Raw genomic sequence first — 56,615 nt, forward strand, 5'->3', positions numbered from 1 at the left:
TGTGGCCGAACAGGCCCAGGCTGCGCATGCGCTCGACGATCGCCGGCGGGATCTCATCGGTCTGGTCGACCTGCGCTTCGAGCGGCATGCATTCGGTGCGCACGAACTGGCGGACCTCGGCGAGCAGCCTTGCGAAGCTTTCTGGATTGCGGATCATCGGGTTGTTTCTCCTTGGGTTCACCGCGGCGTACCGCAGGCGGTTTCAATCAGGCGCACGGCGTCGAGCAGGCGCGGTGCGACTTGCTTTTCGAGCGTGGGTTTGTCCAGGCGATAGCTGGCAAAGGTGCAATTGACCGCAACAATCTCTTCGCGCGCGCCCAGGCGAATGGGCACGCCCACCGCATGCACTTCCTTGCGCCAGTCACCGCGCGAATAGCAGTAGCCGCGTTGCATGAAAGCCTTCTGGTCGGCCTCCCACACCGGCTTGTCCCGTGCAAATTGCTCCGGGTCCTCGACCCTCAAGCGGTTCAGGATCGCCTTGCGCTCTTCAGGCGGGCTGGCGAGGATGAGCGCGCGTCCGATCGCTGTCGACAGCAGCGGCCGCGTGCTGCCGATGTCCGGCTGATAGACATTGCCGGCGTCGACCCGGCAGGTGTCGATATAGACCACGCTCGTGCGGTCACGCATCCCCAGGTTGACCGTGCAACCGGTCTCGCGCGCCACTTGCTCCATGAAAGGCCGCGCGATCTGGCGCACACGCGTGTTGGCCAGAAGCGGATAGCCGAGCGACAGCACTCCCGAGCCCAAGCGGTACTTCTGCAGGCCTTCGACGCGGCTCAAGTAACCGAGCAGCGTGAGCGTGTACGTCAGCCGCGAGACGGTGGGCTTGGGCAATCCCGTGCGGTCGGAAATCTCGCGGTTGCCCAGCATCGGCTCGGCCAGCGTGAACGCGCGCAGCACCTCCATGCCGCGCGCCAGGTTCATCGAGAACTGGCGATCGGCGCTGAGGTCGTGCGGGTTGACGAGACCAGGGAGCGGGGCGGTGAACATGGCGCGGGCAGTGGCGGGGCGTTGGTTGGAAGTCATGATGGACTCGAACGGAGTGGGCTGGTGAAGCTGTTTCGCTGTGCGAAACGACCGTTGTAGTGCAAAACGCGCTCTGGCAAAAACGGGGAAAGCCGGACTTCCTGATCTGCCGTCCCACTCATTCGAGGCCATCCATTGACTGCATCCAACCCCCACCCGGGCGCCTTGTCGGGCGTTCGCATCCTCGACATGGCCACCGTGCTTGCCGCTCCCTTCGGAGCGACGCTGTGCGCCGATCACGGCGCAACGGTGGTCAAGCTGGAATTGCCAGATGGCAGTGACCCCCTGCGTTCGCTGCAACCCGTGAAGGAAGGGGTGCCGCTGTGGTGGAAGGTCGCGAACCGCGGCAAGCGCGGCATCTCGCTCGACGTGCGCAAGCCGCGCGGGCGCGACCTGCTCTTGCAAATGCTTTCCGAGTTCGACGTGCTCGTGGAGAACTTCCGCACCGGCACGATGGACCGATGGGGCCTGGACGCCGAGACGCTGTGGGCGATCAATCCGCGGCTCGTCATCGTTCGCCTGACCGGCTTCGGGCAGACCGGTCCCTACCGCGCTCGGCCCGGCTTCGCACGCGTATTCGAAGCGATGAGCGGCTTCACCAATCTCACGGGTGAAGCGGGCGGTTCACCGCAGCACATGAATTTCCCGGTCGGTGATGCGGTTGCAGGGCTCTTTGCCGCGTTCTCCATTGCGTCCGAGATTGCACGCCTGCGAGGCGACCCGGACGCGAAGGGCGTAGAAGTGGATCTGTCAGCGACCGAGGCTCTGTTTCGTTTGCTCGATCCGCTCGCCGTCGAACACGAGCAACTGGGCCTCGTGCGTGCGCCCGCGGGCAACTGCGCGACCTATACCGCGCCCAGCAATATGTACGTGAGCGCGGATCGCTTCTTCTTCTCGCTGGTTGCATCGTCCGACGCGATCTTCGCGCGGCTCGCGGTGGCCGTCGACCGGCCCGAGTGGGCCAGCGACGAGCGCTTTGCCACCAATATCCGGCGCGTCGTGCATCTGCGCGAGCTCGACCGCATGCTGTCGGACTGGTTCGCGGTGCGTCCCTACGCGGTCATCGAAAGCACGCTCGAGGCCGCCGGCATTCCGTTCAGCAAGGTCTACTCGATCGAAGACATCGAGCGCGATCCGCAATTCATCGCGCGAAAGGCCATCGTGCGACTGGCTGATCCGCACTACGGAAGCGTTCCGGCGCCATGCATCGTGCCGCGAATCACGGGGCGGGAAATGCCGGTCCCGCGAACCGGGCCTGATGTCGGCGAGCACAACGCAGAGGTGTATTCGCAGTTCGGGCTGTCTGCGAGCGAGATCGACACCCTCAAGGCCGAGGGCGTGATTTGATGATCCGAGACGGGGAGCGGAGTCAGCGCGATCAGTAGTCCGTGAGCGGCCCATCGCGCAGGCACGGGTTGCGCTCGGACCGCCCCACGCGCCGCGCGATGTCGCGGCCGATCACGGTCTTGTGAACCTCGCTCGCACCTTCGCCGATCTGGTTGAGCTTGGCGTCGCGAAAGAAGCGCTCCAGCGGAAAGTCCTTCAGATAGCCGCGGCCGCCGGTCAGCTGGAGCGCGTCGGTGACCACTTTCATGCACAGGTCCGTCGCGTGCAGCTTGGCCATCGATGCGAAGGTCGCCGTATCGCTGTCGCCGCGGTCGTACTTCTGCGCTGCGATCCACACCAGCGCGCGAGAGGCTTCGATCTGCGTCGCCATGTCCGCGAGCATCCACTGCACGCCCTGATGCGCGTTCAGCGGCTTGTCGAAGGCGCTGCGATCCGCGGTGTAGGTCGCTGCAATCTCCACCGCACCGATCGCACGGCCCAGCGCCATCGACGCGTGGCCGATGCGCGCGCGCAGCAACGCGTCTTGCGCGAGCGAGAAGCCTTCGCCTTCTTCGCCGAGCCGATGCGTCGCGGGCACACGCACGTCGTTGAACTCCAGTGATGCGATGGGCACGCCGAACCAGCCGAGCTTGCCTGCATCGGCACTCACCGTCAGCCCCGCTGCGCCCTTGGGGACCAGCAGGCCGACGAACTTCCCGCCTGCAGGATCGGCGTCGTCGATCAGGCGCGCAATCACCATCAGCCAGTCCGCGGTGCCGGCGCGCGTGATGAACTTCTTCGTGCCGTTGAGCACGTAGGAGTCGCCGTCGCGCCGCGCCGTGCTCGCGAGGGCGCGGACGTCGGAGCCGGCAGAGGGCTCGGTCAGTGCGAACGCCGTCTGGATCTCGCCCCGGCAAAGGGCCGGAAGCAGCTCGCGCTTGATAGGCTCTGAAGCGCCCGCGACCACTGCCCGGGCGGAGAGGTCGGTGCCCGTGATCATCGACGCCGACGTGCTGCACACCCGGCCCAGCTCTTCGATGATGCACACACGTGCCACCTGACGCGCATCGCTGCCGCCGTATTCGCGCGGGAAAGCCGTTGCGATGATGCCTTCACGTGCGAGCGTGCGAAAGGTGTTCCAGGCAAAGACGTCCTCGCGCGCGACATCGGCGGCCTGGGGGCCCAGTTGCTCGCGGCACAGCACGCGCAGCCGCTCAATCAACGCGCGTTCATCGGCTTCGAGAGCCTCCAGTCGATGATCGGAAAAAAGTCGGGGGAGGGTTGTCACTGCTTGTCTCCGCAGATGGTGATGTAGTCACCCATCTTCGCGTGCGCGCGAGATGCCGTCGAGACAGCGTTTCGATACGCGAAACACCGCATTGGCAAACGCTGGTGCCGTGATTTGATGAGCGACATGAACGCACCCCCCAGCATCCCCACGCGGTTTCAATGCCTTCGCACGCATCAGGAGGGCGGCGGCACGCAAACGCGCCTTGAATCGATTGCCCTCGACGAGCTTTCAGCGGGCGAACTGGTCGTGCGAACGCGCTATGCGGGCATCAACTACAAGGATTCGCTGTCGCTGCTCGGCCGCGCAAAGATCGTCGAAAGCTATCCACGCGTCTGCGGCATCGAACTGGTGGGCGATGTCGTCTCGGTCGCCGCTGGTGCGAACTGTTCGTTAAAACCCGGGCAGACGGTGCTGGTGCATGGCTTTCGCACCGGCATAGCGTTCGACGGTGGGTACTCCGAATACGCGCGGGTGCCCGCGGCTCATGCGATGGCGCTGCCTGCGGGGTTGAGCCCATACGAATGCGCTGTGCTGGGGGTGCCGGGCTTCACGGTCGCGATGGCACTTGATGCGTTCGAGCGGCACGGCGTGCGCGCCCAGGGTTCAACAATTGCAGTGACCGGCGCCAGCGGAGCGGTCGGTACGCTCGCAATGGGAATCCTGTCGGCAGCTGGCTATCGCGTCGCCGCCGTGACGCGCAGGCCCGAGCAGTCCGAATCGCTCCTGAGGCTCGGTGCGAGCGAGATCGTCGACGCCGCCGAAGCCGCGGCATCCACCCGCGCGCTCGAGAAGCCAAGGTTCGCCGCCAGCATCGACAACGTGGGTGCAAGCGCATTGGCGTGGTTGCTTCGCAGCACTCTCGAGGGCGGATGCGTGGCTTCGGTGGGCAACGCGGGCGGCAACGCCTTCGAAGGAAGCGTGCTGCCCTTCATCATGCGCGGCATCAGTCTCTTCGGCGTGGTCGCAAACGCGAGTTGGGAAGTGCGAGAGCGGCTTTGGGAGCGCCTGGGCGCGACATGGAAGCCGAACTTCTCGGCCCTCGCGCCGCACGTGCGGGAGATCGGCCTCGAGCAGGTCGTCGAGAACGCGAGCCTGCAGCTTGACGGAAAGATTTCGGGCAGGACCCTGGTTTGCTTCGAAGCGCGGTAGCCTTGCTTAAGTAGCTATTGCTGAAAGAGTCGCCGCAACCGCAGCGTCGTATTGCCCATTGATGAGGATTCGAGCAGAAGACATCCGAGGACTGGCTTCGCGTGTATGACGTGAACGTGGTTGGCATCTTTCGCATGTGCCGCGCGGTCTCGCCTCACATGCGCGCCGCAGGTTCGGGACGGATCATCAATCTCAGTTCGGGCACTGCCTTCAAGGGCACGCCGGGGCTCATGCAGTACGTCGCCAGCAAAGGTGCCATCATCTCGATGACCCGTGCCCTCGCAAGCGAATTCGCGCGCGACAACATCCTGGTCAACGCGGTCGCGCCCGGCTTCACGCTTTCCGAGAACGCCGCGGCGCAACCTGAACTTCGTCCCTACTCGGAAGCGGCGATCGCGACCAGGCTGATCAAGCGTGACGCCTATCCCGCCGATCTTGCCAATGTCATCTTCTTCCTCGCGAGCCAGGATGCGAGTTTCATCACGGGACAGGTGGTCGCTGTCGACGGCGGGTCCGTATTTCATTGAAAAGGGTGCACGATCGGTCGAGCTTCGCATGCTGTACCGCAACACCGTCTCTTCGGCAAACGCGCGGTCTTGCTCCATTGAGGTGGCCGATGTCAGCCCAACGGCTGGACGTGATGGTGCAGCGGCGCAAGACGTAGGTTTTCGACTCGAGTCTTGCCGCCCGAAATGACCTTAAAGACCACAATCGGCCCATGAGCCGACGTCGGATCCGTCAGCAGGCAATGACCACTTCACGACAGCAATCGGTCATTGCTGATCGGATCCACTCGGTTCCAGCCTCCATCCTCATCGCCAAGCCGCAGCGGGGCTATCTCAATGCCTTCACCGTCGGCGGATTCCATTTGCCAGTCAGTGCGTCCCCCCTCGGCGAGTAGAGGCGCATCGTCAAATTGAACGTTCCCTTGGGCGCCGGCAGCCAATTCGCTTCAAGGTCTTTGCCAGGGCTCTCGTTCTGGAAGTAGAGGTCCAACGACCCGTCCGCGTTGCTTGTGAAAGGCATCCAACTGCTCAGAGCAAACCGATCCAGCCCGTTCGCCACCTGAAAGCCTTCGTCGTCGTAGAGTGTGATCGACCAGAAAGCATTCACCGGCGGTATCGCGCCCTTGTCGAAGTGGATGGTGTAGTTGTTCGCGCCGGAGAGCGGCTTGCCGGCATCGTCCATGATGTTCAGTGGATAGATCGCGTCCTCCGGCAGATTGGCGCCGAGGCCGACTTGGGCCACGATGGCTCGCTTCAGGTAGTAGGTGCCGTAGACGCCCATGGTGTCGGTGTTCATTGACCAGCCATTGGCGACACGGGCCAAGGTCGCGACCTTCCACGCCATCAACTCCTGGGCGGCGGCAGGCGCACCGGCGAGCGCCTTTTGCACCTCGGGAGCGAGCCGGTCGAAGTCGAAGGGCTTTCCTGGCTCGAGACCGATGTGTTTCATCCGGGCGACGATCGGCTGGTCGGTGAGGTGCGGCGGGTGCAGCTTCATTAGCTCCGCCGCGTAGGCGAAGTAGCTGGCGGCCGGCATGCTGTCGACCTGCGTCTTCGGCGGTGTCTTCATGTCAACGCTGGGGTCGATTTTCACGGGGGTGGCGGCATTCGGCTTTCCGCGGTTCGATAGCGGGCTGACGGTGTAGCCGGCCTGAATTTCGTGTACCGCGGCGTAGTCCGAGGGACCGTCGGTGCGGGTGCGACCGATGATCCAAACGTACGGAGTTGGCGCCGCGATCTGGGTGCATCCCTCGGGCACGCTGCCGCTCCAGCCGGGCGGCGTAACCAGAAAGCTGCTCGCCTGGGTGCCTGTGGTGCGCCACCCAGGCGAGGCGAAGACGTCTGACCACATATCAAGCATTGGCAGCAAATAGAAGCGCCCGGCGGTGTCCGGCGCAGTGACGATCAGGGCCTCCTTCGTCAGATCCAGCCAAGCAATGGAGTAGAGGGTGTCGAAGTTCGGCCGCACCACGGCCCTGAAATCTGCGGGCGGATAAGCCGGCACGTTGACGAAGGTGTTCGTCGGCCCCTTGCCGAACTGCTTGCCCGCTTCGATGTTGGTGCATTGCAGGCGGGTGAGGTCCATGGTCACCAGCGGATAGCAATAGACATAGGCATCGACTGCAATTTCTTGGGCGTCCTGCTCCGAAATAGACTTAGAAGTCATCGTGATCCTCTTCAAGAAGCTGCCCTGAGGGCCGCGGCGTTGGGCTTCCAAAAGTCTTGATCGCTTTTCGACCGTCGGCAGGCAGTCGGGCTGGTGCTGCCCGCGCAGTGTGCGTGCAATTTTCCATTTTGAATAGACGCTGATGGCGATGGCGCGCGACCTTCGCCTTCGCACACGAGCTGTGATGCCGTGCCGGGAGCGCGTGCGGAGGGGGCCAAAGAATAACCGGGCTGTCGACCCCAGTTCAGGGCTTGCGCTCCATAGAGCGAAGCCTATAGTGCTGCACCTTGGGCATGCCCTTGTCGGCGACCGCCGTAGTTTCGAGCATCAGCGGTGCCCAGGCTCGTCTTTCGCCGCGCACTCGAGTCTTCCGTACTGCGGCAGATCTTGGAGATCGAGCTATGGAAGACCTGGTTCCTTCGGCAGTGTCAGGCCAAAGTCGCAGGTTTGCGCATTGGGTGGCCGCCTGCGCAACAACTGCAATCGGATTGATGGTGACATCGATTCCCGCATCGGCTGATCAAAACGTAAACGAGAGTTCCGGCGGCGGCTCGCGCAAAGGCCCGCCAACATTGCTCGTGACGCCTCCGCTATTCCTCGAGCTACTGCAAGGATTCAGTTGCGTTGTCGCGAACATTGGCACCGTACCTCAGCAGGTCACCATGACCTTCCACACAGAACTAACCGTGGCTGAGCATCCAATTCCAGATCACGTTAGCACCTTCACCCTGCAGCCGGGCTCCGTTGTTGGCGACGGAATCACCCCCGGGCACCAGGTCTTACCGGTGGCGAACTACTGCAAGTTCGAATCGACGGACACCAGCATCCTCCGGGCGAGTGCGTCTATCAGTGACGGTGGTCACGTTCTCTATAGCATCGGTGGCCAGTGAACACTGTCTTGCGCAGCAGCCCGCCACAGAGCCAGGTCACAGGCAGAGCCAAGTCGGATGTTGCATCAATGCTGAATTGACGCATCCAGCATGTGCGACCGATGCGTATCTAAAGAATTTTTACCGCTATTGAGATGCGTCCCGACTCGACTTACGCCGCAGATTCGAGCCGATACCCAGCCGCGACGATTCAGATGGAGTGCGAATCATGGAAGACCTTTATTCTCCCGCAGCGCGACGCATAAGCCGCAGGTTCCCTAGGTGGGTAGCCGCCTGCGCCGCGGCTGCAATCGGACTGATGGTGACATCGATTTCCGCATCGGCCGACCAGAATGAACCCGAGAAAGGAAGAAACGGCAAACGGGCACCGACAGTTCTGGCGACGCAGCCATTCTTCCTCGCGATCAACGAAACTGCCTCGTGTGCGTACGTGAACGTGGGCACTGTGCCTTTGCAAGTGACCCTCACCTCTTACTTCGAGGGCACTGACCACGTTGGAACCTTCGTAGCCACTCCAGGGCCAAACGTTGGCAAACTTCCCTTAAACATCTCTCAGCCAGGGTTGGTCTACTTCAAGTTCGAATCGACAGACATCAGCATGCTGAAGGCCGATTGCTTTGTCGGGCGCAACGGCTACTTTGGAAGCATTCTTCAAGCCATACCAGCAGAGTAGCGCGGCCAGTGAGATCGGCGACGTCGCCGCATAGCAAGGTAGGGCGCCATCTTCGCTGCCCTTGGATTACTGGTCATCAATGGCATGGCAGCCATGAAGAAGGCCACCCACTGCCATCGCCCGCGTTCGGAACGCCAGTAACAGCTATGCAGATGGAGGCGGTCGCACCCTGCTGAAGATAGGTGCTCGGGACATTTGACAAAAAATTGAGGCGGTTCCACGTACGTGGCTGTGCGTGTGCATACGTATGGTGCGAGGCTTGGGGGAAGCCAAGAATGCTGCCAGCAAGTCCGCGCGCGGCGTTGCCGGCCGCAATGTTCAAGCGAACGCGCCGTCGACGCGGCGTCAGGAGCACCCATGTCCGACCATATAGATGGGCCACGATCCATTGGTGATCCCTCCATCGACATGACCGATCTGTTCGGCTTCAGGAGCCCGCAGAACCCGGAACGGACCGTCTTTGCCGCCGACGTGTTTCCCTCGGCGGGAAGCAGCGCGATGTTTAGCGATGCCGCCGATCATTCCATCGTCGCACGACGTGTGACAGTTGCCGGCCTCGGCGACGCCGCAAAGTTTCAGTCTGGCGACCGGGAATTCCGCTTCAGTTTCCGCTTCGGCCGCCTCGATATGCAGCCGGGCGGAAAGCCGATCCAACGGGGGACCTGCACCTTGCCGGATGGGCAAAAGTTGAGCTTCGTCGTCAACGACGAAAAAGGCGCGACGACACCTGACGGAACATTCCGCGTGTTCGCAGGGCTGCGCTCCGATCCGTTCCTTCTGGCTTGGCTGGTCGGCGAGGACGATCTGAAGCCATTCGTGAATATCCTCGAGCACGACAACGTGCTGAGCTTCCTGGTCGATTTCGACACACTTCGTGTGCTCGATCCAGCCCAGGGTTCCCTGTTCGGGGTCATCGCCGAAACGACACCGATCCCCCGGGCCCGCGGTGTCGTCGGCCATCCGCCGCCGCGCTTCGACTGGGTCGGCCGCACCGAGCAAACCAATGTCCGGCTCAACAACCCGGGGTTGAAGGATGTCGAAGATCTGCGCGACTTGTGGAACCAGCAGACGCCCTTCGCGATTTCGCCCCAGTTCGCGCCGGTCTTTCGCCAGCGCCTGTTCGACAGCCTCCAGCAATATGATCTGCGCGACGGCAAGGCCGACTGGTCGACGGCCCAGTTGAACGCAAGCGCGAATGTCTTTCTCGACGATTTCATGCTGATCGATGTGGCCAAGCCGACGACCGACACGAGTTTTCTGGAGATCGAGAAGAGCACGCTCAATGGCCGCCCGTACCAGACTGGCGGCGGCAGAACCATCAATGCGCACGACATTGACATTTTGCTGACCTGGATCGTGAATCGCGATCGTGAACCGTTGCACGGTGGCGCCACCCGCGCGACTCAATTGGGGCTCAATACCTTCCCCTATCTGGCGCCTCCGAATGCCGAACTGCAGACAGTGGCGGACTCGGTGGAACTCAATGCGTCGGCTGACAAGGTCTGGGCCCTGATCGGTCCGTTTGGCGCAGCCTGGCATCCGTTGATTGCCAACATCCGCTTGACCGGCTCCGGGGTCGGCCAACTGCGAACGGTGGAGACGATCGACGGCAAACGCATGGTGGAGCGACTCGACGCCATCGATGATTTCCGTCGCGAGTACCGATATTCGGGCATCAGCGGTGTGGAAGCCTCGAACTACACCGGCGTTCTGGATGTGACGCCCAAGGGCAGCGGCAGTTCGGTGAACTGGCGCGTGCAGTACCTTTCGGACGGTCAGCCAACCATCATCATCAAGACCATCGTCGCCACGTTGCAGAAGGTCGGGCTCGAGAGCCTGAAGAAGCGGTTCGCGTGACCAAGATGAATCCACAGACCGAATCCCGTGCGTCGTGGCACTCGGGCCCGACCTGATCAGCGCAATCAACTGAAATGCGCAAGCCACTCGCGCTCTCCCTGATGTGGTTCGGTTGCGCGGCCGGTGGTTGCGCCGTGGCACAGGAGTCTGTGTCGCAGCCGGCGACCAACGTGCGTTTCGATAGCTGGCTTTCGTATCAGCGCAACACTGACGACAGCGGGCAATGGCTGTACCAGCCCCGCTTCTATATTCCTTTCCAACTCTCCGGCGGCTGGACATTCACGCAGCGCATCGACCTGCCGTTGACCTACACGAACGCGGCGGGCACGGACAACTCTTCCGGCGGATGGAAGGCCGGAATCAACGACTGGTTTGTCGAAGAGATCTTTACCTCGCCCGATTTGGCCCCGAACCTGAAGGCGTGGGCGAGTGTGCGTCTCGTGTTCCCGACCGGTGGGGCCAGCCCGTTCGGCTCGCAGCAGTATCAATGGGCGCCGGCGGTGAGCGTGGTCTACGCGATGCCTGAGCACGGCATCACGATCAGCCCGGTGGCGCGCTACTTCATGAGCTATCACGCGACCTCCTCCAGCGCGGCACAGGTCAGAAGTCTGGATCTCTATCCGATCGTCACCTTTGCCCTGCCCAACAACTGGTCGCTGGTCACCTGGCCCGAGAACGGCATCAGCTACAACCAGGAGACGCGCAAGTGGTTGGTGCCCCTCGACCTTATGTTGCTCAAGCGGCTATCGAAGACGACCGAGTTCGGCTTCGGCGCTGCGTATGCGTTCACCAAGGACAACCCGCTGTACCGGTATGTCGTCTACGGTCGCCTGACCTTCTTTTTCTGATACGCCGAAACAATCCGATGAATCCATTGAAGGAGATCACCATGCGCGAAACAGTATCGAACACACGCTGGACGAGGACCGTGCTGGCTGCATTCATCGGTGGCTTGTGTGCCTCCGCTGCCTTGCTCGTCCCGCTTGCCACCGCGCAGACATCTCCAGATTCCGTCATCTATCTGAACCAAGCATGGTCGCAGGCTGATCGGGAAACCTACTACCAGATAGAGCAAGGCTCCCAGATCATCTCCTACGACATCTTTCTGGGCCTTGAGGTCGCAGGCAGCGAAGAGATGTTCCGCTCCGATGCCGTCAGTGAACGCTACGGCCTGATCGCACAGGCTCCGAACCCACGGACCAATCCGGATGCGTTACCGATCGGCTTGACCAAAACAGTCGTGACTCAAGGCCGCTGGAAGGGCGAGTCCATGGCCATCACCTGTGCCGCCTGCCACAACGCGCAGTTGAACTATCAGGGAAAGAAGATCCGTATCGATGGTGGCTTCAATCACACCTTCGATCCCATGTCATACGTTTTCGCCCTCGATGACGCGCTGCAAGCGACCTTGACTGATGCCTCCAAGTTCGACCGATTGGCCTCTCGCGCGAACGCCACGAGCCCCGACGCCAAGGCCGCATTGCGCAAGCGCCTTGAAACCGAAGCGGCGCAGGTTCATGCATACCGCACCACAACCATTGCAACACCGGTGGTTTGGGGGCCAGGGCGCATCGACGCATTCAATCTGATTACCACCCGACTGCTGGCGACGGAAACCGGCATTGCCGAGAACTGGTCTTCACCTATGGCGCCCGTCAAGCCTCCCTTTGTATGGAACGCTCCACAGGGCTCATGGACCCAATGGGCCGGAGTAGTGCAGGATCCTCTCGTGCGCAATCATGGCGAAACACTCGGCGTATTTTTGCCAATGGACCTCCGCTCAAAGACACCGCAAGAAGGGCTTTTCAGCTCGGGTGCCATGTTGCCCAATCTTCAGAAGATTGAGGATCTGCTGAGCCGGCTCGCTCCGCCCAAATGGCCCGAAAATGTTCTGGGCAAGCTCGACCAGCAGAAGGTACGTCAGGGCAAGGCGCTGTTTGCCAGCAACTGTGCGTCCTGCCACAACTCATATCCGTACACCTGGACCCCACCCAACAAGTACGGCAAGCGCTTCCTCGAAGTCGGTCTGGTGCCTCAGAAATACGTGGGCACCGATCCTGCCCAATTCGTCAGGACCCAGCCGTACGCGCTGACCGGGGAGTTCAGCGACTACCTGCCGCCTCCGTACAAAGGTCAAGCCATTGTCCCTACGCAAATTCTTAGGCTAGTACTCGTAGAGGGCACTCTGCGCCGGGCCATGGAGGCACTGAAACCTACTGACGCAGAAAAGCTCGTCATGAATGGCTATCGAGAGCTTCCGTCACCCCCAGCTCCGGTCGATTCTTACAAGGCAGCGCCGCGCGATGGTGTTTGGGCGACCGCGCCGTTCATGCACAACGGCTCAGTCCCGAGCCTGTACGAAATGTTGGTCCCGGCGAGCCAGCGCAGCAAGAAGTTCTACGTCGGGCGAGAGTTCGACCCAGTCAAGGTCGGGATCGATACGAGCGGCAATTCGGGAAGCTTCCTGTTCGATACATCCTTGAGCGGAAATTCAAATGCTGGGCATTCGTTCGAGAACGGCCCTCGGGGCAATGGCGTGATCGGTCCTTTGTTGACCGAGCAGCAGCGGTGGGCGTTGGTCGAATACCTGAAATCCATCCCCGACGAGGCCGGGCGCGTTACGCCTTTCGGCGGACCGCCGGACGCGCGAAGCGGGAATTCGCCTTGGAGCAAGGTCTCCGCTCATTGACTAACCACGCCGTGCCCGTGCCGAGCTCCCTGAARAAAGACCGCCCTGGACCGAGCCGCATCATTCAATGGTGCCTCGCAGCAGCAAGACATCCGACGGCGCCATGTCGCACATCTCATTGAGGAAGCGGCGCAACGGAAGATCGGGCACGTCCTCGAAGCTCAGCCGGATGAAGTACGAACTCACGGTCCATTCGGGCGTCGATAGTTCGCGAGTCCAGCGGTCGAGGTTCTGTTGTGTCTGCTGAAGCGTGGCGACGGCGTTCATCGTCTTCTCGAGACTTGGCTCTCGAGTGCTGTCTCCGACCCCGCCGGGCGAGTCGGCCGCCGCGTTGACCGAGATGATGGCGATCCTGGACAAACGAGAAGCGCCCTCCCGAACTCAGATCGGATCTGTTGATCAGGATCAGCGGTCCATCACGCTTGATCAGATCGCCGAAGGTCGCATCGCCGAAAAACGCCTGCTTGTAGTAGGTCACCGCCATCTCGGTGCGGCTGTCGCTGCTGAACCACCGGGCGGGATCTAACAGGCCGCGCAGCGGGGCGCCTTCGACGTCGCTGCGAAGAAATCGCTCTTCATAGTCGACGAAGATGCGATTGCCGTAGAGGCCGTAGCAAGGCGACGTGAAACTGCCTCCGGACACCGAACTAATGACGTCGATCGTATCGAGCAGGCTTTTGGACTGGCCATTCATCTTCACTTGGGTGTCGCGCAGTTCCTGAAGGACGCCATAGGACAGGGCTGCAGCGCGCGTGCCGTCACCCGAGAAAGCGACTGCGAGCATTAGCTCGTCGGAACGGCGGTTCGGATTCTTGACAAACTCACTCAATGCGTGAACAGGGCCATGGTGATCCGGAGTCACGGGCACGTTCTCAACCACCCCGTAAGTGGTACAGCCACCAACGGCCAGCGTCATACCCAGCAGCAGTGTTCTCAGGCGGACAAAGTCTGTCGCAGGAGCTTTCATGTCGCCGTTGACGAAGTTGAGATGACCTAAGCCAGCACGGCCGGCCCCAGTTCCGCATGTAGCCTCGCGACGGAGGGCTAAGTGTCGATGGAGAGCCTTGCGAGCTCGAAAAAAGTCATGCGATCTGCCAGCAGGTAGGCAAGCCTCCTTTTCAATTCGGAAAGCATGTTGGCAAATCCCGGCCGCCACCTATGTCCACATACCCTTGTTCGGCTCCAGAGTCGTATTCCACGTCGCTTACGACGGCAAGCCTTTGACCCGCCCCGCGTCCTCAAGGGGACTGCATAGTACCGATGGCCGCTTTGGCAAGTTGCAGGCGGCGCTCGAACTCTGCATTCACAAAGTTCACCAGAACGCCCAAATCGGCCGGAGTCGTGAATGAGTCATCGTGGCGAGCCGGCCGCGCGGCAGCGACGAGGCTGCGGATGCATGCAGCGGCACGATACGCCGTCCTCAATGCATCGATTTCCTCGACTGCTTGTGTCGAGACGGTGGCGGAACAGATTCGTGCACTGTCGCAAGGATGTTCCGCGACGGCGGGAACAATGGGGTGGCGCGCGAGCGCACAAGTAGGGTGAGCCATCGATGGCCTCCAAGAGCTTCGGTTTGCAAAAACCGCCGCACTCGAGACCAATCGAGGGCGGCGACTCGACGAGTTGGTCTACCGGGAAGCTCTTGCGAGAACCGGCCGGGCTTGCGCCCGCCCGCCGAGCCGCCAAAAAAATGGTGGCAAGAATGGCAAAGCCGCAAGTCCTGCGGTGACTGCGGCTTTCGTCGCAGAGCTTCAATGGGAGACCAATCCCGATCACATCTTTTTTTGAAGTGACGGCGCAGTATAGCCACGCGATGTGCCGCAGGAGTGATCAAGGCCCCGCGGTAGGCCGCGCACCGGCATCTCCAAGCCCACCCCCCAGCGCAACATACAACGACACCCCGTTCTGCAACGCCGTTGCGCGCAGTTGTATCAACTGCTGTTCCGCCGAAAACTGGTTGCGCTTCGCGTCCATCACTTCCAGGTAGATCGCGATTCCGTTCTGATACCGAAGCTCGGCAGTTTCGGCGAGCCGTCTTTGCGCCTGGACGTTGAGCTCCTGCGCGGCGATCTGCTCCTGGTAGCGCTTGCGCCCGACCAGCGCATCGGCAACTTCAGTGAACGCCGTCTGCACCGACCGCTGATAGCTTGCGACAAGCTCATCGCGCCGCGCCTGCGCCTGATCCAGTTGCGCGCGCCGTTGGCCGGCATCGAAGATCGGGAGCGTGACCAGCCCGCCAATCGACCAGACCTGATTGCCGCTGTGAACGAGATCACCCAATTCCGTCGAGGCGTAGCCAAAATTGCCCGTCAGCGCGATGCGCGGAAAAAAGGCAGCCCGTGCCGCACCGATGTCCGCATTGGCCGCACGCAACTGCTGCTCTGCCTGCAGGACATCGGGCCGGTTGACGAGCAGGGCGGAGGGCAGCCCCGCATCGAGTTCGCCGAACTGGCCCGGATCGGCGATGGCGCGGGTTTCAGGTAGCGTACCCGCGATGGGGCCGCCAACCAGGATCGAAAGCCGATTGCGCAACTGCTCGGTCGAACGATGCAGTTCGGCAAGCTGCGTTTGCGCCTGCCTGACCAGAATGGCCGCCTGGTCGTAGTCGACCGAAGACGTGACCCCGGCGTCCAGGCGCAACTTCGCGATCTCTAGTCCATACTGCCGCGTCGCCAGGGTTCGCTCCGCCAGTTCGATGCCTTCCTGGCCCGCACGCACGGCATAGTAGGTGGCCGCCACATTGCCGATCAATGAAAGGCGAAACGCGCGGTCGGCCTCCACAGTCGCCAGATAGCGCCTGCGCGCCGCTTCGCTGAGGTTGCTCACGCGGCCCCAGAAATCCAGCTCGAACGAAGTCAGCGCGGCCTGGACGCTGTACTGGTTGTAGGTGATGGACGTGTCAGTCACCGCCAGCGCGGGATCGAATGACGCAAGCGGGGCCTGGTTGCGCGAAGCGGCCCCGTTGACGTTCAACTGCGGGAGGCGCTGGGCGTCCTCGATCCTGTAGAGCGCACGCGCCTGCGCAACACGAGCGACCGACGCTGCAAGGTCCCGGTTGTTCGCAAGGGCCTGTGCGATGAGGTACTTCAGTTGCGGATCGCCGAAGAAGCTCTGCCAGGCGATCTGCGTTGCCAACTGCTTGCCATCGGCGCTGTCGTCCGATGCGAAACGATCGGCCACCGGCAGGTCGGGCTGCCGGTAGAGCGGCGCCTGGTTGCATGCGGCGAGCGACAGGCATGCGGCCACGACAAGGACGGGAAGAACGGGAAGGGCGGGACTACGCATCGTCGGCAGCGTCCTTGCGCAAGACTTTCAAGTCTTTCAGGTCTTTCAGGTCTTTCAGGTCTTCCTCTTCGCTGTAGCTCTTCTTCCTGCTGAGCCATTGGCGCGCCGCAGCGTAGAACAGCGGCGTGAAGAAGACACCGAAGATGGTCGCCGTCAACATGCTGCCCATGACGCCGGTGCCGACTGCCTGTCGGCTGGCGGCGCCCGCGCCGGTCGCGAGCACCAAGGGCAGCATCCCGAGCACGAAGGTCAGGCTCGTCATCAAGATCGGGCGCAGCCGCTGCTGCGCGCCGTTTTTCGCGGCAGTGATGGCGTCACGGCCTTCGCTCTCGTCCTTGATCGCGAACTCGATGATCAGGATGGCGTTCTTCGCGGCCAGGCCGATGATGGTGATGAGGCCGACATTGAAGTACACGTCCGCAGACATGCCGCGCGCCATGGTGAACAACACCGCACCGATCACGCCAAAAGGAATGATGAGCAGCACCGCCACCGGAATGGCCCAGCTCTCGTACAGCGCGGCAAGCAGCAGGAACACGATCACCAGCGAAAGGCCGAGCAGCAAGCCGATCTGGCCCGCGCCTTGTTTTTCCTCGAACGCGGTGCCGGTCCACTCGTAGGCCATGCTGCCGGTCAGCACCTGTCCGGCGATGCGTTCCATCTCCGCCAGCGCCGCGCCGCTCGATTGGCCCGGTGCGGCCTGGCCCGACAGCGTGGCGGATGGAAAGCCGTTGTACCGTTCGAGCTGTTGCGGCCCTGACAACCAGCGCACCCGCGTAAAAGCCGAGAAGGGAACCATGTCGCCCAGGTTGTTGCGCAGCCTGAGCGCGCCGACGTCCTCCGGCCGCATGCGCTGCGAAGCGTCGGCCTGCAGGAAAACGCGCAGCACGTTGCCTTCGTAGATGAAGTCGTTCGCGTAGCTGGAGCCGAAGGTCAGCGACAGCATCTGGTTGACCTGCGCAATCTGCAAGCCCAGGGCGCGCGCCTTGATGCGGTCGATCTCGACATAGAGTTGCGGCGCATCCGGCAGGCCATCGGGCCGCACGCCGGCAAGGATCGGACTGCGCGCAGCCTCGGCCATGATCTGCCGACTGGCCCGCTGCAAGGCTTCGCCGCCGACGCCGCTGCGATCGAGCACTTTCATGGTGAAGCCGGTGGCGTTGCCGAGCGACTGGATCGGCGGCGGGCTGAGCGCGAAGATCAGCGCCTGCGGAATGTGCGCGAAGGCCCCGTTGGCGCGCCGCACGAGAGCTTCGGCCGAATTCTCGGCGCCGGGTCGCTCCGACCATGGCTTGAGATCGACGAACGAAAGAGCCGCCGATTGGCCCTGTCCGAAGAAGCTGAATCCCGACACGGACGCGATGTTGCGCACCTGGGGTTGCTGCCACAGGAAGGCCTCGGCCTGGTCGACTGCCTGCTGCGTGCGCTCCATGGTCGAGCCGGGCGCACCGGTGTATGAAACGAAGATGTGGCCCTGGTCTTCGGTCGGCAAGAACCCGCCGGGCAGCCGCATGAAGAAATAGGCGGTGGCCACACAGGCCACGACAAACAAAAGCAGCCAGCGCACCGGCCGGCTCAGCATGGCGCCGACGCTGCGCGTGTACTTCGCGGTGGTCTTGTCCATGCCGCTGTTGAAGCGCGCGAACACCCAGTGCAAGGCGCGGGCGGCGGCATTTCGGGGGGCGGGTTTGCTGCCATCGCTCGCCGTGGCGTCGTTCTTGAGCATCGTCGCGCACAGTGCCGCGCCCAGCGTGAGCGCGAGCAGTGTCGACAGGAAGATCGACACCGTCAGCGTGACCGAGAACTGCCGGTAGATGCCGCCGGTCGACCCAGGGAAGAATGCCATCGGCACGAACACCGCCATCAGCACCAGCGTGCTCGCGATCACCGCGCCGGAAATCTGGCCAATGGCCTTGACAGTGGCTTGCCGCGGATTGAGGCCGTCTTCGCGCATGACCCGCTCGACGTTCTCGACGACCACAATTGCATCGTCGTTCAGGATGCCGATTGCAACGACCATCGCGAACAGCGACAGCAGGTTGATGGTGATGCCGAAGAGCAGGAGCCCGAGGCATGTGCCGACGAGCGCAATCGGCACGATCAGCGTCGGGATCAGCGTTGCGCGCCAGTTCTGCAGGAAGAGAAACACCACCACCGTGACCAGCAACAAGGCCTCGACCATGGTGCGCACAACGCCTTGCACGGACGTCGTGATAAATGGCGTTGTATCGAAGGGCACGATCCATTGCATGCCCGGCGGGAAGGTCCGTTGCAGTTCGGTCAACCGTGCGCGCACGGCGCTCGCCACGGCCAGCGCGTTCGCACCGCTTGCAAGCTGGATCGCCATGCCGGCGGACTGCTTGCCATTGACTGCGAAGCGAAAGCCGTAGCTGTCGTTGCCCAGCTCCACGCGTGCGACGTCTCCGAGTCGGACGGTCGACCCACCAGGGTTCGCGCGCACGATGATCTGCCGGAACTGCTCCGGCGTGGAGAAGCGGCCCTGCAGGACGATGCGGGCATTGAATTCGGCGGTGTCCGTGACGGGCTGATCGCCGAGCCCGCCGCCTGCGGTCTGGCTGTTCTGTTCCTGCACGGCCGTCAACACTTCGCTCGCCGCCAAGCCGAAGCCCGAGAGCTTGTCGCGGTCGAGCCAGATGCGCATCGCATAGGACGACCCGAAGAGCTGCACATCACCCACACCCGGAATGCGGCGCAGCTCGTTGACGATGTTGTTGGATGCAAAGTTGCCCATCTCCAGGGCGTTGGTCGCGGGGTCGGTCGACTGCAGCGCGACCAGCATCAGGAAGCCGGACGAAGACTTCGTGACCGTCACGCCCATCTGCCGGACTTCCATCGGCAGGCGCGGTTCGACCCGGCTCAAGCGGTCCTGCAACTGCGTGCGCGCGACGTCGAGGTCGGTTCCGGGCCTGAGCGTGACGGTGATCTGCGCGGTCCCGTTCGAGCGGCTGATGGCCGACATGTACAGGAAGTTCTCGATCCCGTTCATCTCGTTCTCGATGATCGAGGTGACGGTTCGGTCGAGCGTCTGCGCGTCGGCGCCGTTGAAGACGGCCGAGACATTGAGCGCTGGCGGCGCGACGTCCGGAAACTGCTCGACGGGAAGCAGCAAGATCGCAATGAAGCCGAAGAGAGCGGTGAACAGCGCAATCACCCAGGCAAACACCGGGCGATAGACGAAGAAGCGATTCATCGGACGGGGGCAGGGGCGGGCTGCGCGTTGACCCTTTGGCCGGGCTGGATCTTGTGCCAGCCGTCGACCACGACCTTTTCTCCCGCAGAGAGGCCGTCGCGAACGATCCAGCCGCCATCGATCTGCGGACCGAGCACCACGGGGCGCCGCACCACGGTGCCGTCTTCGGCGACGGTGGTGACGCTCGCGTTGGCGCCGTCGAGCTGGATGGCGCGCTCAGGCACAGTGAGACCCATCTTGCTCACGCCGGCTGCAATGCGTCCGCGCACGAACTGTCCGGGCAAAAGAACGCGCTTGGGATTGGGAAAGCGCGCGCGAATCGTCTGGCTGCCGGTGGAAGGGTCGACCGCCAGATCGGTGAAATCGAGGAAGCCGCGCTCTTCGTACTCACGGCCGTTGGAGAGGATCAGGCGCACCTCGATGTGCGACATGTCAGGGACCTTGATCAGCCCGGAGCGGATCTGCTGCTCGAAATCGAGGACCTCCGAATTGGATTGCGAGAAGGTGGCCGAGATCGGCGAGAGCTGGTTGATCTGCGTCATCAGCGTGGCTGCGCTGGCACTGACGAGTGCGCCCTCGGTGACAAGCGCGCGGCCGACGCGACCTGCGATGGGCGCGCGGACCGTGCTGCGATTGACCTTCAGTTGCGCGCGGGTGACTTCCGCGCTCGCATCGGAGACGTTCGCTTCGGCCTGGCGCAGCGTGGCCAAGGCGGCGTCGAACTCCTGCGCGCTCACGGCCTGGCGGCTCACCAGCGGCTCGAAGCGATTTACGATCGATGCGGCATTGACGCGAGAGGCCTCGGCCCGCTTCAATGCGGCCTGGGCTTGCTGCAGGAGTGCCCGGGTGTCGCGCGGGTCGATCTGGAACAGCGGCGCGCCGGCCTCGACATCCCTGCCTTCATCGAACAGCATGCGCTCGACGATGCCGTCGACCCGGGCGCGCACCTCGGCCGTGCGAACGGGCTCGATCCGCCCGGGCAGTTCGACGATGTTGGCCACCGGCGCGGCAGTCAAGGTGACGACCAGCACCGTCGGAAGCATCTGCGCGGGCGCGGGGGATTCCTGTCGATTGCCGCATCCGCCAATCGCAAGCACCAGCAGAAGAAAGCAGGAGGCTGTGGTCCGGTGCGTGCGGCTTCCCGGTGAGCTGTAAGGCAATTGAATCCTCTGAAACCTCAGGTCGACGGATCGTCGGCGCATCCTAGCCAACTTTCGCGTCCCGGTCTTGCGCATCGGCGCGACTGCGAACGGCTTGACAGGGACTGTGCACAGAGCCCTCCGCAGCGTACCTCCTTCGACCGCGTACGCCCTTCGAATTACCGCGCATGGCCGATAGGCAAGCAGCCGGCCCCCCACCACACTGCGCCTCACGTCGAACCCGGAGACGCAGGAGAAATGGCAATGATCCGAGCTTGCTGGCGCGCGGCAGCGTTGTGGCCCATGCTCGCTTGCGCTTTGCTGGCGGCTTGCTCCAAGGGACCGCAACCGGGCGAAGTCCTGGACGAGGCACGGCTCGCCGGCCGGGACGCGGCTTCGTTTCCCCAGGCGAGCGAGGACTACTTCCATGACATGGACGGCGGCATTTCGCTGACGCCGGAAGAGATCAAGGGCCGCAACATGTGGCTGGTCTGGAGCGGCGGAAACGACCGCTTCTGGAGCCAGATGACCGACTACACCTTCGGCGCGTTCGACCTGCTGAAGATCATCAGCTCGCATCCGAGCCAAGGCTATTCGCGCGCCAACCGGTGGAAGTACTTCGGGCTGGTGAACGAACCCTGCTTCGAGAACGCCGCCGGCCCCGACAAGGACCGGCGCGGACTGTGGCTCGATGTCCGCAGCAAGGGCTGCGCGCCCGATCCATTCGAGAACGAAAGCAAGTACCCGGGCGTGGCGGTGGGCTCGCGGGGCAAATCGCTCGGCGATGGCACGACGCAACCTGTCGGTTCCTACTACGGATGGGCGACGGGCATTGCGGGTCTGCGTCTTTTTCCCAATCCGGCGTTCGATGAGAAGGCGGCCAAGGAGTGGGATGCGGAGAAGTACTACACCGACCCGAACTACTACAACCGCAAGGACCTCGTGCGGCCGTACCGCGTCGGCATGTCGTGCGGCTTCTGCCATCTGGGGCCGAGCCCCGTCAAGCCGCCAGCGGACCCGAACAACCCCAAGTTCGAGAACCTGAGTTCATCGGTGGGCGCGCAGTACATGTGGGTGGACCGGCTCTTCATCCACAACTCGAACAAGCCGGAAGGGCGGACGAACTACATGTTCCAGCTGGCCCATACGTACCGGCCGGGCACCATGGACACATCGCTGGTGTCCACCGACAGCATCAACAATCCTCGCACCATGAATGCGGTGTATGAATTCATGCCGCGCATGGGACTCGCCAGCCGCCTCGGACAGGAAAAGCTCACCGGCGGCGAACTCAATAACAGGCAGTTCAACGATTTCGTGACTGAAGGGCCGTTGACGGACTTCTTCTCCAAGGCCAACGACAGCGTCCACACGCCGCGCGTTCTCAAGGACGGTGCCGATTCGGTGGGCCTTCTGGGTGCGCTCAATCGGGTGTACCTCAACATCGGCCTTTTCAGCGAGGAATGGCTGCTTCATTTCAATCCGGTCGCCGGCGGCAAGACCATCACGCCGATCAAGATCGCCTCCGCGCAGAAGAACTCGAGCTACTGGCAGGCGACGGAAGCGGGTACCTTCGACACCGCCTTGTTCTTCCTGAAGGCAGCGCGGCCCGATCACCTGAAGGACGCACCGGGCGGAGACAAGTACCTCACCGCCGACACCGCCACGGTGGACCGCGGCAAGATCGCCTTTGCCGACACCTGCGCGCGATGCCACTCCAGCAAGGGACCGCCGCCACCGGCATCGCTCGACCTGACGCCTGCGCGTTGCGCGGGGCCCGGCTATGTCGAATGCTTCAAGCGCTACTGGGGCTGGACACAGACGGACGACTACAAGGCGCAGATGCGAAAGATCGTCCAGACGCCGGACTTTCTCGATGGCAACTATCTCTCGTCCGACCAGCGCGTGCCCGTGACACTGCTGAGGACCAACGCCTGCAGCCCGCTCGCCACCAATGCGCTGCAGGGGAATATCTGGGACAACTTCTCGTCGCAGACCTACAAGAGCCTGCCGTCCGTGGGCACCATCACCGTGAGCGACCCTTTCACCGGCGAGCCCAGGCCCTATGTCATGCCCGCGGGCGGCCGCGGCTTCACACGCGTACCTTCGCTGATCAGTATCTGGTCGACCGCGCCTTTCCTGCTCAACAACACAGTGGGTGAAGCCGATGCGGAGAACAATCCATCGGTCGAGGTCCGCATGAAGGTCTTCGACCAATCGATCGAGCAGATGCTGTGGCCGGAGAAGCGCAAGGGCGATTCGGTGCTGGGCGCGAAGGTGCTGGGCACGATCGACCGCACGACCGAACGCAGCACGCTCACGATCCCGGCCGGCTTTGTGCCGGAGCCGCTGCAGCCCATGCAGGGATCGCTGCATCGCTGGCTACCGTGGCTCTTCAAGGAGGGGGGCGACATCGAGCTCGGCCCCATTCCACAGGGCGTGCCGGTGAACTTGCTTGCGAATATCAAGCTGCGCGCCGAGGCCGACACTGTTGGCGAGACTGCCGGACACGTGAAAGACGCGGGTGAGCTGCTCGTTGCCCTCAAGCAGACACTCGCGACGGCACCTGCGGGCGCCACCGACGAAGAGCTCCGCAAGCACTTCGCGGCCGTCAAGGAGCCGATGCTCGCGTTGAGCAAGTGCCCCGACTTCGTCGTCAACCGGGGGCACTATTTCGGCACGGCGCAGTTCAATCGCCAGGACGGCTTGAGCGCCGACGAAAAAGTTTTCGGCCATGAACCGGAACTGAGCGACGAAGACAAGCACGCGCTGATCTCGTTCCTGAAGACCTTCTGATCGCCGTCCGCCGATCGCGTCCATGCCCGGAGCCGAAACGAACGACTGGGACTATGTCATCGTCGGATCGGGTGCGGGTGGCGGCACGTTGGCGGCACGGCTTGCCGAAGCCGGCATGCGCGTCTTCGTGATCGAGGCCGGCGGTGATCCGCGCAGCGGCGATGAGCGCCTTCCGGATGACTACGATGTGCCGGGCTTTCATGCTTTCGCGTGCGAGAACGCAGCCATGAGCTGGAACTTTCATGTTCGGCACTACGCGGACGACATCCAGCAGGCCAAGGACTGGAAATATTCGCCGGGGCAGGGCGTTCTTTATCCGCGCGCGGCGGGCCTTGGCGGCTGCACGTCGCACAACGCGATGATCTTCATGCTGCCGCACGCTTCGGACTGGAACCACATCGCCAAGCTGACGGGCGACTTGTCCTGGCGAGCATCTTCGATGCGGCGGTATGCCTGGCGCGTCGAGGACTGCCGGCATCGCCCCGTCTGGCGTGCGTTGCGGCACCTGGGGCTCGATCCCACCGGGCACGGCTGGCAGGGGTGGCTCCGCACCGAGAAGGCCATTCCCATGACCGTGCTCGGCGATGACGGCCTTGTGCGCGTGTTGCGCGACACGGCGCACGCCTTCGCGAGCAGCCTGCCGAGCCCATTGCTGAGTACCCTCCGATGGGTTCGCGGCGGCCTGGGCGACCCCAACTCGCGGCGCCTGCGCGGCGGCAGCTTCGAAGGCATCTGCTACACCCCGCTCGCAACTTCCAACCATCGGCGCGTGGGCGTGCGGGAGCGGCTTCTCGGCGTGGCGCAAAGGCATCCCGACCGGCTGCACCTCGAACTCGGCGCGCTGGCGACACGAATCCTCTTTGATGCGGACGGCGGCGCTCGCGGCGTGGAATACCTGAAGGGCGATCGGCTGTATCGCGCGCATGCCAAGCCGAGCGAAGAAGCCGGCGAGCGGCGGGAGGTGATGGCGCGGCGCGAAGTGATCCTCTGCGGCGGCGCTTTCAACACGCCGCAACTGCTCATGCTGTCGGGCATTGGGCCGGCGTCGGAACTGACGGTGCATGGCATCGAGGTGCGCGTCGACCTGCCCGGCGTCGGGCGCAATCTGCAGGACCGGTACGAAGTCGCCATCACCCATCGCATGCGCGATCCCTGGGAAGTGCTGAAGGGCGCCCGCTTCGATCGGGACGACACCTTGTGGCGGCACTGGAACCAGGGCGACTCGGGCATGTACGCATCGAACGGCATCGCACTGGGGGTGGTTCAGCGGTCGAAGGGCGCAAAGGGCAGGGGGCATGAACCGGACCTCTTCTGCATGGCGTTGCTGGCGCGCTTCGAAGGCTATTTCAGCGGCTTCTCGAATTGGATTCGCGACAACCACGACTGTCTGACCTGGGCGGTGTTGAAGGCACATACGCGCAATCGCGCAGGCACCGTGCACCTTCGCTCGGCCGATGCGCGCGACACGCCTCTGGTTGACTTCCACTACTTCGACAAAAGCAGCGACGAAGCCGGCGAAGACCTGAAGGCCATGCTGGAGGCGATCCGCTTCGTGCGGCGCATGACGGAGCCATTGCTCAAGAGCGGATGGATCGCGGAAGAGATCGCGCCGGGGCCGGACGTGCAGAGCGACGAGGTGCTGTCCAACTACGTGCGCAATACCGCGTGGGGACACCACGCCTCCTGCTCATGCCCCATTGGCCCGGAAAGCGAAGGCGGTGTCGTGGACAGTGCCTTCGCAGTGCATGGCGTGAAGCGGCTGCGCGTTGTCGATGCGTCTGTGTTCCCACGCATACCGGGCTTCTTCGTCGTGGCCGCCGTCTACATGGTCGCCGAAAAGGCTGCGGACGCGCTGTTACATCAAGCAGCGCGCACACCCCTTTCGGCAAATTGACGACCCTGGACGATTGGCTGACACTTTCTGAACAGAGGGGCTTCCCCGGAGGAGAACGCGCATGGCTTATGACGCCCAGCAACTGCTCGATATGTCGCAGCAGCAACTCGACGATCTCTTTCGCGAGAGCCCGGCGGGCGACATTCCGACGGGCGAGGCGGAGGGCACAGCGATCATTGCCCCGGGTACCGACGTTTCGGAGCTGATCGCGAAGATCATCAACTTCTTCACCTGGCAGGGCAAAGTGTTCGACCCGGACAAGGGCGAACTGATCAACAAGGTCACGGCCTTCGGCCTGGAAGCCGTCGTCGCCAAGGTGTCAAAAGGCGACAGCTGGCTCGATGGCAAGGAGTGCATAGTCATCGATTACTCGCACACCTCACTGGTGGCGCACTGGATCCGCGACGAGATCAGGCTGATCTCACCGAACTTTTATCTCGGCAAGGTCTACTGGGACAAGAACAGGTTGTTCGACTTCTGTCTTCAGTTCTGATGCGGTGACTCCCCAATCGCACTTCATGGTGATCGCGCCGCTCGCGGCAGGTCGAGAGTCCGAGTTGAAGGCATTGCTGGAGAGCATGAACGCGTTGCCCGGCATGGCGGACCCTGCGAACACCCTGGTGCCATTCGGCGGCTTCGAGCGCTTGCACTTCGCGCGATTTGCGCTGCTCGACAACACGACGATGGCGGACCTCGAAGTCTTCGGGCTTGAGCGGCCGGGCGTGCCGAACTACCTGGTCTTCCTTGGCGAATGCGATGGCCCTGCGCAAGCGCAACTCGCCGAATTCGCTGTCATCGCGGGCGACGGGTTGCGCCGCATCTTCGCCCACTGTGCAGATTTCGATCCCGGCCGAGATCTCTTGACATGGCTCTTGGCACACGATGTGCCCGTGGCCGCAAGCTATGTGAACCGCATCGGCCGCACCGTGCAGCAGATTCATCAGAACAGCGCATTGCAACGCGCGTTGTCCGCGCAGGTGCCGCGCGACGGCACTGCCCAAACCGATCCGCAAGGCACGCGACGGGCATTGCTGGCCTATGTGCAAGAGGAACAACTGGAGGGCCGCATTCTGCTGAACTCCGCCGAGCGAACGCCATTCGACTGGCAACTTCGCAACTGCATCCACGCCATCGGCATCCCGTTGGTCGGGCTCATTCTGCTGCCGCTGGTGCTCGTGCTGTCGCCCTTTGTGATCGTGATGCTGCGCCGCGCAGAGAAGGCTGATCCCGAGTTCTGCCCGCGCCCTGACAGGGCAGCCGTGCTTGAAATGCAGGCGCTCGAAGACCATGACCTCACCAACAGCTTCACGGCCCTCGGGCCGGTCAAGCCCGGATGGTTCCGGCGCTGGCTGACGCAACTCGTGCTGCTGTTGATCAACTACGCCTGCCGGCACATCTTCGGGCGAGGCCATCTGGCACGCGTGCAAACGATCCATTTCGCGCGCTGGGTGTTCATCGACGACAAGCGGCGCGTGCTGTTCGCGAGCAACTACGACGGCAGCCACGAGAGCTACATGGACGACTTCATCAACAAGGCGGCATGGGGACTCAACCTGATCTTCAGCAACGGATTCGGCTGGCCGCGCACCGACTGGCTGGTGATGGGCGGCGCGCGGCACGAACTTCGCTTCAAGTACTACCAGCGCCGGCACCAGTTGCCGACACAGGTCTGGTACAAGGCCTACCCCGGGCTCACTCTCACTGATCTCGACCGCAACCAGCGCATTCGCGACGGCTTCGAAATGACGACCATGAGCGACGCGCAAGCGCTCGCATGGCTGAGGCTTCTATGACGGCGCGCCCTGCAAGATCGGTCGACTACGGCGATGTCCAGGGCCTTGTGCGGTTTGGCTATGGACGCCTCACGCAGGCGTGTTTTCTGCTGCTGCGCGTGACGAACGCCGAGGCCGCGCGCGCATGGCTGGCCGCCGCGCCCGTCACCAGTGCGACGCGACGCGATTCGCCGCCGGAGACGGCGCTGCAGATCGCATTCACCAGTGCCGGCTTGCGTGCACTCGGTGTGGGCGAAGACATCATCGAAGGCTTCTCGTCCGAGTTCATCGTCGGCATGAGCAGCGACTCCAGTCGCGCGCGCCGCCTCGGCGATGTCGGTGCGAATGATCCGGCGCACTGGCATTGGGGCGGCACCGACGACACGATGCCGCATGTGATGGTGATGCTCTACGCATTGCCTGGCGGGCTGATCGACTGGGGCGGCATCGCCATGGCTGGCGCGGAGGAAGGCTTCGAGCAGTTGGCCATCCTCGACACCTCCGACATGGACGGCGTCGAGCCCTTCGGATTTGTCGACGGTATCTCGGAACCCACGGTCGATTGGCAACGCGAGCGTGCGCCACGCGACCACGAGCGCCAGGACTACACCAATCTCTCGTGCCTCGGCGAATACCTGCTCGGCTATCCAAATGAGTACGGGAGCTTCACCGATCGGCCTTTGCTCGACGCACAGCGCGACCCCGACGCGGTGCTCGCGCGCGCCGAAGACGATCCGGACAAGGCGGACCTCGGCCTCAACGGCAGCTACCTGGTGCTTCGCCAACTGGAGCAAGACGTCGGCGGCTTCTGGCGTTTCATCGACCGCGAAGCGCAAGGCGATCCTGTAGCGCGCAAGCAGTTGGCCGAAGCGATGGTGGGACGAACGATGGAAGGCGAGCCGCTGATGGGCCGCCCCGATGAAGCCATCGACGGCGAGAGCGATCCTCTCAATACCTTCACCTACCGCGATGACATCAGGGGCGTGCGCTGTCCGGTCGGTGCGCACATCCGGCGCAGCAATCCCCGCAACGCCGATCTTCCGCCGGGAGAGCCGGGATTCATTTCGTGGGCGGTGCGCACGCTCGGCTTCGATGCCGACGCGCTTGCCAACGACCTCGTGTCGTCGACGCGTTTTCATCGGCTGCTGCGCCGCGGCCGCGAGTACGGCCCTGGCATGACGCTGGACGATGCCCTCGCGGGCCGCAGTGCGGGTGAGGGCATCGGCCTGCACTTCATCTGCCTTGGCGCGAACATCGCACGTCAGTTCGAGTTCGTGCAGTCCGCATGGTTGTCGGGCGTCCGGTTCGACGGCCTTGCCGACGAGAGCGATCCGCTCATCGGAAGCCATCTGCCGCGCGTTGACGGCACCGCCGCCGGCAGCTTTTCCATGCCAGTGCCTTCCGGCCCATCGCGGCGGGTGTGCGGACTGCCGCAGTTCGTCACCGTGCTCGGCGGCGCCTACTTCTTCCTGCCGGGACTGCGCGCGCTGCGGTACATCTCGAGGATCGAACCATGAACTCGAACGTGAGCCGCCCCACGCCTCGGGCCAATACGGGGTCCGCCTGGCGCAATCTGGTGAGCGATGCGGGCATGGCGATGATCCGCATCGAACGCCGCTTCGATCCCTTTGTGCGGCCGGCCTTCGATGCGCTCCTGCGTGACCCGCTCGCGCGCTTGGCCACCTCCCTGATCAACAGCCGTCGCACGGACGAAGGGCTCCAGATTGCGGAAGAACGGCTGTTGCCGGACGAGGAGAGCTTCACGGATTCGATCGTCAAGAGCTTCACGCGGCAAATGACCGACCTCTGGAAACCCGGCGGCTTCGAGCGCGGCGGCAACACCAAGACGCAAGGCATCGTGCGCGGCGAATTCATCGTGCACGACGACATACCGGAGCACATGAAGCGCGGCATCTACGCAAATGCGCAGACGTTTCCTGCGTGGGTGCGCTTTTCAGGGCCCGGCCCCTACATCACGCCGGACATCGACGACGTGGGCTTCATGAGCATCAGTATCAAGCTGATGGGCGTCCCCGGACCGAAGCTGATGGACGACGAGAAGCACACGCTGGACATGTTCGCGGTCTCGACCCCGACCTTTGTCACGCCCGACGCCAGGTGCAATGCGGCATTGCAGATCGAGAGCGTGAAGAACGCGCAGATCTTCTATTTCGTCAACTTGCGTGAGTCGCACATGCTCGATCTGATCATGCAGTCGCTGTTCATCAAGACCCAGAGCAGTCCCTTCGAGGCGCCGTATTTCAGTTGCGTGCCTTACCTGATGGGCGAAGGGCAGGCGATGCAGTATTCGATATGGCCGAAGACCCCAAAGCGCACGCCCATACCGCGCCTGCCGTTTCGCCCGCCCGACGACTATCTGCGCAAGGCCATGGTGGCTTCGCTCACGGAAGGCGACGTCGAACTCGATGTCCGCGTGCAGATGCAGACCGATCCGCACCTCATGCCGATCGAGAACGCCGGCGTGCTGTGGCCCGAGAAGCTGTCTCCGCGCGTCAGCGTCGCGACGCTGCGGCTGCCGCGCCAGAAGTTCGACTCGCGCGCGCAGATGGAATTCGCCAAACGGCTGTCATACAACCCATGGCACACCATTCCCGACCATCGCCCGCTTGGCAACCAGAGCCGGGCGCGAAAGCGGATGTACTGGGCGTTGTCGACACTGCGGCACAACATGAACGCGATGCCGCACTATGAGCCTGACGGGGACGAGGTGTTCGATTAAAGGAACGCGCGCAGGGACCCTCAGCCGAGCTTGAAGATACGCTGCGCGTTGCCCGAGCGCACCGCGGCGGTCTGCTCGGCCGGCAGCCTTGCCGTGTTGGCGAATGCGCCCTTGGTGTCGTGCACCTGATGCGGCCAATCGGTACCGAACATCACGTGTTCGGCGCCGACCACCGAGATCAGGTACTGCAGCGCGCCCAGGTTGTAGGTGATGCTGTCGTAGTAGATGTGGCGCAGGTAGTCGGTCGGTTTGCGCTTCATCTGGCGACGGCTTGGGATCTCGACCTCGTCGCCCTTCTCGAAGCGGCCGACGAGGTAGGGCAGGGTGCCGCCACCGTGCGAAGCGATGATCTTCAGATTGGGATACTGGTCGAAGAAGCCTTCGAAGATCATGCGCGTGATCGCCAGCGTGGTGTCGAACATGAAGCCTACCGACCAGCTCAGGTCGAACTTGGTCATGTCCATCATGTCGACGCCGGGCGGGTCCGTCGGGTGCACGAGCACCGGCAGGCCACGCTTGTCGATCTCGGCCCATATGGGTGCGAAGAGCGGATCGGTCAGGCTTCGGCCCGCGATGTTCGCCAGAACCATGACGCCGACGGCGCCGGCCGTGCGGTTGTCGCAAGTGCGCTGCAGCTCTTCGATGGCACGCTGTGGATATTCCCAAGGCAGCGACGTGAACCAGCGGATGCGATCGGGGTACGTGGTCTGCGCCTCGGCCATCGTGTCGTTCGACTCCACCGCTGCCCGGCAGCTGATCTCTTCGTTGCCCCAATAGACATTGGGGCAGGTGAGCGACACCACCGACACGTCGATGCCTGCCGCATCCATGTGCTTGATGCGCAGGTCATAGTCGAAGTGCCCGCGCTGCGGAAGCACGACCGGGGTGTCGCCTCGGAAGATCTCCTGCTGGCCATCGGGCCGCATCTTGATGTTGTAGATCCCGCCCTCTTTCTTGAGCAGTTCGAGCCACCGGGTGGTGAACATGTGGGTGTGAACGTCGATGACTGTCATGGTCTTGTATCTCCAGTGTTCAGGAAGGCCCGCAGGCGCGGGCTTTGTGGTCGGTCGAAAAAATCGTTGGGCGGTGCGGTCTCGATGATCTGGCCTTGGTCCATGAAGATCAGGCGGTCGGCGACGCGGCGCGCGAAGCCCATCTCGTGCGTGACGATCAGCATCGTCATGCCTTCACTCGCCAGGCCCTCCATGGTTTGCAAGACTTCGTTCACCATCTCGGGGTCGAGTGAAGCGGTGGGCTCGTCGAAGAGCACCACCTGAGGCTTCGTGCACAGCGTGCGTGCAATGGCAACGCGCTGCTGCTGCCCGCCGGAGAGCTGTGCCGGATGCTTGTGCGCATGGTCGCGCAGACCGACGCGTTCAAGGTAGTGCATGGCGCGCGCATGCGCCTCCTTGCGGCTGACACCCATGCCCCACACAGGGCCGACCGTGAGATTCTGGAGGGCGGTCATGTGCGGGAAGAGATTGAACTGCTGGAACACCATCCCCACGCGCCGGTTCACGGCAAGCCGCGCGCTGCGCGTGATCTCGTCGGCGCCGACCTCGACACCGCAAACATGCAGATGCCCTTCCTGGAACGGCTCCAGCAGGTTGATGGTGCGCACCAGCGTCGACTTACCCGAGCCCGATGGGCCGCAGATCACGATGCGTTCGCCGGCCATCACTTGCAGGTCGATGTCGCGCAGCGCGTGGTAGTCGCCGTACCACTTGTTGATGCCCGTCATCCTCACCATGGCGGTGGCGGTTGCTTCGCTGGAGGCTCTGGAAGGCGCGGGTGGCATGTTCGTCATCGAGGATTCAATCGCTGTCAGCGCGAGCCTTCGAGGCGTTGGCTGTAGCGCGAGAGGCCCCAGCAGACGGCAAGATAGGCGAGCGCGAGAAAGACATGGCCCGAAGTCAGGATGTTGGCGTCGCCCACCCAACCGGGTGACTTGGCACCGGTCTCGACCGCGCCGAGCAGATCGTTGACGCCGATCACCGACAGAAGCGTGGTCTCCTTGATGATCGCAATCATGATGTTGACCAGCGCCGGCACCACCGCCGTCACCGCCTGGGGCAGCACGATGAGGCGCAACGCCATGAAGTCGCTGAGACCCACGGTCGTCGCTGCTTCGAACTGCCCGCGTCCGATCGATTGCAGCCCGCCGCGAAAGACTTCCGCCGCCATCGCTGCATTGAACAGCGCGAAAGCGGCGAGGGCGCGCGAGAAAAGATCGACGTCCAGGCCTCTGGGCAAGAACATCGGCAGCAATGTCGCCGCGATGAACAGCACGACCAGCAAGGGCACTGAGCGCATGGATTCGACGAACGCCGCACAGAGCCATCGAACCACGGGCAATCGGGAGCGGCGGCCGAGCGCGAGCGCGAGCCCCATTGGCAGGGCAGTGGCAAAGGTGGCGAGCGTCACGACCAAAGTGAGCAGCAGGCCGCCCCAGCGCGTCGGCGGCACGAAGGGCAGAACGCCGCCGCCGAGCAACAGCAAGAAGAAGATCACCGGCAGCAACACGAAGCCGATCAACACGCGCTGCAGGCTGGCACCGCGCGCGCGACGGATCACCCAGGTCCAGAACAAAGCGAACCCTGCGAAGCAGGCCCACGCGCGCCAAAGCTGGTCCGACGGATAGTCGCCCACCAGCCAGGGCTTCCATCGCGCAGTCACGAAGGCCCAGCAGGCGCCGCGGCTGTCGGGGCAAGCGTCGCTCGAAGTGCCTGTCCAATGGGCATTCACCACGGCCCAGTCAAGAAAGCGCCATGCCATGAGGATGACCCCCAATAGCAACAGCAGCGAGATCAATCCCATGGCCGGCCCCGGAAACCAGATCCTGCGCCATCGCATGAGCGCGGTCGTCGTGGCCGCCGGAAGCGGCCGCGCGGCGATCAGTGCGCCACGCACATAGCGGCTCGTGTCAACGTGCATGGCGTTTCATCAAGCGGCGGTTTGCCAGGTTCACCAGAAAGGCAATGGCGAGATTGATGGCCGCATACAGAAGGACCACCAGCGCCATTGCCTCGAGCGCTTGGCCGGTCTGGCTCAGCACCGTTCCGCCGACGATCTGCATGACGTCCGGATAGCCGATGGCGGCGGCGAGCGACGATGCCTTCGCGAGCGTCTGGTATTGCCCGGCAGCCGGAGGCAGTGCCACGCGCAACGCTTGCGGCAGAACCACCAGCAAGGCGGCACGCGCGCCGCTCAGTCCCACCGTGGCAGCGGCCTCCGATTGCCCGCGCGGGACCGACAGGATGCCCGCACGAAAGATTTCCGCAAGAAAAGTGCTGTTGTAGATCGACAGGCCCAGCGTCAGCGCGATGAGTTCGGGCAAGAGCGCAAAGCCGCCGCTGACGTTGAAGCCCTCCACCACGGGCATGTCCCAGCTCAACCCGTTCGCGCCCGACATCATCAGGTGCGGCAGGAACAGTCCGCGGTTGTTCAGCAATGCAGGGCCGAGGTGCAGGCTCTCGCCCACGTCCGGCAGCAGCGCAATCGCCGAGAAGTACCAGAAGAAGATCTGCAGCAGCATCGGGATGTTGCGAAACACCTCGACGTAAGTTGTCGAAGTCCCGCGCACCAGCGGATGCGTGCTGAGCCGTCCGAATGCAATGAAGAGTGCGATGACCGTGCTGAACACGATGGCCAGCGTCACGACCAGCAGCGTGTTGAGCGTCGCCACCAGGATGGCGTGGCCGTAGGTCGATGCCGGCCCGAACGGGACGAGCGCCTGCGCAATCTCGAAGCCCGCTTCGGTGCGCAGGAAGCCCCAGCCGATCGAGACGCCGAGCGTGTGCGCATTGGTGAGGAAGTTCGAGACGCCGCGCCACGCCAGCCATCCGATCACGGCCAGCAACGAAAGCTGCAGGACATACCCCGGCAGCCGTTCGATGAGAACGGCGCGGGACATCTTGCGAGCTTGTCTCTTCAACGGACTGGAATCGCCATCATCAGGCCGCCGTTGGCGACCAGTGCATTGCGGCCACGGTCAAGGCGCAGGGCGGTTTTCGGGCCGACGTTGCGATCCCACACGTCACCGTAGTTGCCCACGGCCTTGATCGCCTTGTAGGCCCAGTCCGGGTTCACGCCGAGCTTGACGCCGAAGTCGCCCGTCGTGCCCAGAAGGCGCTGAACGTCCGGGCTTTGCGAGTTGCGCTGCTCGTCGACGTTGGCTTGCGTGATGCCGAGTTCTTCCGCCGCCACCAGCGCATTCATGGTGAAGCGCACGAGGGCTTCCCACCGCGGCTGTCCTTGCGCCACGATCGGCCCGATGGGCTCGTTGGAAACGGTCTCGGCCAGCACCTTGAACTCATCGCGATTCGGCAGCTTGGCGAGCCGCGCCGCCAGGCCCGAGCGGTCGTTGATGGCCGCGTCGCAGCGCTTGCCGACGAAAGCGTCCCACGCCTGCTCCTGCGAGGCGAAGGTCACGATCTTGTACTTGAGCTTGTGCGCGCGGAAGTAGTCCGCCACGATGAGTTCCGACGTGCTGCCCTGCGCCGTGCAGATCGTGGCGTTGTTCAGGTCGGCGATCTTGCTGGCCTTGGACTTGGTCGTGACGGCAAAGCCCTGGCCGTCGAAGAACATCACCTTCGGGAACTTGAGGCCACTCACGTCGCGGCTTTGCGTCCATGTAAAGCGGTGCGTGAGCACGTCGACAGCACCGGTGGGCAGTCCGGCAAAGGCCGTCTTGAGGTCCATCGGCACGAGCTGGATCTTCGTGTCGTCGCCCAGCGTCGCGGCGGCGATGGCCTTGCACAGGTCGACGTCGAAGCCTTCGCGCTTGCCGGCGTTGTCTTCGGCCGAGAAACCCGGCGCGGCCAGCGTGACGCCGCACTTGACGACGCCATGCGCCTTCACGTCGTCGAGCACGTCGGCCCGCGCGATGCCTGTGAGCGCCCCCAGCGCGGCGAGGGCGAGCAATGTCTTTCGTGCAGTCGAGAGGGATCTTGGCTTGCGCATGTGTCTCTGTGGTTGTTTGGATCGCGGTGCAGCGTATCACCGGTCGTCGATGTATCCGACCCACAGAAACCCTGCCGGAGCAGACCGGAGACCCTCCACATTCGCATCGGCGAGGTCCTACGCGGCTCGCCGCGGCGCGTGTCTAGACTGCGAGGCCACATTCACGCAAAGCCAGAGGCGAAAGACATGCACGCGCTGACAGTGGGGGGAATCGACCTGCTTTCCTTCCTGGGCCCCGACACGCTGGTCGGGGCCTTGATCTATCTTGTTCTGTTCATGGTGGGCGCGTCGATCCTGTCGCGCGGACTGACGCTGGCCGTGCACAAGGCGATGACGCGGCGCGAATACATCGACCGCACCACGATCAACTTCGTGCAGCAATTGGCAACTGCGCTGATCTGGGTGCTGGCACTGATCCTGTATGCGCATCTCATTCCTGCGCTGCGGGCCATGGGCACTGCGCTGCTGGCCGGTGCCAGCGTGGCTTCCGTCGTCATCGGCCTGGCCGCACAAAGCACGCTGGGAAACCTGGTGGCGGGCGTCGCCATCACCATCTACCGCCCGTTTCGTCTGGGTGACACGCTGCAGGTCACCGCGCCGAGCGGCACCGAGGTCGGCGAGGTGGAGATCATCTCGCTGGGCTACACCACGCTGAGGACTTGGGACGGACGGATGGTGGTGCTTCCGAACAGCGTCGCCGCGAGCCAAGTGACGATCAACCTGACGGCCAACACCCCGCATTTTCCGATGAAGGTTGAGATCGGAATCGGCCGCGATGCGGACATCGACGCGGCCTGCTCGCGGGCGCTTGCGGTTGCGACCGACACACTCGGGCCCGATGCGGTGGGCTCCTGCGTACTGACCCGCATCGACGGCACCACCGCGCAACTCGAACTGCGCTTTCGCACGGACGACGACAAGAGCATCGCCGCGACGCGATCGAAGCTGTTGACCCGTCTCGCGGGGAGCTTCGGCAGCGATCCTGCGTGGGGTCCGGCGCCGGGGCCGACCTTCTCCTGAGCCGCGCCTCGACGCGAGAGCTCAGGCGCTTGCCGGAAAGCGGATGCCGGGCTCGCCGGCGCGCCACTGCGGATACTTTTGCATCACCCGCGCAAAGATCGGCGCGTTCAACCGTGCCGCAAGCCACTCGCGCAGAGGCGGCCAGGGCTGTGCGTCGAACCACGCCAGATCGACTTGCGCGAACTGACGCACGAAAGGTGCGATCGCGATGTCCGCCAAGCCGGGTTGCTCGCCATGCAGGCAGCGCGACGTCTGCAAGCGCACATCGAGCCGCATTAGAAAAGCAGTGCCTTGCATGCGGTGCGTCTCGGCATCGCCGCCCGGCTGCCGCTGCGGATACTTGTAGCCATCCAGATGCCGCTTGAAATCGCCGTCGCATTCGGCGATGAGACTCAGCGTGGCCTCGAGCGCCTCTGCGCTTTCCGGCAACCATCCTTGCGGATCGTTTCGCCGCAAGGCCCAGAGCATGATGTCCAGGCTTTGGTCGATGACACGGCCATCCACATCGACCAGCACCGGCACCGTTCCCTTGGGCGAAGCCGCGAGCAACTCGGAAGGCTTGTCGCGCAGTACCACTTCGCGCAGCTCGCACGTTTGGCCGCTTGCCGCGATGGCCATGCGCGCACGCATGGCATAGGGGCAGCGGCGGAACGAGTACAGGACGGGGAGGGCCGCGCGAGGTGGCGCGTCCCCGGCGTTCAGATCAACCGGCGAATCGTCTTCTTGCGCCATACGAAGCGGTAGTAGCAAGCCTGCATCGTCAGCATCGCCGTGAAGGCGGCCGGATATGCGATCCAGATGCCGTTGAGGCCGAATCGATGGCTCATCCACCATGCCACCGGAACCTCGATCAGCGCGATGCAGAAGATCGAGATGCTCGTCGGCACAAGCACCGAGCCGCTTGCCCGCATGATCCCCGACAGCGCGGAGCCCATGCCGAAGATCACCGTGCTCCAAAGCATGATGTGCAGCAGCGTCTGCGCCACCTCGATCACCGGTTCGCTGGTGATGAAGAAGCCCATCAGCGGGCGCGAGAACAGATAGCCGAGCACCACCAGCGATCCCGTGAGCACGAGATTCATCTGCAGCGCCGTACGCGTGATGGCTCCGAGGCGATTGACCTGCCCCGCGCCGATAGCTTGCGCGCCGAGGATGGACGCAGTGATCGCGATCGATATCGCCGGAAACTGCACGTACGCCACCACCTGGTTCACCGCACCATAGGCCGCCGTTGCATGCGAGCCGTACGAATTGACGAAGGAAAGCAGGGCGATCTCGGCCAGCGACACGACGATCATCTGCACTCCCGTCGGCACGCCGACCTTGAGCACAGCCTTGAGCAGCGCAGGCCGCACGCGCAGGTGACGCATGAAGTCGGCATCGGGCGCAAGCGGACTCTTCTTGCGCCGCAAGTGAAAAGCGAGCCATGCCGTCGCGACCACGAACGAGATCACCGTGGCACACGCGCCGCTCGCCACGCCAAGCTGGGGCAGACCGAACCAGCCGCGGATGAGCGCGGGGGTGATCACCAGGCCGAGCAAGGTCGAGATCATCAGCGTATAGAGCGGCGTCACCGTGTCGCCCACGCCGCGCAGCATGGCGGTCGACAGCAGGAACACGAAGAGCCCGGGCATCGCGATCAGGATGATTCGCGCGTAGCTGGTGGCGTCGGCGAGGATGTCGGGCGGCGTGCCCAGCAGGCGCAGCATCGGCTCGGTGAACGCGCCGCCGAACAGGGCCACGCAAAGGCCGAACAGCACGCCCACGGTGAGCGTCGTGCCAGCCACGGCCCGAGCCTTGTCGGGCTCGCGCGCGCCCCAGGCTTGGCCGATGAGCACGGACGCGCCGGCGCCGAGGCCGATGGTGAAGGCAATGAAGAAGAACATCACCGGAAAGAAGCCCGACACCGCCGCGAGCGCGCCGACGCCGATCATCTGTCCGAGATAGACGTTGTTCAGCGTACCCGACAGAGATTGCAGGATGTTGCTCAACAACATCGGCGCAAGAAAGATCAGGAAAGTCTTCCACAGCGGGCGCGACGCCATGGCGGCCGCCCGTGGGTTGGCATGCGATGCGATCGGCGGCGGCACCGGATCGGACACCGACGCGGGCGGCGCGGCGATTTCGCCGGCATGCTGGATGTCGTCCGCATCCATGGCAGTGGTTCCGGCGGTCTGGATCGGCGGCTTCATGGGGCGCTCCATGCCGCGGCGGCGAGTTTGTTCAGGTGCGTTCGCAAATCGCCGGGCCAGGGGTCGATGAGCTCGTCGAATCGCTCGCGCTCGCCCGCAAAGAGCGCGCGGGTGGCTTCCTCGAAGCCGGGCAGGTCGCCTGCGATGGCGGTCATGAATCGATAGGTGGCTTCGCGCGCGGCGCGCGTCGCATCGCGATCGGCGTGGACGTGGCGCGCCTCGTCCACGAGACGGCGCAGGGCCACCGAGGCTCCGCCGGGTTGGCGCGCGAGCCAGTCCCAATGGCGCGGCAACAGCGTGACTTCGCGTGCCACCACGCCGAGCTTTGGCCGGCCGACGCTGCGTGCGGACTGCTCGTCTGCCGAGGACGTTTGTGAACCAACCACGGCTTCGTCGCGCAGATCGAGGTCCAGGCGTTCGCCCGTGGCGTCATCGAAAACAAAGGGCGGCGTCGAGTCTGCGCGCTTGTTCTGTTTGCGCAACTGGGCAATGACCTGCGAGCGCGGGCCGGAAGCGACGCACCGGAATCCCGCAAAAGCCGTCAGATGGGATTCAGGGGGAGATTCGGAAGCGGATGATTTCATGGGCGCGAATAATACCCGGGCAAAAAAGATCCTGCAATCTACCCGGATGAAACTTTACAAGTCAGGGCGCGCGCCGCACGTTGCGCCACCAGCGGCGCGTGTCGTTCCTCACGCGCCGGCCCGCCCGCCAAGGCGCGCTTTGCCGCACGAGCGAAAGCAGGTTGTCCTTCCATGTCTTCCAGCGCGGATACCAGCGCGCGAACCAAGGAATGCGCATCAGCGCCGGTTCGACCAACTGAAACAGCCGAGCCAGGATCGCGGTCCCCGTTACCTTGGCGGCAAGCAGCAGAAGCAGCGCACTCTTGGCGTGCCCCTCGGCCAGCAGGAACAAGCCCAGCAGCTTGACCGGGAACAGCAGCAGCATCGGCGAAAAGAAAACCAGCACCGCACCCCATGGCGGCAATCGCCGCACCGAGTTTTCCGCGCGCGCCCAGATCGGCAGCCGAGCGAACTGCGCCACAAGCCTTGCGAGCGGATCCCAGCCCCATTCCTCGAACAGCAGCACCGGCACGAGCACGATGATGAGGAGCGTCTGCGGGAGATTTTTGAGGAAGCGCATTGCGGACCATTTTGGCCGCGCACCTGCCGCCGAACAACAACTACTGAGAGCCCGCCCACGCCTTTCGGACCCTCTGCCAGCGCGTAAACTTCTGCCCTTTATTCGCAAGGCGCCCGATGGCGGTGCCGGACTCGGGGACGTTCTTCAGACATGCAAAAGATCATTCGCCAGCTCGCGGCCGAGATCAAGGTTGGTGAGCACCAGGTGAAGGCTGCCGTCGACCTGCTCGACGGTGGCGCCACCGTGCCTTTCATCGCGCGCTACCGCAAGGAGGCCACGGACGGCCTCGACGACATCCAGCTGCGTGAACTGGAGGTGCGCCTTTCCTATCTGCGCGAACTCGAAGACCGACGTGCCGCGGTGTTGAAGAGCATCGACGAACAGGGCAAGCTCACGCCCGAATTGCGCGCCGCGATCGATGCCGTACCGACCAAGCAGGAGCTCGAAGATCTGTATCTTCCCTTCAAGCCCAAGCGCCGCACCAAGGGGCAGATGGCGCGCGAAGCAGGCATCGAGCCGCTGGCGGACAAGCTCTTTGCCGATCCGGCCTTGAATCCGGCAGAAGAGGCCGCTGCATTCGTGAAGCCGGCCGCCGACGGCCTCGATTTCTCGACGGTGCAACTGGTGCTCGATGGGGTCCGAGACATCCTGTCCGAGCGCTGGGCCGAAGATGCGGTGCTTGTGCAACGCCTGCGCGAGTGGCTCTGGTCCGAAGGTCTCTTCAAGTCGAGCCTGATGGCGGGCAAGGACGAGAACAACGCGGACATCGCCAAGTTTCGCGATTACTTCGACTACGACGAGCCGATCGGCCGCGTGCCGTCACACCGTGCGCTCGCGGTGTTCCGCGGACGCACACAAGAAATCCTGGACGCAAAGCTCGTGCTGCCGGTCGAGCCCGAGCCGGGCAAGCCTTCGATTGCGGAAGGCAAGATCGCGCTGCATCTGGGCTGGAGCCATGCGGGCCGTCCGGCCGATGACCTGATTCGCAAGTGCGTTGCGTGGACCTGGCGCGTCAAGCTCGCGCTGTCGACCGAGCGCGACCTGTTCACCCGGCTGCGTGAAGAAGCCGAAAAGGTGGCCATCAAGGTCTTTGCCGACAACCTGCGCGACCTGCTGCTCGCCGCGCCGGCCGGCCAGCGCGTGGTGATGGGGCTCGATCCGGGCATCCGCACCGGCGTCAAGGTCGCGGTGGTCGACGCCACCGGCAAGCTCGTGGAGACGGCGACAGTGTTTCCGCACGAGCCGCGCAAGGACTGGGAAGGCTCGCTGCATACGCTGGGCAAACTGTGTGCCAAGCACAGCGTCAATCTCATCGCCATCGGCAACGGCACCGCAAGCCGCGAAACCGACAAGCTCGCCGCCGATCTCATCAAGCTGCTCGCGAAGATGAGTGCACAAGCCGGCGTCGAGCCGCAGAACGTCGAAAAGGTGGTGGTGAGCGAAGCCGGCGCCTCGGTCTATTCGGCGAGCGAATTCGCGTCGCAGGAAATGCCGGACGTCGACGTGAGCCTGCGCGGCGCGGCCAGCATCGCGCGGCGCTTGCAAGACCCCTTGGCCGAACTGGTGAAGATCGATCCCAAGTCCATCGGTGTGGGCCAGTACCAGCACGATGTGAACCAGAGCGAACTCGCGCGCACGCTGCACGCGGTCGTCGAAGATTGCGTGAACTCCGTCGGCGTCGACCTGAACACCGCCAGCGTGCCTCTGCTGTCGCGTGTGTCCGGCCTGTCAGGGAGCGTCGCCAAGGCAGTGGTGCGCTGGCGCGAGGCCAACGGCGCATTCGCGAGCCGTCAGCAACTGCTGGACGTGAGTGGCTTTGGCGCCAAGACCTTCGAACAAAGCGCGGGCTTCCTGCGCATTCGCGGCGGCGCGAATCCGCTGGACATGACCGGCGTGCATCCGGAAACCTATGCGGTGGTCGAGAAGATGATCGAGAAGACAGGCAAGCCTGTGGCCGAATTGATGGGCCGCGCGGAGATGCTGAAGACGCTCAAGCCGGAGCTTTTCGCGAACGAGAAATTCGGCGTCATCACGGTCAAGGACATCCTCGGCGAACTCGAGAAGCCAGGCCGCGACCCGCGCCCGGACTTCAAGGTGGCGCGCTTCAATGACGGCGTCGAGGACATCAAGGATCTGGTCGAAGGCATGGTGCTCGAAGGCACCGTGAGCAACGTGGCGCAGTTTGGTGCCTTCGTGGACCTGGGTGTGCACCAGGATGGGCTTGTGCACGTCAGCCAGCTTTCGCACAAGTTCGTGAACGACGCGCGCGAGGTCGTGAAGACCGGCGACATCGTCAAAGTCAAGGTGATGGAAGTTGACGTGGCCCGCAAGCGCATCGGGCTGTCGATGAAGCTCGATGCGGCGCCTGCGCGGCGCGATGGTCCGCGCGAAAACCGGTTTGAAGGCGCTGGGCGAGGGCAACAAGGTCCGCGCCGCGACAACTCGCCGCAGCCGGCGGGGCAGATGGCGTCGGCCTTTGCCAAGCTGCAAGGCCTTCGCAAGTAGGCCTCATGTCGCCAATGCTTGCGGGCGCACGATTCTTGCCAGTGCACGGATCATGAAAGCGCTTCGCATCTATGCAGGACCGGCCGCCCGCGAACACATCACGGCGCACGGACTGCGGGCGAAGGATGTGCGAACCATTCCCGGCGCGGCGGGCGGACCCAAGGGCCTCGTCCTGGGGCCCATCGATCGTTTCCTTTTCGGCGATTGGCTCTCGAAGTCCACGCAGCCGATCGATCTGGTCGGGGCGTCGATCGGCGCCTGGAGGCTCGCCAATGCATGCCTCACCGATGCGAAGACAGCGTTCGAGCAGTTCGAGCACGGCTACATCCATCAGCATTTCGAAGTGCCCGAGGGCGAAAAGCGATTGAGCGCCAAGCAGATCAGCGCGCTCTTCGGCGAGGGTCTGCGCGGCTTCTATGGCGGTCGCGCCCACGAGGTGCTGGGCCACTCGCGCTACAGCCTGCACGTGATCACTTCACGAGGACGGCACATCCTTGGCCGGGAGGGGCCCGCGCGCACCCCTGTCGGGTACCTGGGCGCATTCATCACCAACAGCGTGCGACGCAAGAGCCTGGGCGCATGGCTGGAGCGCGTGGTGTTCTCCACGCCGGGCGCCAAGCTGCCTTTTGCAACGCAGGATTTCCGCACGCGCCAGGTCGACCTGATCGAAGACAACTTCGAATTGGCGCTGCAGGCCTCGTGCTCGATCCCGTTCATGCTCGAAGCAGTGCACGACATTCCGGGTGCGCCGCCCGGCGCTTATTGGGATGGCGGCATCACCGATTACCACCTGCATCTGAACTACGCGAACGCGGATGGCGTGGTGTTGTATCCGCATTTCCAGAAGGCGGTGGTTCCGGGCTGGCTCGACAAGGGACTCAAGTGGCGCCACAAGGCCACCGGCTTTCTCGATCGCACGGTGGTGCTTGCGCCCGCACCTGAATGGGTCCGGTCGCTGCCGAACGGAAAGTTGCCGGATCGCAACGATTTCGTGCGCTACGGCAATGATGCGGCCGGCCGAATCGAAGCCTGGAGCACTGCGGCCAAGGAATCGCAGCGGCTGGCGGATGAGCTTGCCGAGTGGCTGCACGCGGACAGCGCAGGCGAGGTTCTGCCGCTTTAGGTTGTGCCGCTTTCGCTTGGATAGGCGGGGCCGCGCGACGGAGCTAAAGTGCCGGAACACCGGAGACACACCCCATGACAGTGACCCGAATCGTCGGATTGATCCTGATCGTTGCGGGCATCGCCGCGCTCGGCATAGACCGGTTCAGCTTCACCCGGGAAACCCATCAACTCAAGCTCGGCCCGCTCCAGTTGTCGGTGAAGGAAAAGCAGGAAGTCGAATTCCCGATCTGGGTTGGCGTGGGTGCCATCGTGCTCGGGGGCGTGCTGCTGGCTTTCGGCGGCAAGAAACCCTGATCCGTCGGCTAGCCGAAATCCTGTTCGCGCAATTCGATCGGCTCACCGTGCGGCGTGCGGTCGGCGGCGTGGTCCCATGCGTCGCGGTAGCGCGCCAGTTCGCCCGGCGAACTCGCGCCCTTGCTCGCTACCAATGTCTCCAGCGCCGCGAGCCAGTGGTGGTAGTAGGTGTCGCCCATGTCTGCATCGCCAGCGGCCTGAGCGGCGCTGATCTGGCTTGCCAGCACATCGGCCCACTCGGGCCAGGTGAACAGGCCGCGCTGATGGAGCGACACTGCCATCGCAAAGGCGTGCGCCTCCCACGGTTCGCGGAACACCGGCTCGATGCCATCCTTCGTCGGCATTCCCGGCAATAGCTGCGCTGCCGTGTTCATTCGGCGGCCTCTGGATCTAGATAGCTTTCCCATGCATCCACGGAAACGCTGAGCCCGGGTGCCGCCTTCGGGCCCCAGAGCGTGTGTCCATTGAAGACCACGGTGTAGAGCCATTGCGGCTGCTCGCCCAGACCTTGCGCGTGCGCATCCGCGAAGACATGCATGCCGTGCAGATGTTCGATGGTGCCGACCTTGCCCTGCGCATAGCCGGGCAAGCGGGTGTGATGCTCGACATGGCCGGCGCGCGTCCGAACCCGTTGGCCGATGGAGAAGCGCGCAGGCGCACTGGCGGGGCGCTCCGCCGATGTGCCTCGCGCCAGCGCGGCCGGGACATCGGCGGCCTGCAGCACGCGTTTGACCGGTTGGGGAGGATGCAGCACGCGCCCACTGGAGAGTTCGTCAGGCAATACCTGCGACCGCTCGGCCATGAGCTTTTCGAGCGCTTCCAGCCATATCTGGTAGTAGCTCATCCGGGCGTAGTTCGGCAGCGTTTCGCGAGCGCTGCGGCTCGCGTCGATGTTCCATGATCCCGTGCCGCCCATGGCCAGCGTCAGCGCCAGCACGCGCGCTTCCCAGTCCGCATGGAAGATTTCGCCCTCGGGTTCGGGCACGATCGCACCCGGCATGTTGCGGCCGCCGATGTCTGCGTGACTGATGTAGGTCATCGTGCGGCCTCCGGCGTGCGCGCCAAGCCAGTGCCGATCATCGAGTCTCGCGTCACCAGTTCGGCCAATGCCTCTTCGCTCCAGCCCTCGGTGCCCCGGGGGCGTTGCGGAACCACGAGATAGCGCACCTCGGCGGTCGAATCCCATACGCGGATGGTCGTCGACCCGGGCAGATGGACACCGAACTCCGACAGCACGCCACGAGGATCCTTGACCGCACGCGATCGATAGGGCGCGCTCTTGTACCAGGTCGGCGGCAGACCGAGCACGGGCCATGGATAGCAACTGCACAGCGTGCAAACCACCATGTGATGACGGTCGTCCGTATTGGCCACCGCGACCATGTGCTCGCCTTGCCGCCCCGTGTAGCCGAGCGAGGCGATCGCGGCGGTGGCGTCTTTCAGCAGCCAGTCGTGGAAGGCTGGATCGCTCCAGGCTTTTGCGACGACACGGGCGCCGTTGCGCGGGCCAATCCGGGTCTTGTAGGTGTCGATGAGCACATCGAGCGCATTGGGATCGATGTAGCCCTTTTGCGTGAGCACGGACTCGAGCGCGCGCACCCGAAGGTCCATCTCGCCCAATTCGCTGTGGTCGCCGTCGTGATCATGCGTGTGATCGTGCGTGTGATCGGGGTGGTGGTCGTGTGCCATGGCCGCATGCTAGCGCCACACGGCCGTGGGTGCTCTACATCGACTCTTCCAGCATCTGCCGATAGTCCTCTCGCGTGGCGAGCCGCGGGTTGGTCTTGTGGCAGTGGTCCGCCATGGCGCCGTCGATCACCTGCTCGAAGATCGCGGGGGTCACCCCGACTTCGGCCAGCCCTTTGGGCAGTTCGAGCCGCCCGCACATGTCGCGGATCGCCTCGCCCAGGTCGCCGGCTGAATCCAGGTGCATGGCCTGCGCCATCCGAAGCAGGCGCTGGTCCTTCTGCACCGAATCGGCGCCGGCATTGAAGTGGATCACTGCGGGGAGGAAGAGGGCGTTCAGCGTTCCATGGTGCAGGCGCGGGTCGATACCGCCGAGGCTGTGGCTCAGCGAATGCACGCAGCCCAGGCCCTTCTGGAAGGCCATGGCGCCTTGCATCGACGCGCTCATCAGGTTCAGGCGCGCTTCGCGATCGCTGCCGTCCTTGGTGGCCCGTTCGATATGGCCCCAGGCGCGCTCGAGCCCGTCGAGCGCAATCCCGTCTGCCGGCGGATTGAAGGCGGCCGACATGAAAGTCTCCATGCAGTGCGCGATGGCGTCCATGCCCGTGGCGGCGGTCAGCCTTGGCGGCAGCCCCAGCGTGAGTTCGGGGTCGCAGATGGCCGCCTTCGGCATCAGGAACCAGCTGTGGAAGCCCAGCTTGCGGTGATCGTCGACGATCACGATGGCGCCGCGCGCCACTTCGCTGCCGGTGCCGCTGGTCGTGGGGATGGCGATCAGCGGCGCAACGCGATCGGTGATCCTGGCCGAGCCGCCTTCGATGGTGGCGTAGGTCTTGAGCGGGCCTTCATGCGTGGCGGCGATGGCGACGCCCTTCGCGCAATCGATGGCGGAACCGCCTCCGACAGCGATCAAGCCATCGCAGTTGTGGGCGCGATATTGCGCCGCGGCGGCGCGCACCGCGGCTTCCGTCGGGTTGGAAGGCGTCTGGTCGAACACGGTGGCAGGCAAGTCGCCGAGCGCATCGAGCGCCTTCTGTAGGATGCCGGCCGCGCGCACGCCGGCGTCGGTCACCACCAGCGGGCGTTGGATGCCGATGCGCTCGCATTCGCTGCGAAGCAGGCGGACGGCGCCGAATTCGAACTGGATCTGGGTGAGGTACTGGATGAGGGCCATGGGACTTCGGTGTAGTGCAGGCGGTGCGGACAGTGCGGACGGTACGATGCGAGCCCTCGAATCTATCAAGCACATCGCACCTTGCACACTCAAAAAACCCTTGCGCTTGACGCGACCGGGACAGTCGGCGGGCATTGACCGGATGATTGCGCTCACTCCCAAGATGGCCAGCGTGGTCGACCGCATGGCGCGTGCCGGCCGGCCGCCGCTGCACGCCTTGATACCGGCGGAGGCCAAGGCCGTCTACGAAAAAGGCGCTGGCGTGCTCGAAGTACCCAAGCCGCAGCTTGCGCGCGTCGACGATTTCACCATGCCCGCACGCGACGGCTATGCCTTGCCGGCACGCCTGTATGCGCCGTCGGACGCGGTATTGCCGGTGCTGCTGTTCTTTCATGGCGGCGGTTTCACCGTCGGCAGCATTGCCACGCATGACACCTTGTGCCGCGTGTTGAGCCAGAAAAGCGGCTGCGCCGTCGTTTCGGTCGACTACCGCCTGGCGCCGGAACACAAGTTTCCGATTGCATCGAACGACGCGTGGGACGCGCTCGCGCATCTCGCAAACAACGCGGTGCAGTGGGGTCTCGACGGCGCTCGCATCGCGGTCGGCGGCGACAGCGCAGGCGGCACGCTGGCGGCGGTGTGCGCCATTCTTGCGCGCGACGCGGGGATCCCGCTCGCACTGCAATTGCTTTTCTACCCCGGCACGGCCGCGCATCAGGACACGCCGTCGCACAAGAAATACGCTCAAGGCCCGTTGTTGGGCGAGGCACTCATCAGCTATTTCTTCAGCCAGTACGTCAATTCGCCCGCCGATCGCGACGACTGGCGCTTCGCACCGCTGAACGCCGAAGACGTCGAAGGCGTGGCGCCTGCGTGGATCGGTCTGGCCGAATACGATCCGGTCGTCGATGAAGGCGTTGCCTACGCCGACAAACTGCGCGCAGCCGGTGTGCCCGTCGACCTGGAAATCTATCGCGGCGTCATCCACGAATTCGTCAAGATGGGCCGCGCCATCCCCGAAGCGCTGCAGGCGCATGCCGACGCAGCGCGCGCCCTCAAAGAAGCCTTGCAACCATGACCCAAGCTGAACACCTCAAGAAATCCGACTTTCGTTTCTTCCACCGCCTGCGCGTTCGCTGGGCCGAGGTGGACATGCAGAAAATCGTTTTCAACGCGCACTACCTGATGTACTTCGACACCGCCATTGCCGACTATTGGCGCGCGATGGCCTTGCCCTATGAAGAGGCGATGCAGTCGCTTGGCGGCGACCTCTACGTGCGCAAGGCGACGGTCGAGTTCAACGCCTCGGCGCGCGTGGACGATCTGCTCGACGTCGGCATGAAGTGCGTTCGCGTGGGCAATTCGTCAATCCTGTTCGCCGGCGGGCTCTTCCGGGGCGACGAACTGCTGGTGACTTGCGAGTTGGTCTATGTCTATGCCGACCCTGCCACGCAGACTTCGAAGCCGGTGCCGCCCCTGCTGCGCGAAATTCTCATGGGCTTCGAGGCGGGCGAGCCGATGCGCGAGGTTGCAACCGGCAACTGGGATGCGGTCGGGGAGGGCGCGGGCAAGGTCCGGCGCGAAGTCTTCATCGAGGAGCAGCGCATTCCGAAGGAGCTCGAATGGGATGAGCACGACGCCAGCGCGGTGCACGCCGTAGCGCGCAATCGGCTCGGCCAGACAATCGCGACCGGGCGCCTCGTGTCGGAGTCACCCGGCGTAGGCCGCATCGGCCGCATGGCGGTGCACCGCACGCTTCGGGGCGCCGGACACGGTGAGGCCGTGCTGCGCGCGCTCGAAGCCGCCGCGGCAGCGCGAGGTGAACGTGAGGTGGCCCTGCATGCGCAGCACAGTGCGGAAGGCTTCTACGTGCGCCTGGGCTATGCGCCGTCGGGAGAGCCCTTCGAAGAGGCCGGCATCGCGCACATCGAGATGCGACGCAAGCTCTGAGCCTCGCCCGGTTCGCTGCAATTCGCTGCGATTCGCTGTGACTCGCCGGGATTACCCGATGGCCCGCGCCGCGGGCGCCGCTCAAGATGGCCGCTCCTCATCTACCCGGAGACACAGCGATGGCCAACTTTGTTCTCGTCCACGGCGCCTGGCACGGCGGTTGGTGCTACCGGCAAACGGCGGATGCACTTCGCGCGGCCGGACACGCGGTCTTCACGCCCACGCACACCGGCGTCGGTGAGCGGACGCACCAGTCAGCGGAAAACATCACGCTGGAGACTCACATCCGCGACGTTTGCGGCTGCATCGAGTGGGAAGAGTTGAGCGACGTCATCCTCGTCGGCCACTCATATGGCGGCATGGTCATCACGGGTGTGGCGGACCGCATGAGCGAGAAGATCCGATCTCTCGTCTACCTCGATGCCTTCGTGCCCGAGCATGGCGACTCCTTGACCGGCCTTCTGAGCAAGGCATTGGCGCCCGAGGTTGCGGGGCTGTTTCTGGGGTCCTTCCGCGGCACCGCTTTGCAGCACCACAGCGGACTGATGCAGCCGATTCCTGCCGAAATGTTCAATATTGCCCCCGCAAACCGCGCTCGCGTCGACCGGCTCTGCCGCCCGCAGGCGCTCGCGACTTTCGAGATGCCGCTGCTGCTCACGGGCGGCATCGACACGATCAAGGAGCGCCTGTACATCCTCGCGGACAACTGGGACCCGAGTCCTTTCCGCTATTTCGCGGCCAAGACGGAGAAGGCGCCCGGCTGGCGGCTGGTGAAGATGCCGGTCAGCCACGACGTCATGGTCGACATGCCCGAGGAGCTTGCTGCTGAACTGCTCAAGCTTGCCTGAACCGAGTGGCGCACGAGGCCCCGCAAGTGAGTTATCGCTCCTGCAGCATTGTGGAAAAGAGAACGCAGCACGCACCAAGGTGGCGTGCTGCGCCGCATCGGCGCTGCGCACGAAAAGCGTGCTTCTCCCAATGAGGAAAGCGCTTTGTGCACTGCACCAAAAACTGAAAGTCAAGACTTTCTTTTCCCCGCAGCCGGTGCATGACTCTGTGGATAACCCCCTGAGCATCTTTCCGGAGCCGCATCCCGCTTGGCTTCCACTGCGATGCTCATCGAACGGGCAGTTGCTTCCGGGGCTGAAGTTTTTTTCTGTCGCGAGGGGTTCGGCAGAAGGGCCGGCTGTGGTAATGCGGCGGCCGGGGCAAGGCGCTAAATGTCTTCGACCAGCGGATAGGGCAGCGGCTCGACGGTAAGCGCCGGCCCCTCGGCCGAGCGTGCATGCAGGCCGCCGGCGTCGATGGCGGCGATCTGGATCGAGATCAGCCCGGCCCACCCGCCATCTGGCGCGGGCGCGGCCTGCGCCACAGTGCCGACGGGTTGCTCCGCGTCGCTGGCGGCGAAGACTTCCTGGCCGGCAGCAATCTCGTCGCTGGCCTGCACGAGATAAGTGCGCCGCTTCAATGTGCCGCGAAACTGGCTGCGCGCCACCACTTCCTGCCCCGGATAGCATCCCTTCTTGAAGTTCACGCCGCCGACCGACTCATAGTTGATCATCTGCGGCACGAACGCTTCGACCACGGGCGCGGTGAGGGTCACGATGCCGCTTCGCACTTCGCTCCACTGCCAGAGCGCGGGATCGAGCACCGCACCTTGAGGCGCGGCCTGGCCGGCCGGCGCGATCCACAGCGCGCGCGGAACGCCATCGGACGGGTAGAGGGTGACGGCATGCGCCTCGCCGACGGCAACGGACCGTCCCGGAAGCCCGGCCGGATCCACGCCGTTCGCGGTCAAGGCGGTGCCGGCAAGGCCGTAAAGCGCGTAGTCGCCGGTCGCGTCCGTCAGCTTTGCCTTGGCGCGCAGCACGAACATCGACAGCCGCTTGAGCGTCGCGGCGAGGATGTCGCGGCTGCATATCAGCAGGACGCGCTCGGGTTGCGGCCGGATGCCGATGAAGCTCGCGATGGCGCGGCCCTTGGCCGTGCAAAGTGCCGCAAGACGCGCCTCCGAGGCATCGAGCAAGGCGAAGTCCTGGGTGAGCTGGCCATGCAGGAAGCTGGCGGCATCGGGGCCCTCGGCGCGGATCACACCAAGGTGAGAAAGGGCGGTGGCGCCATTCAAAACGACTGAGGTCATCGCTGAATTATCATGGCCGGCTCCGTTCCGTTCGGTCCGCAGGGCTTCCTCTTATTTCTGTCTGATCGCTTCCTTCGTCGGAATCCGTGCGTCGCTTCTTTCTCACCATTTTTCTGCTGGCATCCTTTGTCGCGCTGGGTCTCGGCGCGGCGGGGCTTTGGTGGCTCAATCAGCCGCTGCGTTTGCCGGCGCCGAGCGTCGATCTGTCGATCGAGCCTGGCACCACGCCCAAGGGCATCGCCCAAGCCGTCGTCGATACGGGCGTCGACGTACCGCCCCAACTGCTCTATTTGTGGTTTCGCTTTTCCGGTCAAGACCGGCAAATGCGCGCCGGCAGCTACGAATTGGACCGGGGCATCACGCCCCGAACGCTGCTCAGCGTGCTCGTGCGCGGCGAAGAGGCAACGCGAAGCCTTGTGCTCGTCGAAGGCTGGAACTTCCGTCAGGTACGCGCTGCATTGGCAAAGGCGGACCAGTTGAAGCCCGACACGCTGGGTCAATCCGACGAGGAAATCATGGCGCGCCTCGGCAGGGCGGGGATGCACCCGGAGGGGCGCTTCTTCCCTGACACCTACACCTATTCCAAAGGATCGACGGACTTCGCGTTGCTCCAGAGGGCCATGCGCGCGATGGACAAGAAGCTCGACGCCGCGTGGGCCGCTCGTTCACCGAATATCTCCGTCAAAACGCCCGATGAGGCGCTGATCCTCGCCAGCATTGTCGAAAAGGAGACAGGCAAGGCCCAGGACCGCGCCGAGGTTGCCGCGGTCTTTCACAACCGGCTGCGCATCGGAATGCCGCTGCAGACCGATCCCACCGTCATCTATGGCATGGGCACGCGCTTCGACGGCAATCTGCGCAAGAAGGATTTGCAGACGGACACCCCGTGGAACACCTACACGCACAACGGCCTGCCGCCGACCCCGATCGCAATGCCGGGCAAGGCTGCTTTGCTTGCCGCGGTACAGCCGGCGCAGAGCAAGTCGCTGTATTTCGTTTCTCGCGGGGACGGAACCAGCCAGTTCAGCGGCTCACTCGATGAGCACAACAGGGCGGTGAACCGCTATCAGCGCGGCGCTACCGATCCGAACCAGCGGAGTGGTCAATGAAGGGGCTTTTCCTCACACTCGAAGGCATCGACGGTGCCGGCAAATCGAGCCACATCGATGCGCTCGAAGCGCTCTTCAAGGCGCAGGGGCGGCAGGTCACTCGCACGCGCGAGCCCGGCGGCACCCCATTGGCCGAAACGCTGCGCACGCAGATCCTCGATCAGCCGATGGATGCGCTGACCGAAACGCTGCTGGTGTTCGCGGCGCGGCGCGACCATGTCGTGCGAGTCATCGTGCCGGCTCTGGCGCGAGGCGACGTGGTGCTTTGCGACCGCTTCACCGATGCGACATTCGCCTACCAGGGGGCCGGGCGCGGGTTCGATCCGCTCGTGCTTTCAGTCCTTGAAGAATGGGTGCAGTCGCAGCCCGCGTCCCTAGACGGCGCGCTGCTTCAGCCCGACATCACGCTGTGGTTCGACCTGGCGCCTGAAGCCGCCGCCGAGCGCCTGGCCGGAGCACGCGTGCCGGACAAGTTCGAGTCGCAGCCGGTCGAGTTCTTTCGCCGTGTGGCGGCTGGCTACGCCGAACGCGCAGAGCGTGCGCCGCGCTTCGCCCGCATCGATGCCGCGCAACCCCGTGAACGCGTGTGGCAGCAGATCGAGCAGGAACTGGCACGGCGTGGTCTTGTCAGCCCACCGATCGAAAGTGCGCCTTGAACGCGGACACCCTGTCTCCCTGGTTGCGCAAACCCTTGGCCGAACTGCTGCGCCAACGCGGACATGCGTGGCTGCTGCAAGGTCCGTCGGGCCTCGGCCAATATGAACTGGGCCTCGCGCTGGCTGCCGCATGGCTGTGCGAGAACCCGGACGAAACGCACGGACGCGGCGCCTGCGGCCATTGCCCAAGCTGCCACGCCATTCAGGTTCGAACGCACGCCGACCTGTGCATGCTCATGCCCGAGGTCGCCATGCAGGAACTCGGCTGGCCGCTCGATGAAAAGGCGCAGTCCGACATCGACGACAAGAAGCGAAAGCCAAGCCGCGAGATTCGCGTCGAAGCCATGCGCGATGCCGTCGGCTTTGCGCAGCGCACGAGTGCGCGGGGCCGCGGAAAGGTCGTGTTCGTGTATCCGGCCGAGCGCATGAACACCATCACCGCCAACGCGCTGCTGAAAACCCTGGAAGAGCCTGTCGGCGATGTGCGCTTCGTGCTCGCGAGCGAGGCGGCCTGGCAGCTGCTGCCGACCATCCGCAGCCGCTGCCTCGGCTTCACGCTGCCGTGGCCGGAAGAGGGCGAGGCGCGGGACTGGCTGGTCGAGCAGGGCATACCCGCGGGCGACGCCGTCGCGTTACTGCGCGCTGCAGGCGGCCGCCCGAGCGATGCCTTGCGACTGGCGAGCCAGGGGCAGTCGCCCCAGGCCTGGGGGATGTTGCCGAAGGCCATGTCGCGCGGAGATGTCAGCGCCCTGGCCGACCGCGCACCGGCGCAAGCCATTGGGGCGCTCCAAAAACTCTGCCATGACCTGATGGCTGCGGACAGTGGTGCCGCACCGCGGTTTTTCGACGCGGCAGACTTGCCGCTGCTGCCGTCGCGGATGGCTTTGGCCCGCTGGTCGAGGTCGCTCGCGAATGCGGCAAAAACCGCAGAACATCCTTTCAATGCGGGACTCATGATCGAGGCGCTTGTGAGCGAGGCGCGAACCACCCTAAACTCGGCACGCCGCCGCCCATGAACACACCAGCCACACCCGCCCCGTCCGCGCCTGTCAGGCCCAGCGTCATCCAGCTCGCCATCAAGGAAAAAGGGGCGCTCTACGCGGCCTACATTCCCTTGTTCGCTGAAGGCGGGATCTTCATTCCGACGTCGCGGGAATACCGGCTCGGCGACGACGTCTATGTGCTCCTCACGCTGCCCGACGATCCGCAGCGCTATCCGATTGCAGGCAAAGTGGCGTGGATCACCCCGGCCCGTGCCGCCGGAAACCGGGCGCCGGGCGTGGGCATCCGTTTTCCGTCGGATGAGAAGTCGCGACAGTTGAAGTTGCGCATCGAAGAGGCGCTCGGCGGCACGATGGCATCCGACCGGCCAACCCAAACCATCTGATCCGGGCCCCGCTCTTTCCCGACGCGGACAGCGGACCGTACGCGGCGCCCCACGCGCCGCAATTCAACATTCCGATTCCGCGATGTTTACCGATTCCCACTGCCACCTCACCTTTCCCGAATTCGCGGACCAGATGCCGCAGATCCGCGCCGCCATGGCTGCCGCGCAGGTCGATCGGGCGCTCTGCATCTGCACCACGCTCGAAGAATTCGACGATGTGCAGGCCCTCGCGGCCGGTTATGACAACTTCTGGGCCTCCGTAGGCGTCCATCCGGACAACGAAGACATCGCCGAGCCCACGGTCGAGGATCTCGTGCGGCGATCGGCGCTGCCGAAAGTCGTCGCCATCGGCGAAACCGGACTCGACTATTACCAGATGGAAGAGCGCAAGGGCGGCCGCAGCATTGCCGATCTCGAATGGCAGCGCGACCGGTTCCGCGTGCACATTCGCGCTGCCCAGCAGACGCGCAAGCCACTCATCATCCACACACGCGAAGCGTCGGCGGACACTTTGGCCATCCTGAAGGAAGAGGGCGAGGATGGCGGCGCCAAGGCCGCGGGCGGTGTCTTCCATTGCTTTACCGAAACCGCAGAAGTGGCTCGTGCTGCGCTCGACCTCGGCTTCTACATTTCCTTCTCGGGCATCCTGACCTTCAAGAAGGCGCAGGACCTGCGGGACGTGGCGGCCTTCGTGCCGCTCGACCGCATGCTGATCGAAACCGACAGCCCGTATCTCGCGCCCGTGCCGTACCGCGGCAAGACCAACAACCCCTCGTATGTGCCCTATGTGGCGCAACAAATCGCTGAACTGCGCAAGCTGCCTGTCGAGGCTATTGCCAAGGCCACCAGCGACAACTTCGAGACCCTGTTTGCCGGGGTAAAAACATGAAGAAATACTTCAAGAATCTCATCTATCTCATTGTCATTGCTATATCTTTTTCTTCTCATGCTGATTCGTTCAGCGATTTTTTCAGAGCCGTCCGCTCTGACAACGCAGGCGGTGTCAAGAGCTTGCTGAACAGGGGTTTCGATCCGAACACGCGTGACGAGCACGGTCAGACCGGCCTTTTGATCGCGATGCGCGAGCCTTCACCCAAGGTGATCCAGGTGCTGCTGGAGTGGCCCAAGACCGACGTCGAAGCACGCAATTCAAAGGACGAAAGCCCTTTGATGCTGGCCGCTATCAAGGGCCAACAAGATGTGGTCATGAAGCTGATCGAGCGAGACGCGGACATCAACAAGCCTGGTTGGACGCCTCTGCACTACGCAGCGACCAACGGGCACGTCGAAATCATGAAGCTGCTGCTGGACAAGGATGCCTTCATCAATGCGCAGTCGCCGAATGGCACCACGCCGCTGATGATGGCTTCGATGTATGGCTCGGCTGCGGCGGTCAAACTGCTGCTCGACGAGGGCGCCGACCCGCTGATGAAAAACGAGCAAGGCATGACGGCGGCCGATTTCGCAAAGAAGGCCAACCGGACTGACGCCCTGCAGATGCTGTCCGCGGCCACGCAGCCGAAGAAGCCTGCTGACGGCAAATGGTGAGCGCTGCGCGCTCCTATGCTTTTCGCTCCTCTCGTCGCGCCAGTCAACTGGAGCAGGCGAGGCAGATGCGCCGCCATCGCCGTGCTGATGAACCACGTCGCGGCGAAGACGAATGCCAGCAGCCAACCGATGAATCGTGCGTTGGACTTTCCGCTGTCCTCAGTCCGAGTCGGATTCAGTTGGGGCGTCTCGTGTTCAGGCTGGGCCACGCTCGCCCTGGGCACTTTCGGCAAACAAGCATCGAGCGGCACGCCCACTACCAGGTGCAGCGCGGCCCAGGCAAGACAGGCTCCTCGCCAGCCGAACTGTGTCTCCAGGAAAGCCGTGAGCGGCCAACCAACGGTGCTGGCGAAGCCTGCCAGCAGGGTGATGCCTGTGATTGCGCCGCGCGAATCATGTCCGTAGGTGCGCACGAGCGCGGCAAACCCGGCCCAGATCCCGAGCCATGGGCGCGGCGAGCATCGCCAAGAGGTAATAGGAGGATGCCCAAGCCAGCGTCTGAGCGGTCCCGAGGGCCGCAACGATCCGGCGCTGTGTCATTTCGGCCATCTCTCCGGAGACCTCTCCACGTTAGATGGCCCGTTGATTGACCCTTTTGGAAAGCTCTTCCGCGCTTTCCTTGCGCTCGCTGTACCGGTCCACCAGATAGGGGCCGATATCGCGCGTGAGCAGCGTGAACTTGAAAAGCTCCTCCATCACGTCGACCACGCGATCGTAGTAGCTGGAGGGCTTCATGCGGCCCGACTCGTCGAATTCGAGAAAAGCCTTGGCCACGGACGACTGATTCGGGATGGTCAGCATGCGCATCCATCTGCCGAGCACGCGCATCTGGTTGACCGCGTTGAAGGACTGGGAGCCGCCCGAGACTTGCATTACCGCGAGCGTCTTGCCTTGCGTGGGCCTCACCGCGCCCATTGCGAGCGGGATCCAGTCGATCTGCGACTTCATGATGCCGGTCATTGCACCGTGCCGCTCGGGTGAGGTCCAGACCATTCCCTCGGCCCACTCAGCAAGTTTGCGCAGCTCTTGCACCTTCGGATCCGTGTCGGGAGCACCGTCCGGAAGGGGCAGGCCCATGGGGTTGAACACTTTCACTTCGCCGCCCATGGCCTCGAGCAGGCGCGCGGCCTCGTAGGTCAGCAAGCGGCTGTACGAGCGTTCGCGCAAGGAGCCGTAGAGCAAAAGAAATCGCGGCCGATGCAGCGATGGTTCATGCGCTTTCAGGCGGTCTGGTGTGGGAACGTCGAACAGTTCGGTGCGGAGCGCGGGGAAGGTGGGAGGGTTTTCAAACACGGTGCATGTGGTCGTCGGCGACGAGTATTTCGTCGGGGGTGGTGATGGTTGGCTTTTCAGCTTCACGAAAGCTCAGCGCGCCGTGAATCGCGACGCCGATGCTGGCGCCTACGAGTTCGGCGGCCACGAAAGCAGGCACGCTGGACGGCGCGATTCCGGCAAAGCTGTTGCTGAACATCCGGCCGAACGCCGCTGCGGGATTGGCAAACGAAGTCGATGCCGTGAACCAGTACGCCGCACCGATGTAGCAGGCCACCATGGCCGCCACCCGGCTCGGCGGCGCGCGCAGGATCACCAGCAGCAACCCCGCGGTCGCGACCGCTTCGGCAATCCACTGGCCCGTGCCGCTGCGGACCTTGGTCGACAACTGAAAAATGCTGGCGTCGAACATGGCGTGCGCAAGCCACGCGCCGAGCATCGCGCCAAGAAGTTGGACGACGATGTAGGGCATGACGAGGCCGCGCCGCATTGCGCCGCGGCCTGCCATCACCAGAGACACCGCCGGGTTGAAATGGGCACCG

Annotated in this window: 50 protein-coding genes and 2 pseudogenes (2 of these 52 cut by a window edge); 27 read left to right on the forward strand and 25 right to left on the reverse strand. The window is 63.8% G+C overall.

What is annotated here, in order from left to right; genetic code table 11:
* Positions 1-157, reverse strand: partial view of an acyl-CoA dehydrogenase family protein gene (locus tag AC1DSF_RS12550; RefSeq protein WP_478182922.1) — the beginning only. 1,013 nt of this gene lie to the left of the window's left edge; 157 of the gene's 1,170 nt are visible here — the first part of the coding sequence; the start codon lies at positions 155-157; the stop codon falls past the left edge of the window.
* 20 nt (positions 158-177) lie between these two features.
* Complete coding sequence (locus tag AC1DSF_RS12555) at positions 178-1,026, reverse strand: IclR family transcriptional regulator (protein WP_478182923.1); 849 nt, start codon at positions 1,024-1,026, stop codon at positions 178-180.
* Between the two features lie 135 nt (positions 1,027-1,161).
* Here AC1DSF_RS12555 and AC1DSF_RS12560 point away from each other — a divergent pair, with 135 nt between their 5' ends.
* On the forward strand, positions 1,162-2,373 hold the full coding sequence (locus AC1DSF_RS12560; protein WP_478182924.1) for a CaiB/BaiF CoA transferase family protein: 1,212 nt from the start codon (positions 1,162-1,164) through the stop codon (positions 2,371-2,373).
* 31 nt (positions 2,374-2,404) lie between these two features.
* Here the strand turns inward: AC1DSF_RS12560 and AC1DSF_RS12565 are convergent, their stop codons facing one another.
* The gene (locus tag AC1DSF_RS12565; protein ID WP_478123204.1) at positions 2,405-3,640 is read right to left on the reverse strand and encodes an acyl-CoA dehydrogenase family protein; all 1,236 of its coding nucleotides are present in this window, start codon (positions 3,638-3,640) and stop codon (positions 2,405-2,407) included.
* A gap of 126 nt (positions 3,641-3,766) precedes the next feature.
* On the opposite strand from AC1DSF_RS12565, the gene AC1DSF_RS12570 reads away from it, so the two are divergent.
* Together AC1DSF_RS12570 and AC1DSF_RS12575 are read left to right on the forward strand one after the other, a co-directional pair.
* Positions 3,767-4,792, forward strand: a complete 1,026-nt coding sequence (locus tag AC1DSF_RS12570) for a YhdH/YhfP family quinone oxidoreductase (protein ID WP_478123205.1) — start codon at positions 3,767-3,769, stop codon at positions 4,790-4,792.
* 83 nt (positions 4,793-4,875) lie between these two features.
* Positions 4,876-5,319 (forward strand): annotated as a pseudogene (locus tag AC1DSF_RS12575) (SDR family NAD(P)-dependent oxidoreductase); the annotation flags it as partial.
* Positions 5,320-5,626: 307 nt separating this feature from the next.
* Here the strand turns inward: AC1DSF_RS12575 and AC1DSF_RS12580 are convergent.
* Complete coding sequence (locus AC1DSF_RS12580) at positions 5,627-6,964, reverse strand: DUF1254 domain-containing protein (protein ID WP_478123206.1); 1,338 nt, start codon at positions 6,962-6,964, stop codon at positions 5,627-5,629.
* 401 nt (positions 6,965-7,365) lie between these two features.
* Here AC1DSF_RS12580 and AC1DSF_RS12585 point away from each other — a divergent pair, with 401 nt between their 5' ends.
* From AC1DSF_RS12585 to AC1DSF_RS12605, 5 genes are all read left to right on the forward strand, one after another.
* Complete coding sequence (locus AC1DSF_RS12585) at positions 7,366-7,854, forward strand: hypothetical protein (RefSeq protein ID WP_478182925.1); 489 nt, start codon at positions 7,366-7,368, stop codon at positions 7,852-7,854.
* A 208-nt stretch (positions 7,855-8,062) separates the two neighbouring features.
* Positions 8,063-8,527, forward strand: coding sequence for a hypothetical protein (locus tag AC1DSF_RS12590; protein WP_478123208.1), 465 nt, complete (start codon positions 8,063-8,065; stop codon positions 8,525-8,527).
* Positions 8,528-8,884: 357 nt separating this feature from the next.
* A complete protein-coding gene (locus AC1DSF_RS12595; RefSeq protein ID WP_478123209.1) occupies positions 8,885-10,384 on the forward strand; it encodes a DUF4331 family protein in 1,500 nt (499 codons plus the stop codon).
* Between the two features lie 74 nt (positions 10,385-10,458).
* On the forward strand, positions 10,459-11,232 hold the full coding sequence (locus AC1DSF_RS12600) for a hypothetical protein (RefSeq protein ID WP_478123210.1): 774 nt from the start codon (positions 10,459-10,461) through the stop codon (positions 11,230-11,232).
* Between the two features lie 17 nt (positions 11,233-11,249).
* On the forward strand, positions 11,250-13,073 hold the full coding sequence (locus AC1DSF_RS12605) for a di-heme-cytochrome C peroxidase (RefSeq protein ID WP_478123211.1): 1,824 nt from the start codon (positions 11,250-11,252) through the stop codon (positions 13,071-13,073).
* A 115-nt stretch (positions 13,074-13,188) separates the two neighbouring features.
* On the opposite strand, the gene AC1DSF_RS12610 is transcribed toward AC1DSF_RS12605, so the two are convergent.
* From AC1DSF_RS12610 to AC1DSF_RS12625, 4 genes are all read right to left on the reverse strand, one after another.
* Positions 13,189-14,040 (reverse strand): hypothetical protein, encoded by an 852-nt coding sequence (locus tag AC1DSF_RS12610; RefSeq protein WP_478182926.1) that lies wholly within the window; start codon positions 14,038-14,040, stop codon positions 13,189-13,191.
* 863 nt (positions 14,041-14,903) lie between these two features.
* A complete protein-coding gene (locus AC1DSF_RS12615) occupies positions 14,904-16,358 on the reverse strand; it encodes an efflux transporter outer membrane subunit (protein ID WP_478182927.1) in 1,455 nt (484 codons plus the stop codon).
* Entirely contained in the window at positions 16,351-19,569 is a 3,219-nt protein-coding gene (locus tag AC1DSF_RS12620) for a multidrug efflux RND transporter permease subunit (protein WP_478182928.1), read from the reverse strand. The genes AC1DSF_RS12615 and AC1DSF_RS12620 overlap by 8 nt, the downstream gene beginning before the upstream one ends.
* Positions 19,566-20,729, reverse strand: coding sequence for an efflux RND transporter periplasmic adaptor subunit (locus AC1DSF_RS12625; protein ID WP_478182929.1), 1,164 nt, complete (start codon positions 20,727-20,729; stop codon positions 19,566-19,568). The genes AC1DSF_RS12620 and AC1DSF_RS12625 overlap by 4 nt, the downstream gene beginning before the upstream one ends.
* A 237-nt stretch (positions 20,730-20,966) precedes the next feature.
* Between AC1DSF_RS12625 and AC1DSF_RS12630 the strand changes: the two genes are divergently transcribed.
* The 6 genes from AC1DSF_RS12630 (at position 20,967) to AC1DSF_RS12655 (ending at position 29,910) form a co-directional block, all read left to right on the forward strand.
* Complete coding sequence (locus AC1DSF_RS12630) at positions 20,967-23,504, forward strand: hypothetical protein (protein WP_478123216.1); 2,538 nt, start codon at positions 20,967-20,969, stop codon at positions 23,502-23,504.
* A 22-nt stretch (positions 23,505-23,526) separates the two neighbouring features.
* Complete coding sequence (locus AC1DSF_RS12635; RefSeq protein WP_478123217.1) at positions 23,527-25,398, forward strand: GMC family oxidoreductase; 1,872 nt, start codon at positions 23,527-23,529, stop codon at positions 25,396-25,398.
* Positions 25,399-25,459: 61 nt separating this feature from the next.
* The gene (locus AC1DSF_RS12640; RefSeq protein ID WP_478123218.1) at positions 25,460-25,891 is read left to right on the forward strand and encodes a hypothetical protein; all 432 of its coding nucleotides are present in this window, start codon (positions 25,460-25,462) and stop codon (positions 25,889-25,891) included.
* Between the two features lie 4 nt (positions 25,892-25,895).
* Positions 25,896-27,191, forward strand: a complete 1,296-nt coding sequence (locus AC1DSF_RS12645; RefSeq protein ID WP_478123219.1) for a hypothetical protein — start codon at positions 25,896-25,898, stop codon at positions 27,189-27,191.
* Positions 27,173-28,687, forward strand: a complete 1,515-nt coding sequence (locus AC1DSF_RS12650; protein WP_478123220.1) for a Dyp-type peroxidase — start codon at positions 27,173-27,175, stop codon at positions 28,685-28,687. The genes AC1DSF_RS12645 and AC1DSF_RS12650 overlap by 19 nt, the downstream gene beginning before the upstream one ends.
* Positions 28,684-29,910 (forward strand): catalase family protein, encoded by a 1,227-nt coding sequence (locus AC1DSF_RS12655; protein WP_478123221.1) that lies wholly within the window; start codon positions 28,684-28,686, stop codon positions 29,908-29,910. The genes AC1DSF_RS12650 and AC1DSF_RS12655 overlap by 4 nt, the downstream gene beginning before the upstream one ends.
* A 20-nt stretch (positions 29,911-29,930) precedes the next feature.
* Here AC1DSF_RS12655 and AC1DSF_RS12660 read toward each other — a convergent pair whose 3' ends face one another.
* The 5 genes from AC1DSF_RS12660 to AC1DSF_RS12680 are packed head-to-tail and all read right to left on the reverse strand — an operon-like array spanning position 29,931 to position 34,872.
* Entirely contained in the window at positions 29,931-30,923 is a 993-nt protein-coding gene (locus AC1DSF_RS12660; protein ID WP_478123222.1) for an amidohydrolase family protein, read from the reverse strand.
* On the reverse strand, positions 30,920-31,717 hold the full coding sequence (locus tag AC1DSF_RS12665; RefSeq protein WP_478123223.1) for an amino acid ABC transporter ATP-binding protein: 798 nt from the start codon (positions 31,715-31,717) through the stop codon (positions 30,920-30,922). Before AC1DSF_RS12665 ends, AC1DSF_RS12660 begins: the two co-directional genes overlap by 4 nt.
* A 17-nt stretch (positions 31,718-31,734) precedes the next feature.
* Positions 31,735-32,844, reverse strand: coding sequence for an amino acid ABC transporter permease (locus AC1DSF_RS12670; RefSeq protein ID WP_478123224.1), 1,110 nt, complete (start codon positions 32,842-32,844; stop codon positions 31,735-31,737).
* Positions 32,834-33,823, reverse strand: coding sequence for an ABC transporter permease subunit (locus tag AC1DSF_RS12675; RefSeq protein ID WP_478182930.1), 990 nt, complete (start codon positions 33,821-33,823; stop codon positions 32,834-32,836). The genes AC1DSF_RS12670 and AC1DSF_RS12675 overlap by 11 nt, the downstream gene beginning before the upstream one ends.
* A 17-nt stretch (positions 33,824-33,840) precedes the next feature.
* The gene (locus tag AC1DSF_RS12680; RefSeq protein ID WP_478123226.1) at positions 33,841-34,872 is read right to left on the reverse strand and encodes an amino acid ABC transporter substrate-binding protein; all 1,032 of its coding nucleotides are present in this window, start codon (positions 34,870-34,872) and stop codon (positions 33,841-33,843) included.
* A gap of 186 nt (positions 34,873-35,058) precedes the next feature.
* Here AC1DSF_RS12680 and AC1DSF_RS12685 point away from each other — a divergent pair, with 186 nt between their 5' ends.
* Entirely contained in the window at positions 35,059-35,892 is an 834-nt protein-coding gene (locus AC1DSF_RS12685) for a mechanosensitive ion channel family protein (RefSeq protein ID WP_478123227.1), read from the forward strand.
* A 21-nt stretch (positions 35,893-35,913) separates the two neighbouring features.
* Here AC1DSF_RS12685 and AC1DSF_RS12690 read toward each other — a convergent pair whose 3' ends face one another.
* From AC1DSF_RS12690 to AC1DSF_RS12705, 4 genes are all read right to left on the reverse strand, one after another.
* Positions 35,914-36,624: a glutathione S-transferase gene (locus AC1DSF_RS12690; RefSeq protein WP_478123228.1), complete on the reverse strand. Its 711-nt coding sequence runs from the start codon at positions 36,622-36,624 to the stop codon at positions 35,914-35,916.
* Complete coding sequence (locus tag AC1DSF_RS12695) at positions 36,591-37,937, reverse strand: MATE family efflux transporter (protein ID WP_478123956.1); 1,347 nt, start codon at positions 37,935-37,937, stop codon at positions 36,591-36,593. The genes AC1DSF_RS12690 and AC1DSF_RS12695 overlap by 34 nt, the downstream gene beginning before the upstream one ends.
* Positions 37,938-38,080: 143 nt before the next feature.
* Complete coding sequence (locus AC1DSF_RS12700) at positions 38,081-38,668, reverse strand: DUF2239 family protein (protein WP_478123229.1); 588 nt, start codon at positions 38,666-38,668, stop codon at positions 38,081-38,083.
* A gap of 61 nt (positions 38,669-38,729) precedes the next feature.
* Positions 38,730-39,227, reverse strand: coding sequence for a hypothetical protein (locus AC1DSF_RS12705; protein WP_478123230.1), 498 nt, complete (start codon positions 39,225-39,227; stop codon positions 38,730-38,732).
* 150 nt (positions 39,228-39,377) lie between these two features.
* Between AC1DSF_RS12705 and AC1DSF_RS12710 the strand changes: the two genes are divergently transcribed.
* From AC1DSF_RS12710 to AC1DSF_RS12720, 3 genes are all read left to right on the forward strand, one after another.
* Positions 39,378-41,732 carry a Tex family protein gene (locus AC1DSF_RS12710; protein WP_478182931.1) on the forward strand — a complete coding sequence of 785 codons (2,355 nt, stop codon included), beginning with the start codon at positions 39,378-39,380 and terminating at the stop codon, positions 41,730-41,732.
* Between the two features lie 52 nt (positions 41,733-41,784).
* Positions 41,785-42,855, forward strand: coding sequence for a patatin-like phospholipase domain-containing protein (locus AC1DSF_RS12715; protein WP_478182932.1), 1,071 nt, complete (start codon positions 41,785-41,787; stop codon positions 42,853-42,855).
* A 74-nt stretch (positions 42,856-42,929) separates the two neighbouring features.
* Positions 42,930-43,151: a hypothetical protein gene (locus AC1DSF_RS12720; protein ID WP_478123233.1), complete on the forward strand. Its 222-nt coding sequence runs from the start codon at positions 42,930-42,932 to the stop codon at positions 43,149-43,151.
* 8 nt (positions 43,152-43,159) lie between these two features.
* Here AC1DSF_RS12720 and AC1DSF_RS12725 read toward each other — a convergent pair whose 3' ends face one another.
* From AC1DSF_RS12725 to AC1DSF_RS12740, 4 genes are read right to left on the reverse strand one after another with little or no spacing between them, the layout of a single operon-like run.
* Positions 43,160-43,525 (reverse strand): nitrile hydratase accessory protein, encoded by a 366-nt coding sequence (locus AC1DSF_RS12725; RefSeq protein WP_478123234.1) that lies wholly within the window; start codon positions 43,523-43,525, stop codon positions 43,160-43,162.
* Positions 43,522-44,190, reverse strand: a complete 669-nt coding sequence (gene nthB, locus AC1DSF_RS12730) for a nitrile hydratase subunit beta (RefSeq protein WP_478182933.1) — start codon at positions 44,188-44,190, stop codon at positions 43,522-43,524. Before nthB ends, AC1DSF_RS12725 begins: the two co-directional genes overlap by 4 nt.
* The gene (nthA, locus tag AC1DSF_RS12735; RefSeq protein WP_478182934.1) at positions 44,187-44,840 is read right to left on the reverse strand and encodes a nitrile hydratase subunit alpha; all 654 of its coding nucleotides are present in this window, start codon (positions 44,838-44,840) and stop codon (positions 44,187-44,189) included. Before nthA ends, nthB begins: the two co-directional genes overlap by 4 nt.
* Before the next feature lie 34 nt (positions 44,841-44,874).
* Entirely contained in the window at positions 44,875-46,011 is a 1,137-nt protein-coding gene (locus tag AC1DSF_RS12740) for an iron-containing alcohol dehydrogenase (RefSeq protein WP_478143020.1), read from the reverse strand.
* 142 nt (positions 46,012-46,153) lie between these two features.
* Between AC1DSF_RS12740 and AC1DSF_RS12745 the strand changes: the two genes are divergently transcribed.
* The 3 genes from AC1DSF_RS12745 to AC1DSF_RS12755 all read left to right on the forward strand — a co-directional run bounded on the left by AC1DSF_RS12745 (position 46,154) and on the right by AC1DSF_RS12755 (position 48,809).
* Positions 46,154-47,089 carry an alpha/beta hydrolase gene (locus AC1DSF_RS12745; RefSeq protein WP_478143019.1) on the forward strand — a complete coding sequence of 312 codons (936 nt, stop codon included), beginning with the start codon at positions 46,154-46,156 and terminating at the stop codon, positions 47,087-47,089.
* The gene (locus tag AC1DSF_RS12750; protein WP_478123238.1) at positions 47,086-47,961 is read left to right on the forward strand and encodes a YbgC/FadM family acyl-CoA thioesterase; all 876 of its coding nucleotides are present in this window, start codon (positions 47,086-47,088) and stop codon (positions 47,959-47,961) included. Before AC1DSF_RS12745 ends, AC1DSF_RS12750 begins: the two co-directional genes overlap by 4 nt.
* Before the next feature lie 119 nt (positions 47,962-48,080).
* The gene (locus tag AC1DSF_RS12755) at positions 48,081-48,809 is read left to right on the forward strand and encodes an alpha/beta fold hydrolase (protein WP_478123239.1); all 729 of its coding nucleotides are present in this window, start codon (positions 48,081-48,083) and stop codon (positions 48,807-48,809) included.
* Positions 48,810-49,177: 368 nt separating this feature from the next.
* Here the strand turns inward: AC1DSF_RS12755 and ygfZ are convergent, their stop codons facing one another.
* Positions 49,178-50,101, reverse strand: coding sequence for a CAF17-like 4Fe-4S cluster assembly/insertion protein YgfZ (gene ygfZ / locus AC1DSF_RS12760; protein WP_478123240.1), 924 nt, complete (start codon positions 50,099-50,101; stop codon positions 49,178-49,180).
* Between the two features lie 86 nt (positions 50,102-50,187).
* Here ygfZ and mltG point away from each other — a divergent pair, with 86 nt between their 5' ends.
* From mltG to AC1DSF_RS12790, 6 genes are all read left to right on the forward strand, one after another.
* Complete coding sequence (gene mltG, locus AC1DSF_RS12765) at positions 50,188-51,210, forward strand: endolytic transglycosylase MltG (protein ID WP_478123241.1); 1,023 nt, start codon at positions 50,188-50,190, stop codon at positions 51,208-51,210.
* Entirely contained in the window at positions 51,207-51,866 is a 660-nt protein-coding gene (gene tmk, locus AC1DSF_RS12770) for a dTMP kinase (protein ID WP_478123242.1), read from the forward strand. The genes mltG and tmk overlap by 4 nt, the downstream gene beginning before the upstream one ends.
* Positions 51,863-52,882, forward strand: a complete 1,020-nt coding sequence (locus AC1DSF_RS12775; RefSeq protein WP_478123243.1) for a DNA polymerase III subunit delta' — start codon at positions 51,863-51,865, stop codon at positions 52,880-52,882. The genes tmk and AC1DSF_RS12775 overlap by 4 nt, the downstream gene beginning before the upstream one ends.
* Entirely contained in the window at positions 52,879-53,253 is a 375-nt protein-coding gene (locus AC1DSF_RS12780) for a PilZ domain-containing protein (RefSeq protein ID WP_478123244.1), read from the forward strand. Before AC1DSF_RS12775 ends, AC1DSF_RS12780 begins: the two co-directional genes overlap by 4 nt.
* An 82-nt stretch (positions 53,254-53,335) precedes the next feature.
* Positions 53,336-54,142, forward strand: a complete 807-nt coding sequence (locus AC1DSF_RS12785; RefSeq protein WP_478123245.1) for a TatD family hydrolase — start codon at positions 53,336-53,338, stop codon at positions 54,140-54,142.
* Positions 54,139-54,801: an ankyrin repeat domain-containing protein gene (locus tag AC1DSF_RS12790; RefSeq protein WP_478123246.1), complete on the forward strand. Its 663-nt coding sequence runs from the start codon at positions 54,139-54,141 to the stop codon at positions 54,799-54,801. The genes AC1DSF_RS12785 and AC1DSF_RS12790 overlap by 4 nt, the downstream gene beginning before the upstream one ends.
* Positions 54,802-54,809: 8 nt before the next feature.
* On the opposite strand, the pseudogene AC1DSF_RS12795 reads toward AC1DSF_RS12790, so the two are convergent.
* The 3 genes and pseudogenes from AC1DSF_RS12795 to AC1DSF_RS12805 all read right to left on the reverse strand — a co-directional run.
* Positions 54,810-55,350, reverse strand: a pseudogene (locus tag AC1DSF_RS12795) (MFS transporter); the annotation flags it as partial.
* A gap of 21 nt (positions 55,351-55,371) precedes the next feature.
* Positions 55,372-56,094: an arsenical resistance protein ArsH gene (gene arsH / locus AC1DSF_RS12800; protein WP_478123247.1), complete on the reverse strand. Its 723-nt coding sequence runs from the start codon at positions 56,092-56,094 to the stop codon at positions 55,372-55,374.
* Positions 56,087-56,615 carry the 3' portion of an aquaporin gene (locus AC1DSF_RS12805; RefSeq protein ID WP_478123248.1) on the reverse strand. Its footprint extends 188 nt past the window's final position, so only the last 529 of its 717 coding nucleotides appear in the window; its start codon lies off the right edge, out of view; its stop codon occupies positions 56,087-56,089. The genes arsH and AC1DSF_RS12805 overlap by 8 nt, the downstream gene beginning before the upstream one ends.

This window comes from Variovorax sp. 01N429 (assembly GCF_056399425.1).

Bases quoted from the DNA above. Each gene is read 5' to 3' on its own strand.
- AC1DSF_RS12790 (WP_478123246.1), top strand. From the start codon at position 54,139: ATGAAGAAATACTTCAAGAATCTCATCTATCTCATTGTCATTGCTATA.
- AC1DSF_RS12580 (WP_478123206.1), bottom strand. From the start codon at position 6,964: ATGACTTCTAAGTCTATTTCGGAGCAGGACGCCCAAGAAATTGCAGTC.
- AC1DSF_RS12710 (WP_478182931.1), top strand. From the start codon at position 39,378: ATGCAAAAGATCATTCGCCAGCTCGCGGCCGAGATCAAGGTTGGTGAG.
- AC1DSF_RS12620 (WP_478182928.1), bottom strand. From the start codon at position 19,569: ATGAATCGCTTCTTCGTCTATCGCCCGGTGTTTGCCTGGGTGATTGCG.
- AC1DSF_RS12700 (WP_478123229.1), bottom strand. From the start codon at position 38,668: ATGAAATCATCCGCTTCCGAATCTCCCCCTGAATCCCATCTGACGGCT.
- nthA (WP_478182934.1), bottom strand. From the start codon at position 44,840: ATGGCACACGACCACCACCCCGATCACACGCACGATCACACGCATGAT.
- AC1DSF_RS12615 (WP_478182927.1), bottom strand. From the start codon at position 16,358: ATGCGTAGTCCCGCCCTTCCCGTTCTTCCCGTCCTTGTCGTGGCCGCA.
- AC1DSF_RS12655 (WP_478123221.1), top strand. From the start codon at position 28,684: ATGAACTCGAACGTGAGCCGCCCCACGCCTCGGGCCAATACGGGGTCC.
- AC1DSF_RS12685 (WP_478123227.1), top strand. From the start codon at position 35,059: ATGCACGCGCTGACAGTGGGGGGAATCGACCTGCTTTCCTTCCTGGGC.
- AC1DSF_RS12780 (WP_478123244.1), top strand. From the start codon at position 52,879: ATGAACACACCAGCCACACCCGCCCCGTCCGCGCCTGTCAGGCCCAGC.
- AC1DSF_RS12695 (WP_478123956.1), bottom strand. From the start codon at position 37,937: ATGGCGTCGCGCCCGCTGTGGAAGACTTTCCTGATCTTTCTTGCGCCG.
- AC1DSF_RS12745 (WP_478143019.1), top strand. From the start codon at position 46,154: ATGATTGCGCTCACTCCCAAGATGGCCAGCGTGGTCGACCGCATGGCG.
- AC1DSF_RS12725 (WP_478123234.1), bottom strand. From the start codon at position 43,525: ATGAACACGGCAGCGCAGCTATTGCCGGGAATGCCGACGAAGGATGGC.
- AC1DSF_RS12600 (WP_478123210.1), top strand. From the start codon at position 10,459: ATGCGCAAGCCACTCGCGCTCTCCCTGATGTGGTTCGGTTGCGCGGCC.
- AC1DSF_RS12785 (WP_478123245.1), top strand. From the start codon at position 53,336: ATGTTTACCGATTCCCACTGCCACCTCACCTTTCCCGAATTCGCGGAC.
- AC1DSF_RS12660 (WP_478123222.1), bottom strand. From the start codon at position 30,923: ATGACAGTCATCGACGTTCACACCCACATGTTCACCACCCGGTGGCTC.
- AC1DSF_RS12570 (WP_478123205.1), top strand. From the start codon at position 3,767: ATGAACGCACCCCCCAGCATCCCCACGCGGTTTCAATGCCTTCGCACG.
- tmk (WP_478123242.1), top strand. From the start codon at position 51,207: ATGAAGGGGCTTTTCCTCACACTCGAAGGCATCGACGGTGCCGGCAAA.
- AC1DSF_RS12675 (WP_478182930.1), bottom strand. From the start codon at position 33,823: ATGTCCCGCGCCGTTCTCATCGAACGGCTGCCGGGGTATGTCCTGCAG.
- AC1DSF_RS12755 (WP_478123239.1), top strand. From the start codon at position 48,081: ATGGCCAACTTTGTTCTCGTCCACGGCGCCTGGCACGGCGGTTGGTGC.
- AC1DSF_RS12585 (WP_478182925.1), top strand. From the start codon at position 7,366: ATGGAAGACCTGGTTCCTTCGGCAGTGTCAGGCCAAAGTCGCAGGTTT.
- AC1DSF_RS12650 (WP_478123220.1), top strand. From the start codon at position 27,173: ATGGCTGAGGCTTCTATGACGGCGCGCCCTGCAAGATCGGTCGACTAC.
- AC1DSF_RS12750 (WP_478123238.1), top strand. From the start codon at position 47,086: ATGACCCAAGCTGAACACCTCAAGAAATCCGACTTTCGTTTCTTCCAC.
- AC1DSF_RS12590 (WP_478123208.1), top strand. From the start codon at position 8,063: ATGGAAGACCTTTATTCTCCCGCAGCGCGACGCATAAGCCGCAGGTTC.
- AC1DSF_RS12740 (WP_478143020.1), bottom strand. From the start codon at position 46,011: ATGGCCCTCATCCAGTACCTCACCCAGATCCAGTTCGAATTCGGCGCC.
- AC1DSF_RS12635 (WP_478123217.1), top strand. From the start codon at position 23,527: ATGCCCGGAGCCGAAACGAACGACTGGGACTATGTCATCGTCGGATCG.
- AC1DSF_RS12680 (WP_478123226.1), bottom strand. From the start codon at position 34,872: ATGCGCAAGCCAAGATCCCTCTCGACTGCACGAAAGACATTGCTCGCC.
- AC1DSF_RS12555 (WP_478182923.1), bottom strand. From the start codon at position 1,026: ATGACTTCCAACCAACGCCCCGCCACTGCCCGCGCCATGTTCACCGCC.
- AC1DSF_RS12605 (WP_478123211.1), top strand. From the start codon at position 11,250: ATGAATCCATTGAAGGAGATCACCATGCGCGAAACAGTATCGAACACA.
- AC1DSF_RS12720 (WP_478123233.1), top strand. From the start codon at position 42,930: ATGACAGTGACCCGAATCGTCGGATTGATCCTGATCGTTGCGGGCATC.
- AC1DSF_RS12595 (WP_478123209.1), top strand. From the start codon at position 8,885: ATGTCCGACCATATAGATGGGCCACGATCCATTGGTGATCCCTCCATC.
- AC1DSF_RS12610 (WP_478182926.1), bottom strand. From the start codon at position 14,040: ATGAAAGCTCCTGCGACAGACTTTGTCCGCCTGAGAACACTGCTGCTG.
- AC1DSF_RS12640 (WP_478123218.1), top strand. From the start codon at position 25,460: ATGGCTTATGACGCCCAGCAACTGCTCGATATGTCGCAGCAGCAACTC.
- AC1DSF_RS12690 (WP_478123228.1), bottom strand. From the start codon at position 36,624: ATGGCGCAAGAAGACGATTCGCCGGTTGATCTGAACGCCGGGGACGCG.
- ygfZ (WP_478123240.1), bottom strand. From the start codon at position 50,101: ATGACCTCAGTCGTTTTGAATGGCGCCACCGCCCTTTCTCACCTTGGT.
- AC1DSF_RS12670 (WP_478123224.1), bottom strand. From the start codon at position 32,844: ATGCACGTTGACACGAGCCGCTATGTGCGTGGCGCACTGATCGCCGCG.
- AC1DSF_RS12665 (WP_478123223.1), bottom strand. From the start codon at position 31,717: ATGACGAACATGCCACCCGCGCCTTCCAGAGCCTCCAGCGAAGCAACC.
- AC1DSF_RS12705 (WP_478123230.1), bottom strand. From the start codon at position 39,227: ATGCGCTTCCTCAAAAATCTCCCGCAGACGCTCCTCATCATCGTGCTC.
- AC1DSF_RS12630 (WP_478123216.1), top strand. From the start codon at position 20,967: ATGGCAATGATCCGAGCTTGCTGGCGCGCGGCAGCGTTGTGGCCCATG.
- AC1DSF_RS12715 (WP_478182932.1), top strand. From the start codon at position 41,785: ATGAAAGCGCTTCGCATCTATGCAGGACCGGCCGCCCGCGAACACATC.
- nthB (WP_478182933.1), bottom strand. From the start codon at position 44,190: ATGACCTACATCAGTCACGCAGACATCGGCGGCCGCAACATGCCGGGT.